The 43,356-nt window shown below is 54.2% G+C and carries 41 protein-coding genes; 28 read left to right on the plus strand and 13 right to left on the minus strand.

The window, feature by feature from the left end; genetic code table 11:
* Nucleotides 1–179: 179 nt before the first annotated feature.
* Both LGT44_RS13405 and LGT44_RS13410 read right to left on the minus strand, forming a co-directional pair.
* Nucleotides 180–611 (minus strand): hypothetical protein, encoded by a 432-nt coding sequence (locus tag LGT44_RS13405; RefSeq protein WP_225690854.1) that lies wholly within the window; start codon nt 609–611, stop codon nt 180–182.
* A 239-nt stretch (nt 612–850) separates the two neighbouring features.
* The gene (locus tag LGT44_RS13410; RefSeq protein WP_230330856.1) at nt 851–2,722 is read right to left on the minus strand and encodes a DUF885 domain-containing protein; all 1,872 of its coding nucleotides are present in this window, start codon (nt 2,720–2,722) and stop codon (nt 851–853) included.
* Between the two features lie 232 nt (nt 2,723–2,954).
* Between LGT44_RS13410 and LGT44_RS13415 the strand changes: the two genes are divergently transcribed.
* The 11 genes from LGT44_RS13415 (at nt 2,955) to LGT44_RS13465 (ending at nt 12,016) form a co-directional block, all read left to right on the plus strand.
* Complete coding sequence (locus LGT44_RS13415; RefSeq protein WP_230330855.1) at nt 2,955–3,815, plus strand: DUF4892 domain-containing protein; 861 nt, start codon at nt 2,955–2,957, stop codon at nt 3,813–3,815.
* Nucleotides 3,816–3,817: 2 nt separating this feature from the next.
* On the plus strand, nt 3,818–4,738 hold the full coding sequence (locus LGT44_RS13420; protein ID WP_145470166.1) for a patatin-like phospholipase family protein: 921 nt from the start codon (nt 3,818–3,820) through the stop codon (nt 4,736–4,738).
* A 108-nt stretch (nt 4,739–4,846) separates the two neighbouring features.
* Nucleotides 4,847–5,776, plus strand: a complete 930-nt coding sequence (prmB, locus tag LGT44_RS13425) for a 50S ribosomal protein L3 N(5)-glutamine methyltransferase (protein WP_145470168.1) — start codon at nt 4,847–4,849, stop codon at nt 5,774–5,776.
* A gap of 54 nt (nt 5,777–5,830) precedes the next feature.
* Entirely contained in the window at nt 5,831–6,931 is a 1,101-nt protein-coding gene (aroC, locus tag LGT44_RS13430; RefSeq protein ID WP_145470169.1) for a chorismate synthase, read from the plus strand.
* A gap of 72 nt (nt 6,932–7,003) precedes the next feature.
* Nucleotides 7,004–8,158 carry an MFS transporter gene (locus LGT44_RS13435; RefSeq protein ID WP_230330854.1) on the plus strand — a complete coding sequence of 385 codons (1,155 nt, stop codon included), beginning with the start codon at nt 7,004–7,006 and terminating at the stop codon, nt 8,156–8,158.
* 60 nt (nt 8,159–8,218) lie between these two features.
* Nucleotides 8,219–8,473, plus strand: coding sequence for a DUF6489 family protein (locus tag LGT44_RS13440; protein ID WP_145470173.1), 255 nt, complete (start codon nt 8,219–8,221; stop codon nt 8,471–8,473).
* Nucleotides 8,474–8,671: 198 nt separating this feature from the next.
* Complete coding sequence (locus LGT44_RS13445) at nt 8,672–9,064, plus strand: phasin family protein (protein WP_145470175.1); 393 nt, start codon at nt 8,672–8,674, stop codon at nt 9,062–9,064.
* Between the two features lie 70 nt (nt 9,065–9,134).
* The gene (gene phaC, locus LGT44_RS13450; protein WP_145470177.1) at nt 9,135–10,946 is read left to right on the plus strand and encodes a class I poly(R)-hydroxyalkanoic acid synthase; all 1,812 of its coding nucleotides are present in this window, start codon (nt 9,135–9,137) and stop codon (nt 10,944–10,946) included.
* 102 nt (nt 10,947–11,048) lie between these two features.
* Nucleotides 11,049–11,492 carry a hypothetical protein gene (locus tag LGT44_RS13455; protein WP_145470179.1) on the plus strand — a complete coding sequence of 148 codons (444 nt, stop codon included), beginning with the start codon at nt 11,049–11,051 and terminating at the stop codon, nt 11,490–11,492.
* Nucleotides 11,482–11,832, plus strand: a complete 351-nt coding sequence (locus LGT44_RS13460; protein WP_225690849.1) for a YheU family protein — start codon at nt 11,482–11,484, stop codon at nt 11,830–11,832. The genes LGT44_RS13455 and LGT44_RS13460 overlap by 11 nt, the downstream gene beginning before the upstream one ends.
* The gene (locus tag LGT44_RS13465; RefSeq protein ID WP_145470181.1) at nt 11,819–12,016 is read left to right on the plus strand and encodes a hypothetical protein; all 198 of its coding nucleotides are present in this window, start codon (nt 11,819–11,821) and stop codon (nt 12,014–12,016) included. The genes LGT44_RS13460 and LGT44_RS13465 overlap by 14 nt, the downstream gene beginning before the upstream one ends.
* A 10-nt stretch (nt 12,017–12,026) precedes the next feature.
* On the opposite strand, the gene mnmC is transcribed toward LGT44_RS13465, so the two are convergent.
* Nucleotides 12,027–14,129, minus strand: a complete 2,103-nt coding sequence (gene mnmC, locus LGT44_RS13470; protein WP_230330853.1) for a bifunctional tRNA (5-methylaminomethyl-2-thiouridine)(34)-methyltransferase MnmD/FAD-dependent 5-carboxymethylaminomethyl-2-thiouridine(34) oxidoreductase MnmC — start codon at nt 14,127–14,129, stop codon at nt 12,027–12,029.
* Between the two features lie 13 nt (nt 14,130–14,142).
* Between mnmC and LGT44_RS13475 the strand changes: the two genes are divergently transcribed.
* Nucleotides 14,143–15,102, plus strand: a complete 960-nt coding sequence (locus tag LGT44_RS13475) for an AEC family transporter (protein WP_230333636.1) — start codon at nt 14,143–14,145, stop codon at nt 15,100–15,102.
* Nucleotides 15,103–15,109: 7 nt separating this feature from the next.
* Here LGT44_RS13475 and LGT44_RS13480 read toward each other — a convergent pair whose 3' ends face one another.
* Nucleotides 15,110–15,718 carry a peptidylprolyl isomerase gene (locus LGT44_RS13480; protein ID WP_286716693.1) on the minus strand — a complete coding sequence of 203 codons (609 nt, stop codon included), beginning with the start codon at nt 15,716–15,718 and terminating at the stop codon, nt 15,110–15,112.
* Between the two features lie 72 nt (nt 15,719–15,790).
* Between LGT44_RS13480 and LGT44_RS13485 the strand changes: the two genes are divergently transcribed.
* Nucleotides 15,791–16,081 (plus strand): SelT/SelW/SelH family protein, encoded by a 291-nt coding sequence (locus LGT44_RS13485; RefSeq protein WP_225690845.1) that lies wholly within the window; start codon nt 15,791–15,793, stop codon nt 16,079–16,081.
* A gap of 103 nt (nt 16,082–16,184) precedes the next feature.
* Here LGT44_RS13485 and LGT44_RS13490 read toward each other — a convergent pair whose 3' ends face one another.
* Genes LGT44_RS13490 through LGT44_RS13500 form a run of 3 tightly spaced genes read right to left on the minus strand, consistent with a single transcriptional unit; the run spans nt 16,185 to nt 17,778 of the window.
* Entirely contained in the window at nt 16,185–16,847 is a 663-nt protein-coding gene (locus tag LGT44_RS13490) for a TIGR04211 family SH3 domain-containing protein (protein ID WP_186436000.1), read from the minus strand.
* Nucleotides 16,848–16,873: 26 nt separating this feature from the next.
* Nucleotides 16,874–17,173: a YciI family protein gene (locus tag LGT44_RS13495; RefSeq protein WP_230330851.1), complete on the minus strand. Its 300-nt coding sequence runs from the start codon at nt 17,171–17,173 to the stop codon at nt 16,874–16,876.
* A gap of 2 nt (nt 17,174–17,175) precedes the next feature.
* Nucleotides 17,176–17,778, minus strand: coding sequence for a septation protein A (locus tag LGT44_RS13500; protein ID WP_145470193.1), 603 nt, complete (start codon nt 17,776–17,778; stop codon nt 17,176–17,178).
* 65 nt (nt 17,779–17,843) lie between these two features.
* Between LGT44_RS13500 and LGT44_RS13505 the strand changes: the two genes are divergently transcribed.
* The 7 genes from LGT44_RS13505 (at nt 17,844) to rluB (ending at nt 24,623) form a co-directional block, all read left to right on the plus strand.
* Nucleotides 17,844–18,680 carry a PHP domain-containing protein gene (locus LGT44_RS13505; RefSeq protein WP_225690844.1) on the plus strand — a complete coding sequence of 279 codons (837 nt, stop codon included), beginning with the start codon at nt 17,844–17,846 and terminating at the stop codon, nt 18,678–18,680.
* Nucleotides 18,681–18,741: 61 nt separating this feature from the next.
* Complete coding sequence (locus tag LGT44_RS13510) at nt 18,742–19,362, plus strand: L-threonylcarbamoyladenylate synthase (RefSeq protein WP_230330850.1); 621 nt, start codon at nt 18,742–18,744, stop codon at nt 19,360–19,362.
* Nucleotides 19,363–19,470: 108 nt separating this feature from the next.
* The gene (trpS, locus tag LGT44_RS13515) at nt 19,471–20,487 is read left to right on the plus strand and encodes a tryptophan--tRNA ligase (protein ID WP_230330849.1); all 1,017 of its coding nucleotides are present in this window, start codon (nt 19,471–19,473) and stop codon (nt 20,485–20,487) included.
* A gap of 34 nt (nt 20,488–20,521) precedes the next feature.
* Complete coding sequence (locus LGT44_RS13520) at nt 20,522–21,736, plus strand: tryptophan--tRNA ligase (protein WP_286716687.1); 1,215 nt, start codon at nt 20,522–20,524, stop codon at nt 21,734–21,736.
* The gene (locus LGT44_RS13525) at nt 21,733–22,668 is read left to right on the plus strand and encodes a segregation and condensation protein A (protein ID WP_408033931.1); all 936 of its coding nucleotides are present in this window, start codon (nt 21,733–21,735) and stop codon (nt 22,666–22,668) included. The genes LGT44_RS13520 and LGT44_RS13525 overlap by 4 nt, the downstream gene beginning before the upstream one ends.
* A complete protein-coding gene (gene scpB / locus LGT44_RS20180; protein ID WP_328296350.1) occupies nt 22,665–23,750 on the plus strand; it encodes an SMC-Scp complex subunit ScpB in 1,086 nt (361 codons plus the stop codon). Before LGT44_RS13525 ends, scpB begins: the two co-directional genes overlap by 4 nt.
* Before the next feature lie 3 nt (nt 23,751–23,753).
* Nucleotides 23,754–24,623 carry a 23S rRNA pseudouridine(2605) synthase RluB gene (gene rluB, locus LGT44_RS13535; RefSeq protein WP_186436001.1) on the plus strand — a complete coding sequence of 290 codons (870 nt, stop codon included), beginning with the start codon at nt 23,754–23,756 and terminating at the stop codon, nt 24,621–24,623.
* A gap of 72 nt (nt 24,624–24,695) precedes the next feature.
* Here the strand turns inward: rluB and LGT44_RS13540 are convergent, their stop codons facing one another.
* From LGT44_RS13540 to LGT44_RS13565, 6 genes are all read right to left on the minus strand, one after another.
* Complete coding sequence (locus LGT44_RS13540) at nt 24,696–25,652, minus strand: GGDEF domain-containing protein (protein WP_145470207.1); 957 nt, start codon at nt 25,650–25,652, stop codon at nt 24,696–24,698.
* 350 nt (nt 25,653–26,002) lie between these two features.
* Complete coding sequence (locus LGT44_RS13545; RefSeq protein WP_230330848.1) at nt 26,003–27,133, minus strand: aminotransferase class V-fold PLP-dependent enzyme; 1,131 nt, start codon at nt 27,131–27,133, stop codon at nt 26,003–26,005.
* A 202-nt stretch (nt 27,134–27,335) separates the two neighbouring features.
* Nucleotides 27,336–28,079, minus strand: a complete 744-nt coding sequence (locus LGT44_RS13550; RefSeq protein WP_230330847.1) for a YciK family oxidoreductase — start codon at nt 28,077–28,079, stop codon at nt 27,336–27,338.
* Between the two features lie 66 nt (nt 28,080–28,145).
* On the minus strand, nt 28,146–28,838 hold the full coding sequence (locus LGT44_RS13555) for an HAD-IA family hydrolase (RefSeq protein ID WP_230330846.1): 693 nt from the start codon (nt 28,836–28,838) through the stop codon (nt 28,146–28,148).
* A complete protein-coding gene (gene ubiG / locus LGT44_RS13560; RefSeq protein WP_230330845.1) occupies nt 28,835–29,554 on the minus strand; it encodes a bifunctional 2-polyprenyl-6-hydroxyphenol methylase/3-demethylubiquinol 3-O-methyltransferase UbiG in 720 nt (239 codons plus the stop codon). The genes LGT44_RS13555 and ubiG overlap by 4 nt, the downstream gene beginning before the upstream one ends.
* 31 nt (nt 29,555–29,585) lie before the next feature.
* Nucleotides 29,586–30,920, minus strand: a complete 1,335-nt coding sequence (locus tag LGT44_RS13565) for a TRZ/ATZ family hydrolase (protein WP_230330844.1) — start codon at nt 30,918–30,920, stop codon at nt 29,586–29,588.
* A 255-nt stretch (nt 30,921–31,175) separates the two neighbouring features.
* Here LGT44_RS13565 and gyrA point away from each other — a divergent pair, with 255 nt between their 5' ends.
* The 8 genes from gyrA to rpsA all read left to right on the plus strand — a co-directional run bounded on the left by gyrA (nt 31,176) and on the right by rpsA (nt 43,207).
* The gene (gyrA, locus tag LGT44_RS13570; protein ID WP_230330843.1) at nt 31,176–33,818 is read left to right on the plus strand and encodes a DNA gyrase subunit A; all 2,643 of its coding nucleotides are present in this window, start codon (nt 31,176–31,178) and stop codon (nt 33,816–33,818) included.
* Between the two features lie 11 nt (nt 33,819–33,829).
* A complete protein-coding gene (locus LGT44_RS13575) occupies nt 33,830–34,918 on the plus strand; it encodes a Wzz/FepE/Etk N-terminal domain-containing protein (RefSeq protein WP_230330842.1) in 1,089 nt (362 codons plus the stop codon).
* Nucleotides 34,919–35,019: 101 nt separating this feature from the next.
* A complete protein-coding gene (gene serC / locus LGT44_RS13580; RefSeq protein WP_230330841.1) occupies nt 35,020–36,102 on the plus strand; it encodes a 3-phosphoserine/phosphohydroxythreonine transaminase in 1,083 nt (360 codons plus the stop codon).
* Between the two features lie 52 nt (nt 36,103–36,154).
* The gene (pheA, locus tag LGT44_RS13585; RefSeq protein WP_230330840.1) at nt 36,155–37,246 is read left to right on the plus strand and encodes a prephenate dehydratase; all 1,092 of its coding nucleotides are present in this window, start codon (nt 36,155–36,157) and stop codon (nt 37,244–37,246) included.
* A 42-nt stretch (nt 37,247–37,288) separates the two neighbouring features.
* Entirely contained in the window at nt 37,289–38,416 is a 1,128-nt protein-coding gene (gene hisC, locus LGT44_RS13590; protein WP_230330839.1) for a histidinol-phosphate transaminase, read from the plus strand.
* Nucleotides 38,413–40,662 carry a bifunctional prephenate dehydrogenase/3-phosphoshikimate 1-carboxyvinyltransferase gene (locus LGT44_RS13595; protein WP_230330838.1) on the plus strand — a complete coding sequence of 750 codons (2,250 nt, stop codon included), beginning with the start codon at nt 38,413–38,415 and terminating at the stop codon, nt 40,660–40,662. The genes hisC and LGT44_RS13595 overlap by 4 nt, the downstream gene beginning before the upstream one ends.
* A gap of 10 nt (nt 40,663–40,672) precedes the next feature.
* The gene (gene cmk / locus LGT44_RS13600; protein WP_230330837.1) at nt 40,673–41,356 is read left to right on the plus strand and encodes a (d)CMP kinase; all 684 of its coding nucleotides are present in this window, start codon (nt 40,673–40,675) and stop codon (nt 41,354–41,356) included.
* A 168-nt stretch (nt 41,357–41,524) separates the two neighbouring features.
* Nucleotides 41,525–43,207 carry a 30S ribosomal protein S1 gene (gene rpsA / locus LGT44_RS13605; protein ID WP_230330859.1) on the plus strand — a complete coding sequence of 561 codons (1,683 nt, stop codon included), beginning with the start codon at nt 41,525–41,527 and terminating at the stop codon, nt 43,205–43,207.
* The last annotated feature ends 149 nt before the right edge of the window (nt 43,208–43,356 follow it).

A 43,356-nucleotide genomic window follows, 5' to 3' on the forward strand; every position in this document is an offset into this window, starting at 1 on the left:
CGGCAAGGGGATAAGTTCCCCTGCGAGGCATTGGACCTGGATGTTAAAAAGTTCTGTTTTTGTCAGCTACGGTGCTGATTAAAAACTATGGGACAGCAGTGGGCTATAACGCCGCTCTTTTTTATGTGCCGATGAATGCCAGTGCCATAGCTATCAGTGTAGAAAAATTTCCGCAGCTATCAGCGCAGAAACAGTGCTGCTGAATCGTCGTTAAAATAAAAGGTATTCAGCAGCCACTTATCTTTTGGCTTGTAAAAAATAAAATGCCAGGTCATCAGGTGACGTTCAAATTTTTGCAAAAATATATATTTAACCAGAGTGTCGCCGATCAGCTCTTTGGATACAAAATCGTAGCCTAAGGATTTGCCATAATGTTGATCCATTACCGGCAGTTGCGAGCTGACATTATTCATCTGCGCGTTAAATTCCGCTTCTGAAAACATGACATAAGGTTTTAACAGGGCCAGGCCTTTGAGCATGGCGTTATTACCGACATCGGTCATGACCGCCTCAGCCAGTTCTTTGGTTTTTTCTATTGATGCCAGCGATCTGGCTTCAGCGAAAGCCTGCAATGGCAGCAGTGCGGAAAGGAGAAACAGGATTCTTATCATGGGGAGGTCTCTGCTGGAGTATTGGCCCGGAAATACGCCGGGAAGCGCTGCAGAGGAAATCGTCAGAACGAAGCGACAGAACGGCTACATGAGGTCAGCGATCCGGAGGGATTGCTGCATTCCTTTGCCTGACGGAGGCTAATGCAGGCAGGCTTCAGGCACAATCGTCAGTATTGGACGCCGGAAGTATCTGGCCCGAAAGGACAGAAATTTGGTGTCCTTTCGGGGTGCCGGCAGGTTTATTCCTTATCGGTGGTTTTGTCTGCGACGTCAGGAGCGTTATTCATTGCCGCTGTTGTCGCTTTCGGCTGTTTGTTTTTCTGTTGCTTTGCCCAGCGGATCATCCACTCCTGCAACACATCCAGCGGCAGTGCTCCCTGGCTGAGAAGGGCGGAATGGAAACCGGCAAGATCAAAGCGGCTGCCAAGAATGTCTTTTACCTGCTGGCGAATCGACAGAATACGTAATTCACCCATCTTGTAAGAGGTGGCCTGCCCTGGCATCACCAGATAGCGGTTAACGGCCGCTTCGCTGTCGGCACGGGAAAACGGTGTATTTTCCAGGCGGAAATTAATCGCCTGTTCACGGCTCCAGCCTTTGGCGTGCAGGCCGGTATCCAGTACCAGACGCATGGCGCGCCACAGTTCCATAATCAGGCGTCCGTATTCTTCTTCTGCCGATTCGTAAGCGCCCATTTCGGCGGCCAGTTTTTCGGCATACAAAGCCCAGCCTTCGCTGAAGGCGCTGTAACTGAGATTACGGCGGAAATCCGGCAGCTGTTCATTTTCCTGGGTCAGGGCAATCTGCATATGGTGACCCGGCAGGGCTTCATGGAAGGCAAGGGCTGCCAGACGGTAGCGTGGCAGGTCGTTCATACGCGCCGGATTGACGTAATAAATACCGGGACGGGTGCCGTCCATCGACGGTGACTCATAGAAAGCGATAGGGGCATTGCTCTGGCGATAGTCTTCCACCGCTTTAACCACGATAGGGCTGACCGGCAGGCGGGTAAAAAAGTAGGGCAGGCGTTCGGCCATCTGCCGCACTTTATTTTTCTGATAGCCAATAAATTCATCCCGTCCCTGCTGGTCATCGGGGAAGCGGTAGCTGCGTTCTTCCATCCACTGAAAAAAGTCGCGTAACTGCTGCTGACTTTTACTGCCTTCGGCTGGCTGATAGCCGAGGGCCGGCATCAGGGCAATGATTTCCTGCTGAATGCGGGTAACTTCGGTCAGCCCCAGCTGGTGAATACGGTCGGCATCAAACTGGCTGTTGGTGTAATGCGCCAGCAGCAGCTGGTAGTAACGCAGGCCATCGGTCAGGTTAAGCGCTGCCTGATGCTGCGGTGCGCGTTGCTTCTGCTCGCGTACCAGTGCCAGCATATTGCGGTAGGCCGGTAATACATCCTGCAGCAGTGCTGAACGGGCTTTGCGCTCCAGTAACTTGCGGCTGGATGGGTACAGGTTCAGCTGGTCGAGCTTGCTGTTGAAGTCGGCCCACAGTGGTGAGGCGTCCGGGCCGTTATCAAAAGGAATGCCTTTGATAATGGCTTCCATACTGCTCTCGACGGCCGGGTAAACAAAGGCCGGCGGAATAATACCGTCTTCTTCCGCAGCGCGGATATTCTCGCCCCAGCGCTTGAATAATGCCGGCACCGCTTCCAGCCGGCTGATGTAATCGCGGGCTTCGGGCACGCTGCTGATCGGGTGGTTATTGATTAATACATCCACCACCAGTGTATGCCAGCCGCCCATCTGGCTGAACGCGTACTGATGATGCTCAAACGGCACCATTAACAGGCTGAATTCCAGATCTGACAACAGGGTGCGGTAGCTGGCCTGATGGTCGGCTGACAGCGCTTCTTCATCGATGGCGTGCAGGCGGCTGCGCAGGTCCTGATAAAACGCGACCTGCTGCTCCCGTGCCTCAGGAGAAATATCGTCCCAGTCGAACTGGCCGCTGATGCCCAGCTGGCTGCGCAGTACCGGGCTCTGTTCCACCGCAAACTGGTAATACTCATTAAACAACTCATCGGCAGCGGCGTTTGCCTGTTGTTGTTGCTCCTGACTGTAAACCGTTGCCTGAGTATCAGTATCTGGCTTTGGCAGCATGGCCTGACAGCCAGCGAGAACGAGCAGACAGGAAAGAGTGACGGGGCGGAGTAACGAATGTTTCAACACGGTTTTGACTCTGAAAAATGGCGCGGCCGAGTGTAACAGCCACAAGGGCAGGGGTTAAAGAGGAGGGCGGAAGGGGAGCCTTAAAGGGCCGCTTTATTCACAGCATAGGGTGTGCCGTGTGCGCCGTGTTACTCTAACGCCGTATTTCAGAAAGGAGTAACCCATGCGCTGGTTGGTATTGTTAACAGGTTTGCTGGTGTCGCCGCTTTGGGCGCTGGATGCTTTTCCACAGGCGGGTCTGCTGGAAGACAAAACACAGGATGTCAGTAATTATCGTCTGGTTATTTCAGAACTGAAGCGCAATCAGGCCACCACCTATGGCGAGCATGAACGGCGTCTGAAAGGTACGCTCTGGCGCCGGGTCTGGGCGGTGGAAGACCGGGTGCCGCTGGATACAGTGATTAATCATTACACGCAGCAGCTGAACGCCAGTCGGGTGATTTATCAATGCCGTGCCCTTGATTGCGGCAGCAACCCATTCTGGGCCAATGAAATATTTCATAACGCCCGTCTGGGCGGACGTGAGCAGAATCAGTTTTATAGGGTGGCGCTGAAAGAGCAGGAAGGGAGTAAGGAGAAAAAACTCTACGTTCTCTATGTTATCGAGCGTGGCTCAAAGCAGGTGATGGTGAATCTGGATGTGCTGACCACCCGCGATGCTGTGCAGGAAAGAGCGGATATGAATGTGCTGATTCAGCAGGCACTGGTCAGCAGTCATGGCTGGCTGCCGGGGCTGGTGGTCGAAAATGGCCAGATTAATGAACAGCAGAGCAGTGCGCTGATTGCTTATCTGAAAAATCTTACTCCGGGGATGAAACGCCGTTTATATCTGCTGGTCCATTGCTACGACGCCAGTCATATGAATGACAATATTCAGTGTTCGCAGCGTCTGGCCAAACAGCTGCGGCTGGCAACCTTTGACGGTCAGTATGAACTGAATATTGATGGTCATGGCGCACTGACGCCGGCACCGGATAACAGCCTGCAGCCGGCTTTACGTTTTATATTCTGGCCAGGGAGATAAGCATGAAAAAAACAGTAGCGCTGGCACTTGGCAGTGGTGCGGCCCGTGGTTACACCCATATCGGTGTGATTGATGCGCTGGAAGCGCGGGGTTATGACATCGTAATGGTGTCCGGTTGTTCGATGGGGGCGGTGGTCGGTGGTTTTTATTGCGCCGGTCAGCTGGATGTTTACCGTAACTGGGTGTGCGGTCTGAAATATCTGGATGTGCTGAAGCTGGTGGATCTGAGTCTGTTATCCGGTGGCGTTATCCGTGGCGACCGGGTGTTTAACATCATCAGTGAAATGCTCAACGGCCGTAACATTGAAGACCTGCCGATTCCCTTTACGGCGGTTGCCACCGATCTGACCAATAAAAAAGAAATCTGGTTTCAGCGTGGTTCGTTGCAGGATGCGGTGCGGGCATCGGCGGCTATTCCCAGTCTGCTGACCCCGGTGGCGAACAATGGCCGTATGCTGGTGGATGGCGCGGTGCTGAATCCGCTGCCGATTACACCCTGTGTGTCCGCCCATGCTGATTTTATTATTGCCGTGGATCTGAACGCTGAAGTGCCGGTACCGCAGGAGCTGGTTCACGATCCGGAAAGCGAGCGCAAAGAAAAGCAGGACTGGTTCAACACGCTGGTGGATAAGGCCAGTCAGTGGTTTGAAAACAAAAGCAATGCGCGCAAAGAAGCGAATGACAGCCTCGGCAAACTGGATATTCTGAACCAGGTGTTTGAGGTGATGTCAGCATCGCTGACTCAGTACAAAATCGCCGGTTACCCGCCGGATCTGCTGATCAAAATCCCGCTGAACTGCTGTGAGGTCTACGAGTTTTACCGCGCCGAAGAAATGATCGCGCTGGGACGGCATATTGCTGATCAGGCGCTGGATGCGTTCGAGGCCGGTAACAGCAGCCTGTATGGCCAGCGTATGGGCTGAAGGCTCTGGCGCAGACAGGCAATCGCATGGCGGAAAGATGCCCTGAGCCTTCAAAATAGGTAAACTAGCGCACTTTCTGCCCGATTCATCTCACAGAGCTTTTCTTTTATGGATTTACAGCATCACGCCGAATGTGCCGTTGATGAACTTAACACCCTGCAGGACGTGATCCGCTGGTCGGTCAGCCGTATGTCAGAGGCTGGTATTTACTATGGTCACGGCACTGATAATCCCTGGGATGAAGCTTTGTTACTGGTTACCCACGCCCTGCATCTGCCGTGGAATCTGGCCAACGAATGGCGCAACGCTCAGCTGACCCGGACAGAGCGTCAGGCGGCAATTGAGCTGATTCTTACCCGTATTGAACAGCGTGTACCGGCCCCTTATTTAACCGGCGTGGCCTGGTTCTGCAATCTGCCTTTTGTGGTGGATGAGCGGGTGCTTATTCCACGTTCGCCGATCGGTCAGATGATTGATCAGGGCTTTGCGCCCTGGTGGCAGGGCCATACGCTGGACGGTCAGCCGCAGCCACAGCGTATTATGGATCTGTGCACCGGCAGTGGTTGTATTGGTATCGCTATGGCGAAAAAATTCCCGCAGGCCGAGGTTGAGCTGCTCGATCTGTCGTTCGAGGCGCTGGAAGTTGCCGATGAAAATATTCAGCGTCACCAGCTGGAAGACCGGGTGATGGCACTGCAGTCGGATCTGTTTGCTGCCGCCAGCGGTAAATACGACCTGATTGTGTCCAATCCGCCGTATGTCGATGCCGATGATATGAGCTGCCTGCCGGAGGAATATCACCACGAGCCGGAACTGGCGCTGGCAGCCGGGGAAGATGGCCTTGATCTGGTGCGCATCATGTTAAAAGAAGCCCGCCAGTATCTGACCGATGATGGTCTGCTGGTGGTGGAAGTCGGTAACAGCTGGCCGGCTCTGGCCGCGGCGTATCCGCAGTTACCTTTTGTCTGGCCGGAGTTTGAACACGGCGGACACGGCGTGTTTGTGCTGCAGGCGCGCGACTTAGATCTACTGAATTAGATTTATTGAATTAATAGACGGCCGCCTGACCGGCCCTGAAATAAGAGACTGATTATGTCCGGAAATACCTTTGGCAAAAGTTTCACCGTGACCACCGCCGGTGAAAGTCATGGCCTGGCGCTGGTGGCTGTCGTTGATGGCTGCCCTCCGGGTATTGAACTGAGTGAGGCCGATCTGCAGCTTGATCTTGATCGCCGTAAGCCCGGCACCTCACGCTATACCACCCAGCGTCGTGAAGACGATGTGGTGAAAATCCTGTCCGGCGTGTTTGAAGGCAAAACCACGGGCACACCGATTGGCCTGCTGATCGAGAACACTGACCAGCGTTCGAAAGATTACGCTGACATCGCCAAGACCTTCCGTCCGGCCCACGCCGATTACGCCTACACGCAGAAATACGGTTTCCGTGATTACCGTGGTGGTGGCCGTTCGTCAGCCCGTGAAACCGCAATGCGTGTGGCGGCCGGTGCCATTGCCAAGAAAGTGCTGGCCGCGAAAGGCATTCAGGTGCGTGGTTACTTAAGCCAGCTGGGGCCGATCAAAATCGAACAGTTCGATTGGGATCAGGTGGAGCAGAACCCGTTCTTCAGCCCGGATGCCTCTAAAGTGGCCGAAATGGAAACCTACATGAACGCGCTGCGTAAAGAAGGTAATTCCGTTGGTGCGAAAATCTCTGTGGTGGCGACCGGTCTGTTCCCGGGCCTGGGTGAGCCGATTTTTGATCGTCTGGATGCCGAGCTGGCCCATGCGCTGATGAGCATTAATGCGGTAAAAGGCGTTGAAATTGGCGATGGCTTTGCCTGTGTTGAGCAGAAAGGCACCGAGCACCGTGATGAAATGACGCCGGAAGGCTTCTTAAGCAACCATGCCGGTGGTGTACTGGGTGGTATTTCCACCGGTCAGGACATCATTGCACATATCGCGCTGAAGCCGACCTCCAGCCTGATCATTCCGGGCCGTTCCATTGATTCTGATGGCAACCCGATTGAAGTGATCACCAAAGGTCGTCACGACCCTTGTGTGGGCATCCGTGCCACGCCGATTGCCGAAGCGATGATGGCGATGGTGCTGTGTGATCATCTGCTGCGTCATCGTGGCCAGAACGCTGATGTGCACTGCACAACACCGGTGATTGCCGCTGAGGCAAAACAGTAAAATGAAGGGCCGGCTCTGCCGGCCCTTTTTTGTATAACCGCACTTCAGGCATGAGGCTGAGCGTTCAACGCCATGATGTCTTCCGCTTTGCCGTTTAAACGGCTCTCTTTCTTTTACGCCCTGTATTTCGCCCTGTTGGGTTGTATCGCTCCTTATTGGGGGTTATTTCTGCAGAGCCGCAGTTTTAATCCGGAGCAGATCGGTCAGCTGATGGCCTGCTTTGGGCTGGTACGCATTCTGGCACCTAATCTCTGGGCTTACTGGAGCCGTTATTTCCGCACGCCAATGCAGATGGTGCGCTGGGCCGGGATGCTGACCATGCTGTGCTTCTCGCTGATCTGGTGGGCTGACAGCTTTGTCAGCATGGCGGCGGTGATGATTCTGTACGGTTTTTTCTGGGCTGCCATGCTGCCACAGTACGAAGCCATGACATTACAGCACTGTGGCACACAGGCTGATATCTATGGCCGTATCCGTATGTGGGGCTCTATCGGTTTTGTGCTGGTGGTTTTGGGCGCAGGTTATTTATTCGAGTGGATTTCCGTTGGCTGGTTGCCGGTACTGATGCTGAGTCTGATGGCACTGATTGGTGTTAATAGTCTTACTTTACCGGAGCCCGCCGAAGGGCATCTGCAGCCGGCGCCATCAGGACAATTTTTAAATTTATTAAAATCACGTCCGGTGCAGGTGTTTATTCTGATGAATATTCTGCTGCAGATCAGTCATGGTCCTTATTACACATTTTTCAGTATTTATCTTGAAAATCATGGATATAAACCAGCAGAGATCGGTTTGCTGTGGTCGCTTGGGGTTATTGCCGAAGTTTTTTTATTCTGGAAATTTCACCGATTGGTCAGCTTTTTCAGCTGGCGGACCTGGTGCGTATTAAGTTTATTAATTACAGCGGTACGCTGGACACTGATTGGCAGTCTGGTGGATTTCTGGGGCTGGCTGTTGCTGGCACAGCTGGGACATGCGTTCAGCTTTGCTGCTATGCATGCTGTTTCCATGCGTTATATTCAGCATTTATTTCCGCGACCACTGCAGGGGCGGGCACAGGCGATGTATTCCAGTGTCGGCTTTGGCATCGGCGGTGCGCTTGGCGCCTGGTTAAGCGGCAGCCTGTGGTTGTCTTTGGGTGGCAGTCAGGTCTTTTTTCTGGCTACACTGGCAGCGTTACTGGGGGCTTTTGTCGCCTGGAAAGGACTTGATGAGAAGGAATGCTGACGGCAATATTTTTTAACAGTACGCTATAAAAATAAATCATAGAACGACAGGGAATAAACAATGAAAATTAATGTCACTTTTGATCTTACGCCGGAAGAATTTCGCCGGGTAATGGGACTGCCGGATGTACAGGAGTTCCAGAAAGAACTTTTTGCCAGCATGCTGGAAAAAATGAAATCCGGCGAAGACGGTTACGATGCTATGAGTTTGTATCAGCCAATGTTTAACGAAGGCATGAATGCAATGGGACAGTTTCAGAAAATGATGCTGAGCATGATGTCGGGTGCATCTTCTTCTGATAAAGAGAACAGTTAGAATTTAAAGTGAATGCTCTAGGGCAATTGGCGCCAGCCTTTGGCCTCATTGTTAAGTGCTTTAAAAATCGATCATGATAAAGGCTGATATTAATCAAGAAATTTATCGTTGAATGCGCTGCTGTCATTTAAGTGTAAGATAAAATGCCCTAGTATGGATTCACCCCAACTGCTATTAGACTTTTGAAGGAGCAAGACTATGCAAGAGAATATTCTTAATGCATTCGCAGAGCAGGCTAAAACCATGTACGCACCCATGGCGAAATTTAACAGTCTGTTTGTCGACAACATGGAAAAAATGACGGAGTTCCAACTGAACGCCATCAAATCGTATGCAGACCTGGGTCTGGAGCAGATGAAAAAAGCTGCTGAAGTGAAAGATGCAGAAAGCATGCGTTCTTTTACTGCTAACCAGGCGGAAACTGCTTCGGCACTGAACAAAAAAGTGATGGAAGATGCCAAGGCATTTTCTGACATGGCGATGGAATTCAAAACTCAGATCGAATCCATCATGGAAGAAGCCCGCTCAACTGCAGCGGCTACCACCACCACCGCTAAGCCAGCTGCTGCTAAACCTAAATCAGCTGCCTGATCTCGTCTGATGTCAGAGGCCACCTTCGGGTGGCCTTTTTTGCTCAATCGTTTCTGAATGCAGGTGATACATGAATATGCCAATGGAAAGCATAGAAACAGCCGTTAGTGATTTTTATGATATGGCCAGCCGGGCAGCCGAGCAGTACGGACGTCTGCTGGAAAAGGCGGTTAACCAGCCAACCACGGCTGATGACCCGGCAGCATCTGTGCTGACCGATTTCAGCGAAGCCTTCCGTGAGCTGGGCGAGCACATGCTGGAGAACCCGGGCAAGCTGATGAGTTACCAGATGGATCTGCTGAAAAAACAGCAGGAACTGTATCAGCACACGGCTTTGCGCTTTTTAGGGAAAGACGCTGATCCGGTAGTTACACCGGATAAAAGCGATAAGCGCTTCAAAGATGCACAGTGGAGCGAGAATCCGCTGTTCGATTACATCAAACAACTCTATCTGTTGCAGGGCAATACCCTGATGCAGATGGTCAAAGATACCGACGGCCTGAGCGAGCATGCGCACCAGAAAGTTGAGTATTTTGTTCGCCAGTACGTCAATGCCCTGGCGCCCACCAATTTTGCCGCACTGAACCCTGAGGTCATCCGTAAAACACTGGAAAGTGGTGGTGCCAATCTTTATGCCGGTATGGAACAGCTGGGTGAAGATCTGGAGGCCAGTGTAAAAGGGGCGCTGAACGTTGCCATGACTGACACCAGTGCGTTTCAGGTTGGCCGCAATCTGGCGACCACTCCGGGCAAAGTGGTGTATCAGAATGACCTGATTCAACTGATCCAGTACACACCAACAACGGAAAAAACGTATAAGCGTCCGCTGCTGGTTATTCCGCCATTTATTAACAAGTATTACATTCTTGATCTGCGCGAGAGTAATTCGTACCTGAAATGGCTGGTTGATCAGGGACATACGGTGTTCTGTATTTCCTGGATTAATCCGGGGCCGTCGCTGCGCGATAAAGGTTTCGACAACTATATGCTCGAAGGCCCTATCGCGGCACTGGACGCCATTGAGCAGGCTACCGGTGAGAAAGAAGTTAACGCCATCGGTTATTGTCTGGGCGGTACTTTGCTGGCAGCCACGCTGGCTTACCTGAAGAAAAAGAAACAAGAACCGATTAAGTCTGCAACCTTTCTGGCGACCCTGACTGATTTTTCCCAACCGGGAGAGATTGGTGTCTTTATCAATGAGACGGCAATTTCGGCGCTGGAAAAACAGATGAATTTACTCGGGTATTACGACGGCCGGCAAATGGCTTTCAGTTTTAATACTTTGCGGGAAAATGATCTGTTCTGGTCGTTTTTTATTAACAACTATCTGAAAGGTGAGCGCCCGGCGGCTTTTGATCTGTTGTACTGGAATACCGACAGCACCAACCTGCCGGCGGCGATGCATTCTTTCTACCTGCGTAATATGTACCTGGAAAATAAACTGGTGCAGAAAAATGCACTGGAACTGGATGGCGAGAAAATCGATCTGAGTGCGATCAGCATTCCGACCTATTTCCTTTCTACCGCTCAGGATCATATTGCTCTGTGGCAGGGAACCTATAAAGGTCCGCTGCTGATGGGTGGTAAAAACCGCTTTGTGCTGGGTGGCTCAGGCCATATCGCCGGGGTTGTTAATCCTCCTTCAGCCAATAAATATGGCTACTGGACGAATGAAGCTCTGCCTCAGGATCCGGAAGAGTGGTATCGCAATGCAGAGCAGCATGAAGGTTCGTGGTGGCTTGACTGGCAGCAGTGGGCAACCGCTCAGGGCGGCTCTGAGCAGACCGACGCACGTGAGCCTGGAAGCGGTAAGCTCGGTATTATCGAAGATGCTCCGGGGCGTTATGTTAAACAACGCATCATTGATGTGCTGACGAAGTAATCAGCCCTGATTACTGGCTCACAAAAACGGCGCTTCGGCGCCGTTTTTGTTTTTCCATAATTCCGCTATGATGGCCGCAGCATTCAGTTGTAAGGATTTTGCGTGTCACAATTCGATCAGGAATCCATCGTCTACGGCGTGATCCGCCATATACCGGCTACCGATGAGTTCAGTGCCCGTCTTCACCGTCGCGCCAACTGGAGTGCCATTCAGTCATTGCCCTTAGGTGTTGATGATGACTGGTCACTGTTGTGCCGGGAAATGTTCTCCATGCCCGGCGATGATGTGTTCAGTGGCACTTACCACACTCAGCTGATTCACTTTGCCGCTTCCTATAAAGCGGTGGAGTATGAGTGGGAACAGTGGCTGCGTCAGTTCGAGGCTTTGCTGAAAAGCATGTACTGGGTGTCGGCAACCGTGCACCTGGAAACCGAGCTGTCCGGTAAGCACACTTTTAACTGGAACGCCGACCAGGGCCATGTGCCTTCAGATGCTGATCTGCGCATGAGCTGTGAGTGGGAGAGGGAGGCAGGTTTTGCCATCTGATTCCCTCCCGCCCGATGATCACAACTACGCCCGTACTTCTGATAGCGAAGAGGCTCCTTACGGTGAAGATGCGCCGCAGGAAGGCGTTCTGGCAATTCCTTACCAACAGCTGAGTGCTGAGGCGCTGGACGGCATTCTGGAAGACTTTGTCTGCCGTGAAGGCACAGATTACGGCGATTACGACGTCAGCCTGGAAGATAAAAAAGCTCAGGTTAAAGCCCAGTTAGCTGATGGCAGTGCCATGCTTTTGTTTGACCCCGTCCAACAGACCTGCCACATTGAAATGACCCGCGTATTACGCAGTCATGGCTGGTCTGGTGGTGACTATGGACGACCTTAAACAGCAACAACTGAAACGACGCCTGCGCACGGCGATTGGCGAGATTGATGAGATGAAAGCCCAGTTGGCTGAAGTCCGCCGCTGCTGTGCTGAGCTGGCCGCCGCTATGCGCCAGATCCGCGAAGATGCTGAACAGGCAAAACTGGAAGCTGAGCGGCGTAAGCGTATCAAACGCGTTGTCTGATCTTTCCGGCTCAGCCCTGAGCCAGTTCCGGCGGCAATTTGCGCCGCACCATATCCCGCAGCAAAAACCGTCCCGGCCATAAGGCTTCGGCCACATCCAGTGCCACAGGCAGCGGAGCCCCCAGCATTTGTTGCACCAGCAGCTCGGCACAGAGCGGAGCCGAAGCCAGCCCACGTGAACCATGACCGATATTCAGCCATAGCCCCGGATACTGCGGTGCTGCTTTGGCCGGAATGCGTTTGGCGTTACGCACCAGCCCGCTGAAGCGATGCACAAACCCGCGGCTCTCTGGCACCGCTCCGACCATGGGCAAATAATCGGGAGTGGTGCAGCGGAAGCCAACCCGGCCGCCGAGAATCAGCTTCATGCCCTGCTGCTTATTCAGATCCTGCCATTGCGGACCGAAATCCGGCAGATGATCAAGGTTGGTCTGATGGTCACTGTCACGCAGCTGAGTGTCATCATCCCGCAGGTTATAGGTTGCTCCCAGACACAGCCGGCCATTACGTGCTGGCGCCATATAGCTGCGGCCGCAGAGTACGGTATTCAGTGCAGGAGTCTGTGCTGGGCTTAAATAACTGAGCTGGCCGCGGATGCGCTTCAGTGGCAGATACGCCTCAGGCAGCAGGTTTGTGGCCGCATTGGCGCAGGCCAGTACCAGCTGGCTGCTTTGCAGGATGGTGCCGTCGCTGCACTGAATCTGCCAGCCCTGTGGGATTTGTTGCAGCGCGCTGACCTGACGTTGTGTGAAGCGGATATTCGTGTGTTGCAGCAGAATCCGGCATAAATCTGCCGGGCTGACCCAGCCTGCCTGTGGGAAAAACAGACCGCCGCTCTGTTGCGGGGCTCCGGCAATTTTCCCCGCCTGGGTCTGGTCCAGCGGCTGTACCAGAGCCTCGGGCAGGCTGCGGGTCTGGCTGAATTTCAGCTGACGCTGGGCTTCTTTATCATCGTAAGCCAGCTGCAGCACGCCACATTGTGACCAGTAGGGGTTATCTGCGTCAGCGGCGCCTAAATGGCGGCGCATATAGGGCAGAGCATACTGAAAGGCGGCCAGATAAAAATCGGTATGAATGGCGTTGTCGCCGGCAGCGAGTTTTACATAGAGCCCGCCCTGAGGGTTGCCGGAGGCCTGCTGGGCAATACCTGCAGCATCTATGACATGTACCTTCAGACCACGTTCGGCCAGCGCTCTGGCGGTGGTGGCTCCGGCGAGTCCGGCGCCGATGACAACAACCTCTGCGTCATCGGCTTGTGTGTTCTGTTGCAGCAACCAGGGTTTGTGCAGAAAGCAGGGCGCCAGCTCCGGTCCCTGGCGGCGGTTAAAGCTGCCGGCCAGCATCTCGCGTTTACGGCCGTAACCGGGCACCCGCTTCACGTTAAAGCCTGCACCCAGCAGGCCACGGCGGACAATGCCTGCCGAGGTGAAGGTGGCGACCGTGGCGGGCTGTTCTCCCTGATATTGGTCTGGCTGGCGCTGGCTTAAGCGGCGCATACCGCTGAATAATTCTTCTGACCACATTTGTGGATTTTTTGAGGGTGCAAAGCCATCCAGATACCAGGCATGCACCGGGCCGCTTAATTGCGGCAGAGCTTCTTTGACATCGGCAAAGATCAGCGTCAGGGATATACGTTCTTCCGGCCAGACCAGACGATGGAAACCGGCAACCGGCAGCGGATACTGGGCGAACAGCTGGGCGCTCAGTTCACTGAGTTGCGGCCACAATGCCAGTGCCTGTTGCAGTTGGCTGAGCGTCAGCGGGAATTTTTCAATGCTGGTGAAATGCAGCCAGGCGCTGTCGTGTTTGCTGCTTTGACGCCAGCTTTCCCAGGTCATCAGGAAATTCAGCCCGGTGCCGAATCCGGTTTCGACAATACTGAAATTGTCCTGCCAGTCAGACCAGCGCTGTGGCAAACCATTGTGCTGTAAAAAAACATAGCGGCTTTCTTCCAGACCGTTATCCACGGAAAAATACGGATCATCAAATTCACGGGAAACCGGCAGGCCGTCGTCATTCCACAGCAGGTCGGGAGCAGAGGGGGCCTGATTGCTGCTGGGAGTGTCAGGCGCCGGCTGATGGCTGGCCGGCTGGTCGGAAGAGATGGAAGACACAGATATTCTCAGAATGGGTGAGTATAAACGCCGCTATTTTACCGTCAGTACACTGCAGACAAAAAGCACAGCGCTCACGTATTATCCGCCCATGATAACCGAAATTTTCGCCATTATGGCGCCTGTGCTGGCCTGTGCCGCCATCGGCTTTTTCTGGGCGCGCCAGGGCTATGCGTTTGATCCGGAATTTATTTCCCGCCTGGTGCTGAATGTTGCAGCGCCCTGTCTGATGCTGTCGGTACTGGGCTCTGTTGAAATCGATATTGTGGCTTTTCAGCGCACCGCGCTGGCCTGTGTGCTGGTGGCCGCGTTGATGGCGGCTCTGGGCATCCTGGTTACGCGCCTTCTGGGCGATGATGTACGCGCTTATCTGCCATCTTTTGTCTTTCCTAATGTCGGTAATATGGGGTTGCCGGTATGCCTGCTGGCATTCGGGCAGGAGGGACTGGCACTGGCGCTGGCATTTTTTATGGTGCTGTCTGTTGCGCATTTTCCGGCCGGGATTTTGCTGGCAGGCGGACGTCAGGCCGGTGGTCTTGCCGGGCTGGCTAAAATGCCAATTTTATATGCCATTGTGATTGCATTGCTGTTGTTATGGGCGGATTGGACGTTACCGGCTGCGGTGCAGAATTCGGTGCGTTTAATCGGTGGTATGACGATTCCGTTAATGCTGATTACCCTGGGTGTTTCGTTGCAGCGCCTGCAGGTCCGGCAGTGGCGTCAGGCCCTGCTTTACAGCCTGTTACGGATATTTGGTGGTCTGGCAGTGGGGTTGCTGGTAGTGAGTATGCTGGATCTTTCCGGAACGGAAAAAGGTGTTGTGCTGTTGCAGGCATCCATGCCGGTTGCGGTGTTCAATTATTTATTTGCGGAGCGCTATCAGCGTGCTCCGGAAGCGGTGGCCGGAATGGTGGTGATGTCGACACTGCTCTCATTCATCACGATTCCGGCACTGCTCTGGTGGCTGCTTTAATCAGGCCTTACTGAGCTTCTGCCGCTTCCGCTTTATTGTCGTCGCTGATCACGCTGACCGATTCAATCAGGATGCTCTCGCGCGGAATATCGCGGGCGCCGGTTGGGCTGGTGGCGATGTTGTCGACCACATCCATGCCTTTCACGACCTTACCGAACACGGCATAACCGAAATCCCGCGCACCGTGATCGAGGAAACTGTTGTCTTTTACGTTGATAAAAAACTGGCTGGTGGCACTGTCGATAACGCTGGTACGTGCCATGGCGATACTGCCGCGGGTATTTTTCAGGCCGTTTTCTGCTTCATTTTTAATCGGTGGCAGTGTGGCTTTCTGGCGCATATCGGCACTGAAACCGCCACCCTGGATCATAAAGTCACGGATCACGCGGTGAAAAATGGTGCCGTCGTAGTGCTTGCTTTCAACATAGGTTAAAAAATTATCAACGCTGAGCGGTGCTTTGCTGCGGTCCAGTTCCAGCTCGATATCGCCGGCGCTGGTTTTCATCAGAACATGAACATTATCGGCGCTTTCTTCGGCCTGCAGACTCAGAGGTGCGAGCAGCACCGACAGGCTCAGGGCAGCACTTTGCAGGGTTGTTTTTATCAGACGTTGCATTAATGATCTCCGCAAGAAAAGTATCCGGTTTAGTACCGGAATTCGTTAAATGGTTCATATAGGGTCAGGCTTGTGGCTAAAGCTAAAGTAAGAATTGTATTTTGTGAAGGCTGTAAATGGGCTTTGCGTTCTGGCTGGTATGCGCAGGAACTGTTTTCGACCTTTCACGGCAAGCTTGCAGCCATCGAACTGGTGGTTGGCGAATCCGGGCAATTTCAGGTCTGGGCAAATGATCAGTGCCTGTGGGACCGTAAAGAGCAGGGCGGTTTCCCGGAAATTGCCGAATTGAAGCGCCTGCTGCGCGACTGCATTGCCCCGGAGGCGTCGCTGGGGCACTGCGATCTGGATAGTGGTGGAGATTAAAAGCCCAGGCAGCAATAAAACGTGCAGCAATAAAACGGGAAACAATGAAACGGAAAGCAATAAAAAAGGGAGCAAAGTGCTCCCTCTTTTATGACGGTGGTTTTTATGACCAGCCGCTGCTGCGTTTGCCACGGATAGACGGCAGAATCAGACCCGCCAGAATACCGATAATGACCAGGCCACCGCCGTACAGAATAAAGGTCTGCTGACGGTTATCCTGCAGCTGGGCATTTTCCGCGGTCAGGGCTTCTACCTGAATTTCCAGCTCCTGATTGCGCATGGTCAGTTTTTTCGATTTTTCATCCAGTGCCAGGGCATTGGCTGAGATACTTTTAATGCGTTCCAGTTCTTTTTCCAGATCGCTGTTCTCACGGCCAAGGCCGGAACGGTCGCTTTTCAGCTTCTCAACTTCGCTCTGGAATTCAGCGCGCTGGGTTTTTGTGGTTTCCAGTTCAGCTTTTACTTTTTCCAGTTCACGGTTGGCCAGGATTAATTTTTCTTTGGCAATGGGTTCCATTTCCAGAAAACGGGTCAGTACGTAACCTTCAACCCCTTTGTCGGTCTGTACTTTGGTGTAACCGGTTTCTGCATCTTCTTCGATAAATATCAGATGTTCACCGCTTGGTAACGCTTTCAGAATGCGGAATTCCTGGCTGGGGCCGGAGCGCAGTTGCAGCCACAGAGTGTCGGTAACGTAGCGTTTTTCAACGGCAGCAGCCGTGGCAGCAGTGGCCAGCAGGGAGAGGGCAATCAGAAATTTTTTCACAGCATATACCTTTTTATTTTTTCCGTTCAGGGAAGGACTTTACGGAACGGTTTAACCGTTACCTGCTGGTAAACACCAGCGCTGACATAAGGATCGGCATCGGCCCAGGCCTGAGCATCTGCAAGAGACGTAAACTCGGCCACTACCAAGCTGCCAGTGAAGCCGGCACTGCCAGGATCTTCGCTGTCGATGGCGGGGTGCGGGCCAGCAATCAGCAGACGGCCGGCGGCGGTTAAATCCTGCAGGCGCTGCAGGTGAGCCGGGCGTACTGACAGGCGTTTTTCCAGACTGTCAGGCACATCCTGACTGATAATGGCGTACCACATGCTTACTGCTCCTCTTTATTCATGTAGCGGTATAAAAACAGCGACTGACCGATAATAAACAGGACGGTCAGCCCCAGCAAACCGAAGAGTTTGAAGTCAACCCAGATATCTTCAGAGAAGGTGTAGGCGACGTATAAATTGGCGATACCACTTAAGACAAAAAAAGCCACCCAGGCGTAATTCAGTCGCGCCCAGATATCGGCAGGCAGGGTAACGGCCTGTTCCATCATGCGCTGCAGCAGGGATTTTTTCATAAACCACTGACTGCCGAGGAAGGCTGCAGCAAACAGCCAGTTAACGATGGTCGGCTTCCACATAATAAAGGCCTGATCGCGCAGCAACAGGGTCGCACCGCCAAGAATGACGACTAAGGCGAGGGTGACCAGGTGCATATTTTCCACCTTACCGGTGGTGGCGCGGATATAAAGAACCTGCAGAATCGTGGCCGGAATTAAAACGGCGGTGGCCAGCAGCATCGGCATTTCATTAAACAGGGTGATGTATTCGTCAGACAGATAAGGCGCCAATTGCCCGGTCAGTTCGGGAGCCCACTTATAAACCAGAAAGAAAAGGACGATGGGCAGGTAGTCGAGAAGTAACTTCATTCGCTTAGTGGCTTCAGTGTCATTACAATGGGGCGATTATGGCGTAACCAGGAGTGAGCGTCCACGTGAACTCAGAAATCGATCTTCATTGCCACAGCACCGCTTCCGACGGCAAATTACCGGCGGCTGAACTGGTTGCGCGGGCGGCGGAGCGCGGCGTAAAAACCCTGGCGATCACCGATCACGATACCGCCGAAGGCTATCGTCAGGGGCAGGCCGCGGCACTGGAACTGGGCGTGCGGCTGATTCCCGGTATTGAGCTGTCCTGTATCTGGGGCGGTGTCACGATTCATATTGTTGGCCTTAATTTTGATCCTGAGTCGGCGGCTATGCGTGCCGCTGAGCAGTCTCAGACCGAAGCGCGCAGCAGTCGTTCCCAGCTGATTGCCGAACGGGTCGGCAAACGTCTTAAACACGATATTAATCTGCAGGAAGTGCAGGCCTATGCCGGTGGAGAATCGGTGGGGCGTCCGCATTTTGCCCAGTATCTGATCGATAAAGGGCTGGTGCCGTCAATGGCCGTTGCCTTTAATAAATACCTCGGTGCCGGTAAACCCGGTGATGTCAAAGCCAGCTGGCCGGAAATGGCCACCGTGGTGCAGTGGATTATTGAAGCCGGTGGTATCCCGGTAATGGCCCACGCGCATCTTTATAATATGACCCGCACCAAGCTGCGTGCCTGTCTGGCCGACTTTGTCGAGGCCGGTGGTCGTGGTCTGGAAGTGGCGTATGGTCAGATGGATAACAACCAGCGCGGTCAGATGGCGGTGTTGGCGCGTGAATTTGAGTTGCTGGGTTCCTGCGGCAGCGATTTCCATGGTCCGAACCGCTTCGGACTTGATCTGGGCGTGATGCCGGCTTTTCCGGCGGACGTTACTCCGGTATGGCAGAGCTGGGCCTGATCGGGCACAGCATAATTCCCTGACATAGCGAATGCCGTTGTGCGTGGGTTAAGGAGCTTTAGTGAGCCAATTTTTCCAGATTCACCCTGATAATCCTCAGGCGCGGCTGATCAAGCAGGCCGCAGAAATTATCCGTAGTGGCGGCCTGGCTGTGATTCCGACCGATTGTGCCTATGCGCTGGCCTGTCGTATCGGCGATAAAAAAACCACCGACCGGGTACAGCGTTTACGGCAATTGCCGCCGAAGCATAATTTCACCCTGCTGTGCCGCGACCTGTCCGAGTTGTCACTGTTTGCCAAGGTGGATAACACCAAATACCGCATGCTCAAGGCGCACACGCCCGGTGCTTTTACCTTTATTCTTGAGGCCACACGCGAAGTGCCGCGCCTTTTGATGCATCCGAAAAAGCGCACCATCGGCATCCGTGTACCCAATAACCCGATTGCCATGGCACTGCTGGAAGAAATGAACGAACCGCTGATGACCACCTCGCTGATTATGCCTGGCGACGAACTGCCGTTGTCTGATCCTTACGATATCCGTCAGTCGCTGGAACATGAGCTGGAGCTGGTGATTGATGGCGGTCACTGTGGCTTTGAAGCCACCACCGTGATCGATATGACCGATGAAATACCGGTCGTGCTGCGTCAGGGCGTCGGTGACGCCAGCGATTTTCTCTGACCTGCGCCTCTGACCCACTGCTATTCGTGTTTAAGGAGACTGAAACGCGCCGCTAAAACCGGTATGATGGCGCGTTTTCAGATTCAGAATTTCACCAAGCAGGGCAGTATGAGCAAGCAGCGTGTATTAACCGGTATTACAACCACAGGCACCCCGCATCTGGGTAACTATGTTGGCGCTATCCGTCCGGCCATTGCCGCCAGCCAGGATCAGGCTAACGATACGTTTTATTTCCTCGCCGATTATCATGCCCTGATCAAGTGTCAGGACCCGGCGGCTGTGCACCAGTCGACCATGGAAATTGCCGCCACCTGGCTGGCTCTGGGTCTGGATACCGATAATTCTGTGTTCTATCGCCAGTCCGATATCCGTGAAATTCCGGAACTGAGCTGGATTCTGAACTGTGTCTGCGCCAAAGGCCTGATGAACCGCGCCCATGCTTATAAAGCTGCAGTGGATGCCAATCTGGCCGAAAACGAAGACGCCGACAAAGCCATCACCATGGGTCTGTTCAGCTACCCGGTATTAATGGCCGCCGATATTCTGATGTTTAACGCCAACAAAGTACCGGTCGGTAAAGATCAGATTCAGCACGTTGAGATGGCGCGCGATATCGCCGGCCGTTTTAACCATATTTACTGCAAAAAAGAGCCGTTACTGAGTCTGCCGGATTATCAGGTTGATGATCAGGTGTCGGTACTGCAGGGGCTGGACGGCCGTAAAATGAGTAAGAGCTACGGCAACACCATTCCGCTGTTTTTAACCGAGAAACAGCTGCAGAAGCACATCAACAAAATCAAAACCAACCTGCTGGAACCGGGTGAGCCAAAAGATCCGGATTCCTCTACCGTATTCCAGATCTGGCAGGCATTTGCCACACCAGAGCAGACTGCTGAAATGCGTCAGGCATTTGCTGAAGGTATTGGCTGGGGCGATGCCAAGAAGCAACTGTTTGCCCTGATCAACGCTGAAATCGGCGAAGCGCGTGAACGCTACAACGATCTGCTGGCACGTCCGGCCGATATCGAAGCCGAACTGCAGAAAGGTGCTGCCAAAGCCCGTGCCATCAGCCAGCCGCTGCTGGAGCGGGTACGTGAAGCCGTTGGCATCTTTAAGCTGGCCTGATATCTGTGAACGACAGCACTGAGAGGCATTCCCTGTGAGCAGCGTCGATCCGCAGAGGCGGGTGGTATCGGGCATGCGCCCGACCGGTCAGTTACATCTTGGGCATTATCATGGTGTGCTGAAAAACTGGGTAAAACTGCAGCATGAGTTTGAGTGCTTCTTTTTTATTGCTGACTGGCATGCGCTGAGCACCGATTACGAAACCGCCGCCGGTATCCGCCGCTCAAGCCGTAATCTGCTGATCGACTGGCTGGCTGCCGGTGTGAATCCCGGTTCGGCCACCCTGTTCGTACAGAGTCAGGTGCCGGAGCTGGCGGAACTGCATCTGCTGTTGTCGATGATTACGCCAACGTCCTGGCTGGAACGGGTGCCCGGCTACAAAGACCAGCAGGAAAAGCTGCAGGACAAAAATCTCAGCACCTACGGTTTTCTCGGTTATCCGCTGCTGCAGAGTGCCGATATTCTGGCTTACCGCGCCGGTCTGGTGCCGGTCGGTGGTGATCAGGAAGCGCATATTGAAATCGCGCGTGAAATTGCCCGCCGCTTTAATCATCTTTATGGCCGTGAACCGGGCTTTGAAGCCAACGCTGTGGCTGCGGTGAAAAAGCTGGGTAAAAAAGCCTCCGCGCTGTATCAGCAGATGCGCAGCGCTTATATCAGCCATGGTGATGTTGAAGCCCTGCAAACGGCGCAGGCGCTGGTGAAAGAACAAAGCAATCTGACACTGGCCGATAAAGAGCGGCTGTTGGGTTACCTCGAAGGTATTGGTAAAAGCATTCTGGCCGAACCGCGGGCGCTGCTGACCAGTGAAGCGCGCATGCCGGGCCTTGATGGTCAGAAAATGTCCAAGTCGTACAGCAATATGATCCCGCTGCGGGCCGAGCCCGACGACGTGGCGAAAAAAATCCGTACCATGCAGACCGACCCAGCGCGCATCCGCCTGAGTGATGCCGGAGATCCGGAAAAATGTCCGGTATGGCATTTCCACACGGTGTATTCCGATGAGGCGACCTGCGAGCGGGTGCAAACCAACTGCCGCAGCGCAGCCTGGGGTTGTCTTGAATGCAAACAGCCGGTGACCGATGCCATTATTGCGGAACAGGCTCCGATCCGTGAGCGTGCACAGCAGTTTGAGGAAAACCCGGAACTGCTGGCGCGTATTCTGGCCGAAGGCAGCGAGCGTGCGCGGGATGCCGTACGCAGTACTATGAGCGATGTGCGTGAAGTAATGGGGCTGGGTTATCGATGAGCACACAGGACGTCACCGGACATTCCTCAGAACCGGCCGCAGATGTGACTGGCGCGCCGCTGCCCGACCTGGCGAAAGCCAGCATACGGGTAAAGACCGGCCAGCAGGAAATGCCGTTTGCTCTGGTGCAGGGGCAGCCGATGACCCAGCTGCCACTGGATCTGTATATTCCGCCGGATGCGCTGGAAGTCATCCTTGAGCAGTTCGAAGGGCCGCTGGATTTACTGCTGTATCTGATCCGCAAGCAGAACCTCGACATTCTCGAAGTGAATGTCTCTGAGATTGTTGACCAGTACATCGAATACATCGACATGATGCAGGCCATGCAGCTGGAGCTGGCGGGTGAATATCTGGTGATGGCGGCGATGCTGGCGGAAATTAAAAGCCGAGTGCTGTTGCCACGTAACCGCGAAGATGGCAGTGACGAGGAAGAAGACGATCCGCGGGCGGAACTGCTGCGCCGTTTGCAGGAATATGAACGCTTTAAAACGGCTGCAGAAAACCTTGACGAATTGCCACGGCTGGAACGCGATATCTTCCTGCCGGAAGTGGATGCGCCCGACCGCATTCAGGAGCGGGTGCATCCGGAAGTGGAAATGCGTGAACTGATGCTGGCCTTTGCCGCAGTATTGCGCCGGGCTGAGCGTTTTGAGCATCACGAAATTCAGCGTGAGCAGCTGTCCACCCGTGAGCGGATGAGCGATGTATTGGCACGGTTGCAGAGCGGGCACTTTATGTCGTTCCGCGCCTTGTTTGATCCGAGTGAAGGCAAGCTGGGTGTGGTAGTGACCTTTCTGGCGATTCTTGAGCTGGTGAAAGAATCCTTGATCGACATTGTGCAGCAGGATACTTTCGGCCCGATTCATTTACGTGCCCGGGAGCACAGCGCCGCAGGGGCGCCCTCGTATCAGCAGGACGGAGAGCCGCAATGACGCAACCGCCGTTAAAAAACATTCTCGAAGCAGCGCTGATGGCGGCTGGCGGCCCGTTATCGCTGGAGCGTATGCAAAGCCTGTTTGACGAAGACCGTATTCCGTTACCGTCTGAATTGAAAGCCGCATTGACTGAACTGAAGCAGGATCTGCTCGGGCGCGGTATTGAACTGGTCGAAGTGGCTTCAGGCTATCGTTTGCAGGTACGCACTGAAGTTGCGCCTTGGGTGGCACGTCTGTGGGATGAACGGCCACAGCGTTATTCGCGCGCATTGCTGGAAACCCTGGCGTTGATTGCCTATCGCCAGCCCATTACCCGTGGCGACATCGAAGATGTGCGTGGCGTGGTGGTCAGCTCCAGCATTATGAAAACCCTGCTGGAGCGTGAATGGGTGCGGGTTGTAGGCTATCGTGATGTGCCGGGGCGGCCGTCGATGTACGCCACCACGCGCGAGTTTCTTGATTACTTTGGTTTAAAAAGTCTCGAAGACCTGCCCAGTCTGGGCGAAATCCGCGAGCTGGATGACGCCAACCGTAAGCTGGAGCTGGGCGATGATGCCGAAGCACGCAAAGAACCGGCGAAAGATTTTGAATTCCGCAGTGACGAAGAAGTGGCCCAGCGCGGCGCTGATGTACTGGCTGCCACCGAAGAAGATCTGGCAAAAGCGGCTGACATTGTCGCACGGGTAGAAAGTAATCTGTTCGCACGGGATGACGACGACGGCGACGAAGCGGATAATGACGGCGAACCGAAGAAGCGCAGCATTGGCGATCTGCTGCAGCGGCTGGAACAGAAAGCCGTTGAAGAAGAGCAGGCGGCTGCAGAATCAGCAGCGGCAGAGTCTGACACCGAAGAGCCTGATTCCGGAGAGCCTGAGCAGGCTGCAGAAGAGAGCGTGGACGAAGATACTGGCGTGCGCGAAGCAACAGAACATACACAAACTGATGGCGAAAAGTACGGCGATGACGCTGACGCTATTGCCGTTCAACGGACTCAGGATGTTCCGAGTTTATTTAACCAAACCCCTGACACGATGCGGCCGGATGCCCCTGACGCAGCTGCGGATGAAGAAGATCGATAAATTATGAATGAACGTATCCAAAAATTGCTGGCACTGGCTGGTGTGGCTTCCCGTCGTGAAGTTGAACGCTGGATCGGTGAAGGCCGTGTCAGTGTTAACGGCGTAACCGCCAAGCTCGGTGACCGTGCAAGCCGCTACGACGATGTGCGTGTCGATGGCCGCCAGATCAAACTGGAAGACGCCGGTCGCTCGCGCCGTGTGCTGGCCTATAACAAGCCGGTGGGTGAAGTCTGTACTCTGAAAGACCCGGAAGGCCGGCCAACGGTGTTTGACCATCTGCCGAAAACCAAAGGCGAGCGCTGGGTAAATATCGGCCGTCTGGACATCAATACCAGTGGTCTGTTGCTGTTCACTACCGATGGTGAACTGGCCAACAAGCTGATGCATCCGTCTTCCGGTGTTGACCGTGAATATGCGGTGCGTGTGCGCGGTGACGTCGATGAAGCAATGATCGAACGCCTCAAAGAAGGGGTGATGCTGGATGACGGCATCGCGCGTTTTACCGACGTGAAATTCTTTGATGGTGAAGGCCAGAACAAGTGGTTCCATGTGGTACTGATGGAAGGTAAAAACCGCGAAGTCCGCCGTCTGTGGGAGAGCCAGGGCATTGCCGTGAGCCGCCTTAAGCGTGTGCGATATGGCTGTATCTTTATGCCGTCTAATGTACCGGTTGGTACCTGGGTTGAACTTGGGCAGCGTGAAGTGAACGACCTGGCGGATCTGGTTGGCATCGAACGTAAGCAGACCAAACGCATGGTTGGCCGTGAGAAAGAGCAGTTCCAGCGAGTGGCCAAACGCCAGAAAATCCGCCAGCAGGCGACCGCGCGTAAAACCTCTGCGCCGAAACCGCGCCAGAAGAAGAAAATCGACTGAGCCGCTGTATTCGCTGTATTGCTCAGCCATAAAAAAGCCGCTCATTGAGCGGCTTTTTTATGCTTTACGAATTTACAACAGGCTCTTTGATGCCGGTGTATCCAGCTCGTCATCGGTATCACATACCACCCGGTTACGACCGCTGTGTTTCGCCTGATACAGCGCTTTGTCGGCGCGTTGTACCAGCGAGTCCATGCTGTCTTCTATCATCAGCGTGGCACAGCCGATGCTGGTGGTGACCTGCAACCGTCCTTTATCGTTGCTGAAATCCAGAGCACTGATACTCATACGGATGCGTTCGGCAATGCGTAATGCACCGGCGTGTTCGGCATTGCTGAGCATGATCAGAAACTCTTCGCCGCCATAGCGGAAGCACATATCGGTCTGGCGGATACAACCGGTAATGCAGCCGACGGCTTCCTTCAGTACCTTGTCACCCATACTGTGACCGAATTCATCGTTGACCAGTTTAAAGTGGTCCAGATCCAGCATCAGGATTGAAAGTTGCTGGCCGTGGCGTTTGGTCAGCTCGATTTCCCGCTGCAGGGTTTTATCCAGTGCTACGCGGTTGCCGGCGCCGGTCAGCGGGTCGCGGAAAGCGGCGGCCAGAGCTTCGTGGTAGCGCAGCGCGTTACGCATCGGATAAACCAGTGTGGTCAGCAAACCTTCGAGATTGGCCAGTTCATGCTCACGAAAGCGGGTCGAACGGTGAAACACCAGATCGCCCATATAATCCTGCTGCGTCTGCAGCCGATAGCTGGCGCTGTGCACACTGTTGCGGCCATAGCTCAGCAGCAGGTTGTGGGCGTTATGGCTGAAGCTGATGCCGTCGACCAGTACCGCTTGCTGGATTTCCTCAAAGAAAATTTCCAGCAGTTGCGACAGTTCTAATGTTGTCTGCAGTTTGCCTGACAGCTTCAGCAGCACTTCCGGGCGTATATCGGGCTTCGGTGCCAGATCTCCGATACTGGAAACGATCTTGTCGTCCTGGAGTTCTGCCCGGCCGTTGCTGTGTAACGGACTGACCATGAGTTACCTCATACAGGTAAATGATTCCTGATCAGTAGAAGCGATTTCTGTGCCAGTATTTATATTGGATATTTTTCCTTAAAAAACAAAGTGTTAGATACTAACTCTGTGTCTTGGTGGCAGGATGTTGGCAATTTGACAAAAGGTCATACTGATTTTTTGCCAATAAAATGACTGCTTGATCAGAGAATAATGACAAAAACCGGACAAAAGCTGTGCAGGTCTGATCTGTTATTGGCAGAAATAGATAATAAAGTGATCAGATTTAGGAAGAAGGTAGGAAGTTTACCGGGTCAGCGGCAGAGGTATGCCGCTGACACTTGCCGCTGACTACAGTCGCCGATCAGGGGTTAAACAAGCTGGTCGACCACTTTCTCCAGACGCGCAACGGCACCGTCGATATCGTGCAGCTTATCGAGCCCGAACAGGCCGATGCGGAATGAACGGTAATCGTCACCTTCATCGCACATCAGCGGCACGCCGGCGGCGGCCTGTAAGCCTAAGGCGGCAAACTTTTTACCGTTCTGCAGTTCGGTGTCGCTGGTGTAACTGACCACCACGCCCGGTGCTTTAAAACCTTCGGCGGCGACACTGTGTATGCCTTTGCTTTCCAGCATCTGGCGCACGCGTTTGCCCAGGGCCAGCTGCTCGTCCCGCACTTTGTCAAAACCGTAGGCTTTGGTTTCCAGCATGGTGTCGCGGAATCTGGCCAGGGCATCGGTCGGCATGGTGGCGTGGTAGGCATGACCACCGTTTTCGTAGGCCTGCATGATCATATGCCATTGTTTCAGGTTGGCGGCAAAGCTGGTGCTGGTGGTGGTTGCCATCACATCCAGTGCAGCCTGATTCATCATGATTAATGCGGCGCAGGGGGAGGAGCTCCAGCCTTTCTGCGGGGCGCTGATCAAAATATCGACGCCCACGGCTTTCATATCGACCCACAGGGTGCCGGAGGCAACGCAGTCGAGTACCAGTAAACCGCCCACCGAATGCACGGCATCGGCGACGGCTTTGAGGTAATCGTCCGGCAGAATCATGCCGGACGCAGTTTCGACGTGGGGCGCGAACACGACATCCGGCTTTTCTTCTTTAATTGTGGCGACGACTTCGTCGACCGGTGCCGGCGCAAAGGGCGCAGGAGTCTGGGAGCTGTCGGTGCGGCGCGCTTTTAATACCGTGCTGGAGGCCGGAATATTGCCCATGTCAAAAATCTGGGTCCAGCGGTAACTGAACCAGCCATTGCGGATTACCAGCGTCTTTTTATCCTGAGCGAACTGGCGCGCCACGGCTTCCATACCATAGGTACCACCACCGGGAACGATGGCCACCGCATCGGCGTTATAAACCGACTTCAGGGTCGCGGAAATATCGTTCATAACGCCCTGAAAACGTTTGGACATATGGTTCAGAGAGCGGTCGGTAAATACCACGGAATATTCGAGCAGGCCTTCGGGATCGGGGGTGGGAAGTAAGCCAGCCATACGGTGTGCCTCCTGCGCATCTGCGCTCTGATCAATCGGTAATATCTGACGGATTGGACAGGAAAAGCACGGTGGGGTAAAGAGCAGGTTGGGCAAAAACCGCAGGGGTGAGCGGGAAAAACCGTACCCGCTGTAGCAACAGTAGTACTAAACAGTGTTACTAAACTGTGACTACAGTGCTGCGCGGGCACGCGATAGCGGATTATTTTTTCGGTTGTGCGTCCAGACTCTGGCCATGGGTGCCAATGGATTCCGGACTCATCAGATGCAGGTAGAGTGGCATGATGGTATCGGCTTCCGGCACTTTGCTCGGATGCTCGGCCGGGTAAGCAGCGGCGCGCATGCTGGTGCGGGTGCCGCCGGGATTAATACAGTTAACGCGGATGTTGCTGGTGTTTTCCAGTTCCTGCGCCATAACCTGCATTAAGCCTTCGGTGGCAAACTTGGAGACCGAATAGGCTCCCCAGTAAGCACGGCCTTCGCGGCCAACACTGCTGGTGGTGAAAATAACCGAAGCATCCGCCGGCGCCTTACGCAGCAGAGGCAGCAGGTGTTTCATCAGTGCGAACTGACCGTTAACGTTAATCTGCATCACCTTCTGCCAGGTATTCCAGTCGTAGTTTTCCAGACTGGTGCGCTGGCCGAGAACGCCGGCATTGAGCAGTACACCATCGAGATGGCCGAAGTTTTCGTCAATCAGTTCGGCCAGCTGGCGGAAAGGCTCTTCGTCATGCTGTTCCAGATCGAAGGGCAGCACGGCGGCCTGTGGCAGGTTTTCGGCCTCGATCAGATCGTAGGTATCGTTCAGCGCTTCCTGGGTGCGGCCCAGCAGTAAAACGGTGGCTCCGGCCCGGGCATAGGTGAGGGCGGCCGTCCGGCCGATGCCGTAGCCGGCGCCGGTTACCAGAATAGTGCGGCCTGTCAGTGAGTTCGGGGCGGTTTCCATCGGTCTACCTTTTTTCTGTATATAGGGTTGTTGTTAATGGCGCGTGGCCGTATCAGGTTCCGGGCTTTATCCGTGGCTGGCCTGCAATAAACTCAGCAGATCCAGCGGCTGATGAATCAGCCGGTCGGCCTGCCAGTTGTCAGGGTGATCACCGGCTTCGATATAACCGAAAGTGGCGGCAACACTGAGCATGCCGGCGGCGCGGGCGGCGTCGATATCGCGGATATGGTCGCCGACATACCAGCAATCAGTGGCTTGCAATCCAAGATCGGCGGCGGCTTTTAGTAATGGCTCGGGGTGCGGTTTGGACTTTGTGACATCATCCGGGCACACCACCACATCGCCTGTAATAGCGAGTTTTGCCAGCAGGGCTTCGGTATACAGCCGTGGCTTATTGGTCACGATTCCCCAGCGGATATTCTGCTGCTCAAGGCTGGCAATCACTTCTGCGAAGCCGGGAAAGTAACCACTCAGCAGGCCGATATTCTGCAGATAACGGTCGAGAATCTGTTGCCGCTGGTCGAGAAATTCCTGCGCTGCGTTGGCCAGATCACGTCCGGCATGGTCCGGGTGATCAAAGGTCAGGCGGGTCAGTGCGGCGCCACCGTTGGATACCTGCTCGCGGATGGTTTCATCGGCCAGCAGCGGTTTACCCAGCTCTTTGCGCAGGCCGTTTACTACGTCATAAAAATCCGGCGCGGTGTCGACCAGCGTGCCATCCAGATCAAACAGGATGGCTTTGGGGCGGCTCAGGCTCATACGGCGCTGTCCGGTTTACGCGTTGCCATCAGGTAATTAACGCTGACGTCGTTGTCTTTCAGTTTGTAGATTTTGGTCAGCGGGTTATAGACCATGCCGGTCATATGCTGCACTTCCAGCCCCACGTTACGGCACCAGCGGGTCAGCTCGCTGGGCTTGATGAATTTGTGGTAATCGTGGGTGCCGGCCGGCAGCAGGCGCATCAGATATTCGGCGCCGAGAATGGCAAAGGCATAGGCTTTCGGGTTGCGGTTAATGGTGGAGAAAAACACCTGGCCGCCCGGTTTTACCAGCTGATAGCAGGCGCGGATAATGGATTCCGGGTCCGGTACGTGTTCCAGCATTTCCAGGCAGGTGACCACGTCAAAGCTTTCCGGCTGCTGTGCCGCCAGCTCTTCCACCGGAATGCACTGATAACTGACCTTTACGCCGGATTCCAGCGCGTGCAGTTTGGCGGTGTTGAGGTTGGCTTCGCCCATATCAATACCGGTCACCGCGGCACCGCGGCTGGCCATGCCTTCACTCAGAATGCCGCCGCCACAGCCGACGTCGAGCACGGTTTTGCCGGCCAGTGGCGCATAGCGGTCGATGTAATTGGTGCGCAGCGGGTTGATGTCGTGTAGCGGTTTGAACTCGCTTTCCAGATCCCACCAGCGCGAGGCGAGGGCTTCGAATTTGGCGATTTCGGCGCGATCAACGTTCTGTGTCTGTTCCATGCTCGGCTCCTGCAAAAAGTAATTCGTTGGTTCAGGACTGGCGGATACGGTCAGCCCACTGGCGGGCGTTGTGCTGTATCTGTTGTTCGTCCAGGGTGGTCAGCTCGCCCTTGTTCAGCAGCAGTTTACCGGCGACCCAGACATGGCTGGTGGCGCGGCTGCTGTCGGTGTAAACCAGCTGGGAAATCGGGTCGTACAGTGGCTGCTGCGCCAGTTGTGACAGATCCACCGCCTGCAGATCGGCCCATTTGCCGGGGGTCAGCGAGCCGGTCTGATCGTCCAGTCCCAGTGCTTTGGCGCCACCCAGGGTCGCCATATACAGCGCCTGTGCGGCAGGGACGGCGGCAGCGTCGCCGGCGACGGCTTTGGCCAGCATGGCCGCGGTTTTCATCTCGCCCTGAATATTCAGATCGTTGTTGCTGGCGGCACCGTCGGTGCCGAGGGCGACATTAATCCGGCTGCTCAGCAGCTGTGCCGATGGGCAGAAACCGGAGGCCAGTTTCAGGTTGGATTCCGGGCAGTGCACAACCGAGGCGCCGCTATGTTGCAGGACGCTGATGTCTTCAGCGCTGATCTGGGTCATGTGTACACAGCTTACGCGCTCGGTCATAAAGCCCAGTTCGGCCAGACGCTCGGTTGGCCGGCAGCCAAACTGCTCGATGCTCTGTGCCACTTCAAAGGCGGTTTCCTGCAGATGGATCTGGATCGGCATATCCAGCTGGTCGGCCAGTGTGGTGATTTCCTGCAGTGGGCCGTTGGAAACGGTGTAAGGCGCGTGTGGGCCCAGACCCAGAGTCAGCAATGACTGATGTTTGTAAGTGTCGCGCACGGCCAGTGCTTTCTTGATGTACTCGTCGGCGTTCTGGGCAAAATTGGTGGGGAAATCCAGTACCGGGGTAAAGCTGACGTTACGGATACCGGCTTCGAGGGCGCTTTCCACCCCCGAGCCCGGATAAAAATACATATCGGCATAGGTCGTGGTGCCGCACTTCAGCATCTCGGCGATGGCCAGGCGGGTACCGTCACGCACGAAGGCGTCATCCACCCAGCGTCCTTCGGCCGGCCAGATATGTTCCTGCAACCAGGTCATCAAGGCCAGATCATCGGCCATACCGCGAAACAGCGACATCGCCGCATGGCCGTGAGCGTTTACATACCCGGGGAGTAACACGTGGTCAGGCAGGTCGAGGGTTTCGGTGGCCTCGTGGCTGACGGCTGCCTGATCCTGCACGGCGAGAATCCGTCCATCTTTAATAAACACCGCCTGATGATGCAGCAGGCTGGCAGCGTTGCTGGTCTGGCTGCCGCTCTGGTGATTACTCATCGGGATTACCCAGCGGGCGTTAATTCTCAGGTCGGCCTGCATGTCTCGGCTCTCTTTCCGTACGCATAAAGGCCAGCATTATAAACGCGCAGGCTTCTCCCGTCTCGCGTTCAGGCTGTTACCGGACTCGCTAGGTATCTTGTTGATTTATGGTATGATTCGGCACTTTATTGGCAGCCTTGTCCGGACGGTGTCAGCACAGAGCCTTGTGCATCCGGGGAGGTGGTCAACAACAAGGACAGAATCACCTGAAAATGACCATAAAAGGGTGATCCGCAGAACACGGGCCGAGTATCTATGGGTGAGTTAGCCAAAGAAGTTCTTCCGATTAACATTGAAGACGAGCTGCAGCAGTCGTATCTCGATTACGCCATGAGCGTAATCGTAGGGCGCGCATTGCCGGATGTACGCGATGGCCTTAAGCCCGTACACCGTCGTGTACTGCACGCGATGAACGTGCTCGGTAACGACTGGAACAAGCCTTACAAAAAATCGGCGCGTGTGGTCGGTGACGTGATCGGTAAATACCACCCACACGGTGACTCTGCGGTGTATGACACCATCGTGCGGATGGCGCAGGATTTCTCCATGCGTTACACGCTGGTCGATGGCCAGGGTAACTTCGGTTCGGTCGACGGCGACTCTGCGGCGGCGATGCGTTATACCGAAGTGCGGATGAAAAAGATCAGCCATGACATTCTGGCTGATATTGACAAGGAAACCGTTGACTGGGTGCCTAACTACGACGGCACTGAACAGATTCCGGCGGTGATGCCGACCCGTATCCCGAACCTGCTGGTCAATGGTTCGTCCGGTATTGCGGTGGGTATGGCAACCAATATTCCGCCACACAACCTCACCGAAGTTCTGAACGGCTGTCTGGCGCTGATTGATAATCCGGAACTGGATGTCGATGCGCTGATGGAATATATCCCGGGACCGGATTTCCCGACCGGTGCTTTTATTAATGGCCGTGATGGCATTGTTGAAGCTTACCGCACCGGCCGTGGCCGTATTTATCTGCGTGCCCGTCATCATTTTGAAGAAGATGAGCGCAACGGCAAAGTATCGATTATTTTCACCGAGATCCCGTATCAGGTGAACAAAGCCCGTCTGATCGAAAAGATCGCCGAGCTGGTTAAAGAGAAGAAGCTGGAAGGCATCACCGAACTGCGCGACGAGTCGGATAAAGACGGTATGCGTATTGTGGTTGAGTTGCGCCGTGGCGAAATGCCGGAAGTGGTGCTTAACAACCTGTTTGCCCAGACCCAGCTGCAGGGCGTGTTCGGTATTAATACCGTGGCGCTGGTTGATGGTCAGCCAAAAATCCTGAACCTGAAGCAACTGCTCGAAGCCTTTGTTAAACACCGCCGTGAAGTGGTGACCCGCCGTACCATCTACGATCTGCGCAAGGCGCGTGAACGTGGTCACCTGCTGGAAGGTCTGGCGCTGGCACTGGCGAACATTGACCCCGTGATTGAACTGATCAAAAAGTCTCCGACGGCTGCAGAAGCGAAAGAAAATCTGATTGCCACTCCGTGGGCGCCGGGTGATGTGCTGGATATGCTGGAACGTGCCGGCCCGGATGCCTGCCGTCCGGATGATCTGCCGGAAGAGTACGGTTTCCGTGATGGTAACTACTATCTGTCACCGGCTCAGGCACAGGCGATTCTGGATCTGCGTCTGCAGAAACTGACCGGCCTTGAGCACGAAAAACTGATTGAAGAATATCAGCTGAAACTGACCGAAATTGCCGAATATCTGGAAATTCTGGGCAGCGCCGATCGCCTGATGCAGGTGATCCGCGAAGAGCTGGAAGCGGTGCGTGAAGAATACGGCGATGCCCGTAAGACCGAAATTATGGCGGTTAAGCGTGACCTGACCATGGCCGACCTGATTCCGGAAGAAACGCTGGTACTGACCCTGTCGCATGGTGGTTATGCCAAGACTCAGCCGATGGATGCCTACCAGGCGCAGAAACGTGGTGGTAAAGGTAAGTCGGCCACCTCGGTTAAAGATGAAGACTTTATTGAGCGCCTGCTGGTGGTCAACAGCCACGACACCGTGTTGTGCTTTACCGATGCCGGTAAGGTGTACTGGCTGACCGTATACGATATTCCGCAGGCCAGTCGTAATGCCAAAGGCCGTCCGATTGTGAACGTGCTGAATATGTCGGAAGAAGGCGAGCGCATTACCGCTATTCTGCCGGTCACAGAATACAGCGAAGACCGTTATGTATTTATGGTGACGGCACGCGGTACCGTGAAGAAAACCACGCTGGATCAGTTCAGTCGTCCGCGTTCCTCGGGGCTGATTGCCTGTGAACTGGACGAAGGCGATCATCTGGTGGGTGTTGCGATCACCGATGGTAGCAAAGACATTCTGATGCTGTCCGATGCCGGTAAAGCGGTACGCTTTAAAGAATCCGATGTGCGTGCCATGGGTCGTACCGCCCGCGGTGTACGCGGTATCAAATTGGGCGATGGTCAGCGCGTTATCTCGCTGATTATTCCGGAAGAGGGCGGCACTATCCTGACCGCTTCCCAGCGTGGTTACGGTAAGCGCACCGACGTGACTGAATTTCCGACCAAAGGCCGCGGCACCCAGGGTGTTATCGCTATGGTCACCAGCGACCGTAACGGCCCTCTGGTCGGCGCGGTGCAGGTGTTTGACGGTGATGAAGTCATGCTGATCAGCGATCAGGGCACACTGGTCCGTACCCGGGTGAATGAGGTCTCGGTACTGGGTCGTAATACTCAGGGTGTGACCCTGATTAAAGTATCCGAGAAAGAAAAACTGGTTGGCGTTGAGCGTATCTGTGATGCCGAAGAAGACGAAGAGTCAGTACTCGAAGGTGAAGTCGTTGCTGAGCAGGATTCTGCTGTTGTGGCTGATGATGCTCAGTCAGGTGACTCTGATGTGGGTGCTGAGGAAGAATAAGTTCAATGGGCATGGATTCCGCATATAGTGTTAATAGTGTTAGCAGTGACGAAATAGATCTGTTTGACCTGATCGATGACATTAAAGAGAAATGGTATTGGCTGGTTGGCACCGTCGTACTGTCTCTTTGTCTGGCGTTGGTTTATGCGTATACAACCACACCGGTTTATCAGACCGAGGTAGTGTACAAAGAGGTGTCTGATGTTGATCTGCTGCCACTTAATCAGCCACGACTACAGGGGATTTTTTCTTTAAGTCGCGAAAAGGCTTTTAAAGAAGTAAGGGCGCTTGCGCGCTCCGGTAATAGTAAACGAGTCTTTTATAATCAGCTGCTTGCTGAAAATAATGCTGAGTTATCAGCATTAATTTATGCGGAAAAGCTGACAGAAGAGCAAAACTTTGTATTGTTTTCTGAGCGTTTTACCTATGCTGATCCGGGCGCAAAAGAGACGGATGTGTTGCTGCGGATTCAGTTTGAATTAAGCGATCCTCAGTGGGCGACGCAGCTGTTGAATCGTTACAGTGATTTTATTCTGCAGCGTTATCTTGACGAGGTACGCAATACGCTTGAACTGACCAGAGATGCCAGGCTTGAAGCCCTGGAACTTGAGGCGGATGGCTTACGCACAAAGTATCTGGCTCAGAAAAATCAGCGCATGCTTATGCTGGAAGAAGCCTCTTCTATTTCCGCTTCCATTAAGCAAAAAATGCCGTTTTATTCAGGTAATAATAACGCTTTGCTGGGCTCTCAGCCGCCATTGTTTATGATGGGGCAAACGGTTATTAATTCCGAACTGTCGCAGATCCGCAGCCGTGCTGAACATGGTGAGGATGCCTATATCAGCGGATTGCCAGAGTTGAACTGGAAAATTCAGAATCTGAAAAAGGCAGAGGTCAGCTGGGATAAAGTCCGCTTTGTGCAGCTGGATCAGTCGGCTGTATTGCCGTTAAAACCGGTTAAACCACGTAAGGTAATGATTGTTGCCTTGGCGGGTGTTGCGGGTGGTATGGCAGGCGTTGTGTTTGCTTTATTGGCGGCGGCTCAGGCTCGCCGCAGAAATTCTGAGAGAGGTCGTCGCGCCGCCTTGCAGGGATGCTGATCATCCCGCTGATGGTAGGGTAACGAAAACTCTGAGTGTTCTTTTTCCGGTGCGGCTTTAACAAAGCCGCGCCTTTTTGTTATCAGTGAGTTCAAAGCAAAATGAGTCGAGCATATAACTTCTGTGCGGGGCCTGCGGCATTGCCAATGGCGGTTCTGGAACGTGCCCGTGAGGAAATTGCGGACTGGCATGGCAAGGGCCTGTCGATCATGGAAATGAGCCACCGCAGCAAAGAGTTTGTTGGTGTGGCAGCACAGGCCGAGCAGGATTTGCGTGATCTGATGGCCATTCCTGCGAATTACAAAGTTTTGTTTATGCAGGGCGGGGCGCACAGTCAGTTCAGCATGGTGCCGATGAACCTGCTGCGTGGCGGTAAAAAGGCCGACTATATTGTTACCGGTCAGTGGTCGAAAAAAGCCGTTGGCGAAGCCAAACGCTACGCTGATGTACACATTGCCGCGACCACCGAAGGCAATAATTTCACCTCCGTTCCGGCTCAGCACGAACTGAATCTGAGCCCTGATGCAGCTTACGTTCATTACTGCCCGAACGAAACCATTGGTGGCGTTAAATTCGATTACATTCCGGACGTCGGTGACAAAGTACTGGTAGCGGATTACTCGTCTGCTATTTTGTCCGAGCCGATTGATGTATCGAAATTCGGTCTGATTTACGCCGGTGCCCAAAAAAACATTGGCCCTGCCGGTCTGTGTGTGGTGATCGTACGTGAAGATCTGCTGGGTGACACTCTGCCGGGTACGCCAACCATGTTTGATTACAAGGTGTGTGCGGATAACGATTCTATGTACAACACCCCTCCGACTTACAGCTGGTATCTGGCTGGTCTGGTGTTCCAGTGGCTGAAAGCTCAGGGCGGTGTTGAGGCTATTAGTGTGGTGAATAACCGCAAAGCAGCCAGGCTGTATGATTACATCGATAACAGCGGCTTCTACGCTAACCCTGTGGTCAAAAATAACCGCTCCATCATGAACGTGCCATTCACCCTGGCCGATGCTGCGCTGGATAAAACCTTCCTGGCGGAAAGCGAAGCGGCTGGTCTGCTGAATCTGGCCGGTCACCGCAGCGTCGGTGGTATGCGCGCCTCTATTTATAACGCCGTATCGGAGCAGGCGGTTGATGCCCTGATCGGCTTTATGGGTGATTTCGCCAAGCGTCACGGTTAAGCGACGCTGGCTTGCAGATCATGGCTAAACAGACAGAAAACGGCAGAACACTATGAGCGAAGCACAAGAGCTGGATCAGCTGCGTCAGCAGATTGATTCACTGGATCAGCAGATTCAGGACCTGATTAACCAGCGCGCCCACTGCGCTCAGCAGGTGGCAGAGGTTAAGCAGAAATACGCATCGCCCGGCGAGCTTGTGGTGTTTTACCGGCCTGAGCGTGAAGCTCAGGTGCTGCGTAAAGTGATGGAGCGTAATCAGGGGCCGTTGCCGGATGAGGCCATGGCGCGACTGTTCCGCGAAATCATGTCGCAGTGTCTGGCGCTGGAAGAGCCGCTGCAGGTGGCCTATTTAGGGCCGGAAGGGACCTTCACCCAGCAGGCGGCGGTAAAACATTTTGGCCATGCGGTGCAGTGCCGCGGTCAGGTGTCGATTGCCGATGTATTCCGCGAAGTGGAAAGCGGCGCCGCCAATTACGGTGTGGTGCCGGTGGAAAATTCCACCGAGGGCGTGGTAACCCATACCCTCGACAGCTTCTTTGATTCCAATCTGCAGATCTGTGGCGAAGTAACGCTGCGCATTCATCATCACCTGTTGGTGAAAGCCGATGCTGAGCCGGTAGAACGTATTTATTCCCACGCCCAGTCACTGGGGCAGTGCCGCCGCTGGCTGGATCAGAATTACCCTAATGTTGAGCGCATTGCCGTCAGCTCCAATGCCGAAGCGGCACGTCGCGCCAGCAAAGAAGCCAATGCGGCGGCTATCGCCAGTGAAGCGGCGGCGGAGTTGTATCAGCTCCGGATTCAGGCAGCCAATATTGAAGACCGCCCGGATAACACCACGCGTTTCCTGATTATTGGTCGTCAGGCAACCACGCCGAGCGGCGATGATAAAACCTCGGTACTGGTATCCAGCCGCAACCAGCCCGGTGCGCTGTATCAGGTACTGGAACCGTTTCATAAGGCCGGTATCAGCCTGACCCGGATTGAAACCCGTCCGGCGCGCAGCGGTACCTGGAATTACGTATTTTTTATCGATTTTGAAGGTCACCGCCACGACGCAAGCATTGCGCCGTTAATTGATGATCTGCGCGATGTCGCGCTGGATTTCAAATGGCTGGGCTCCTATCCGAAAGCCGTGCTGTAAGCCGGCTTTTCTTCCCTATTAACGCATTGTAAGGCAGGCATTATGGCAGTCGATTTTCAGCAGCTGGCAGTGGAAGGCGTTCGTGGCCTGATGCCCTATCAGCCGGGTAAACCTATTGATGAACTGGCGCGCGAGCTCGGCCTGAAAGAAGCCGACATTGTTAAGCTCGCCAGTAACGAAAACCCAATGGGCCCAAGCCCGAAAGCGCTGGCGGCCATTCAGACGGAACTGGCGGATCTTACCCGCTACCCTGACGGCGCCGGTTTTGAGCTGAAAAAAGCCCTGTGCAATACACTGAGCAGCGATGCTTATCAGGTTGCGCCAGAGCAGATTACTCTGGGCAACGGCTCCAGCGATATTCTCGATTTTATTACCCGTGTTTTTGTCAATGACGGCGATGAGATCGTGGTGTCACAGCACGCCTTTGCCATTTATGAGCTGGTCGCACGCATGGTTGGCGCCCGTACTCTGGCGGCACCGGCGAAAGATTTCGGCCACGACCTCGACGCTATGCTGGCACTGATCGGTGATAAAACCCGCATCGTATTTATTACCAATCCGAATAACCCGACCGGCACCTGGCTGACAAAAGACGAACTGACGGCGTTCCTCGATAACGTGCCGGAGCGCGTGCTGGTGCTGCTCGACGAAGCCTATTTTGAATACGTCGATGAAGCCGAGTATCCCGATGGTATTCAGCTGCTGAGCCGTTATCCGAATCTGGTTATTACCCGTACCTTCTCCAAGGCCTATGGTCTGGCGTCGTTGCGCGTGGGTTATGGTATTTCCAGCCCGCAGATTGCCGACTTGCTCAACCGTGTACGTCCGCCGTTTAACGTTGATTCCTTTGCGCTGGCGGCCGCAGCGGCGGCGTTGTCTGATGACGATTATGTGGCACAGAGTGTGGCGGCGAATAAGGCCGGTATGCAGCAACTGACCGCAGCGTTTGATGCGCTGGGCCTGAGTTTTATTCCATCGGTTGGTAACTTTATTGCCTTCCGTGTGCCGGACGCTATGGGCGCGATGGATGTGTACAATCAGCTGCTGGCAAAAGGGGTGATTGTGCGCCCGGTGGCTAACTACGAGATGCCGCAATATCTGCGCGTTTCTATTGGAACCCAGGCCGAAAATGCCACCTTTATCAGTGCTTTGACCGCGGTGTTGTCTTGAGCAGAAAAGCGACGTTGTTTATTCCCCGGGTTGCCGTTATCGGCCTCGGTCTGATCGGCTGTTCCTGGGTGAAAGGCTTGCGCGTGCGCGGCTGTGTGGGTCAGGTTGCCGGTTTCGACCGCAATCTGGATTCGATGCAGCAGGCGCTGGACGTTGGCCTGATTGATGAATTCAGCAGCGATATCACCGAGGTGGTGCGCGCCGCGGATCTGGTGATTATTTCGGTGCCGATTCTGGCCGTGCGTCAGGTGCTGCAGGATATTGCCGCAGCCATTGGTGACGCTACTGTGCTGACCGATGTTGGCTCGGTGAAAGGCTCTGTGGCCGGTGATGTCGAGGCGGTATTTGGTGCTGGCTTCGGCCGCTTTGTGCTGGGTCATCCGATTGCCGGTTCTGAGCGCAGCGGGGTGAGCGCCGCCGATGAAAATCTGTATGTGCGCCATAAAGTCATTATCACTCCGCAGCCGCACACCGACCAGGCGGCTTTGCGTCTGGTGCGTGCTGCCTGGCAGGCCGTGGGTGCGGATGTTGAGGATATGGCGGTCAGTCATCACGATGAAGTGCTGGCCGCGACCAGTCATCTGCCGCATCTTCTGGCCTATTCGCTGGTCGATACCCTGGCCAACAGCCACGAAAACAAAGAAATCTTTAACTATGCCGCCGGCGGCTTCCGCGATTTTACCCGTATCGCCGCCAGCAGCCCGGTGATGTGGCGCGATATTTTTTCCGCCAATAAAGAGCAGATTCTGAAAACGCTGGACCTGTTTCAGCACGATCTGAATTTTTTACGCAGCGCGATCGAGCAGGAAGACACCACCACGGTGATGGGGGTGCTGACCCGTGCTAAAGTGGCGCGCGACCATTTTTCTAAAATACTCGCCCGCAGGGCCTACGTTGAACCTATGAAAACCGCATCTGTTACCTATATCGCATCACCTGCCGGTTCGCTGAGCGGCAGTTTCCGTGTTCCCGGAGATAAATCCATTTCCCACCGTTCCATCATGTTGGGCTCGCTGGCGGAAGGCACGACCGAAGTCAGTGGCTTCCTTGAAGGGGAAGACAGCCTGGCAACGCTGCAGGCATTCCGTGATATGGGCGTGGTGATCGAAGGTCCGCACCGTGGCCGGGTAACCATTCATGGTGTTGGTCTGCACGGTCTGCAGCCACCACCGAATGCGCTGTATCTGGGTAATTCAGGTACCTCAATGCGTCTGCTTGCAGGCTTAATGGCCGGTCAGAATTTTGATGTGGAAATGAGTGGCGATGAGTCGCTGTCCAAGCGTCCGATGGGCCGTGTAGCTGATCCACTGAGGCTGATGGGTGCAGTGGTGGAAACCGCCGAAGCCGGTCGTCCGCCAATCAAAGTATTCGGTGCCGGTAAACTGAAAGGCATTCACTACGATCTGCCGATGGCCAGTGCCCAGGTAAAAAGCTGTGTACTGCTGGCCGGTCTGTACGCCGAAGGCGAAACCTCGGTGACTGAACCTGCACCAACCCGCGATCATACCGAGCGTATGCTGAAAGGCTTTGGCTATGACGTAAAGGTTGATGGCAGCACGGTGACGCTGCAGTCCGGCGGCAAACTGACCGCAACCAGCATTGACGTGCCGGCGGATATCTCATCGGCAGCCTTCTTTATGGTTGCCGCGAGCATTGCCGAAGGTTCCGATATCACCCTCGAACACGTGGGCATTAACCCGACCCGTATTGGTGTAATCAATATCCTGCGCGCCATGGGCGGCAATATTGAGGTGTTGAACGAGCGCGAAGTGGGTGGTGAGCCAGTGGCGGATATCCGTATCCGCAGCGCACAGTTAAAAGGTATTCATATTCCGGAAGATCAGGTGCCGCTGGCCATCGATGAATTCCCGGCGCTGTTTATTGCCGCCGCCTGTGCCGAAGGCGAAACCGTTCTGACCGGTGCAGAAGAATTGCGGGTAAAAGAAAGTGACCGTATTCAGGCCATGGTCGATGGTCTGATCACTCTGGGTGTGGATGCCAAAGGCACCGAAGACGGGGCTGTCATCCAAGGAATGGGAGCAACCGGCCGTTTTGGTGGTGGCGAAATTGTTACTCATCACGATCACCGTATCGCCATGAGTTTTGCCATTGCTTCCTTACGTGCCGCCGAGCCGATCATCGTTCTTGACTGCGCCAACGTAGCAACCTCATTCCCGGATTTTGTCGGCCTGGCCAATAATGCCGGTCTGCAACTGGATATGATCAGCAAGCCTGCTGCCGAATAAAGGAGTTTTGATGAACCTGTCCGCCGCCCCTGTAATTACAATCGATGGCCCGTCCGGTGCCGGCAAAGGCACCGTGTGTGCCCGTCTGGCGCAGGTGCTGAACTGGCAGCTGCTCGACAGCGGTGCGCTGTACCGTATTACCGGTCTGGCCGCGAGCCGCAAAGGTCTGGAACTGGATGATGAAACGGCGGTTGCTGCGGTCGCCGCTAGTCTGGATGTGCGTTTTGAACCGACCCCTGTCGGCGTGCGGGTTATCCTGGAAGGGGATGACGTAACCGATTCAATCCGAACCGAAGAAGTCGGCAGTCTGGCTTCCCAGGTCGCGGCATTACCGGCGGTGCGGGATGCATTACTGCAGCGCCAGCGTGATTTCCGCACCGCACCGGGTGTCATTGCCGATGGCCGCGATATGGGCACGGTGGTTTTTCCGGATGCACCGGTCAAGGTATTCCTCACCGCCAGTGCCGAAGAACGTGGCCAGCGCCGTTACAAGCAGTTGCTTGAAAAGGGATTTAGTGCTAGTTTACCCGCCCTTATCGAAGACATCCGAGCTCGCGATGAGCGTGACAGCAACCGTTCTGTCGCCCCATTGAAGCCCGCGCAAGATGCTGTACTGATCGACAGCACCTCAATGAGCATTGAGGAAGTATGCGATCAGGTAATGAATCTTGTCCGTACTACTGGACTGATCTGAGATGAAACCGGTGCGTTAGCCGGCTCTGTCCCCGCGGCGGGAAAATGAGAAAACGCACAGGTTTTTATGTTTGACTAACCCCGAATGTCTGGCCATTTGGTACGCGTTGTCTTCCATTAATTACCCCACGGAAGCGCGCCTTAACGAGATAGGTACATACTCATGAGCATGAGCGAAAGCTTTGCAGAATTATTTGAAGAATCCCTTAAAGAACTGGACATGCAGCCAGGTTCCATCGTTACCGGTACTGTTGTCGATATCGACAGCGATTGGGTTACCGTTAACTCTGGCCTGAAATCTGAAGCTGTTATCCCACGCAGCCAGTTCCTGAATGAAAAAGGCGAGCTGGAAGTTGCTATCGGCGACACCACTCAGGTATCCCTGGAAGCCGTTGAAGATGGTTTCGGTGAAACCCGCCTGTCTCGTGAAAAAGCGAAACGCGCAGAAAGCTGGATTGAGCTGGAAAAAGCCTTCGAAGCTGACGAAATGGTTATGGGTATCATCAATGGTAAAGTCAAAGGCGGCTTCACTGTTGATCTGAAGAACATCCGTGCCTTCCTGCCAGGTTCTCTGGTTGACGTACGTCCGGTACGCGACACTCTGCACCTGGAAGGCAAAGAGCTGGAATTCAAAGTTATCAAGCTGGATGCCAAGCGTAACAACGTAGTTGTATCCCGTCGTGCCGTTCTGGAAGCTGCTAACAGCCAGGAACGCGAAGAACTGCTGGCTAACCTGCAGGAAGGTCAGTCTGTTAAAGGTATCGTTAAGAACCTGACCGACTACGGTGCTTTCGTAGATCTGGGCGGTGTTGACGGCCTGCTGCACATCACTGACATGGCGTGGAAGCGCATCAAGCACCCAAGCGAAATCGTTGCTGTTGGCGATGAAATCGACGTTAAAGTGCTGAAGTTCGACCGTGAGCGCAACCGCGTTTCTCTGGGTCTGAAGCAGCTGGGTGATGATCCATGGGTGAACATCAACGAGCGTTACCCAGAGCACGCCCGTGTTAAAGCACGCGTAACTAACCTGACTGACTACGGCTGTTTCGCTGAGCTGGAAGAGGGTGTTGAAGGTCTGGTTCACGTATCCGAAATGGATTGGACCAACAAAAACATCCACCCAAGCAAAGTGGTTCAGGTTGGCGACGAAATCGAAGTTATGGTTCTGGACATCGACGAAGAACGTCGTCGTATCTCCCTGGGTATCAAGCAGTGCACCATGAACCCATGGGAAGAGTTCGGTACCAAGTTCAACAAAGGCGACAAGATCTCCGGTAAGATCAAGTCCATCACTGACTTCGGTATCTTTATCGGTCTGGATGGCGGCATCGACGGTCTGGTTCACCTGTCTGACATTTCCTGGAACGACAGCGGCGAAGAAGCCGTTCGTAACTACAAGAAAGGCGACGAACTGGAAACTGTGATCCTGTCTATCGATCCTGAGCGTGAGCGTATCTCTCTGGGCGTTAAGCAACTGGAAAGCGATCCGTTCTCTGAGTACGTTGCTGAAAACGACAAGGGCACTCTGATCACCGGTAAAGTGATCTCTGTAGACGCTAAAGCCGCTATCATTGAAATCGCTCCTGGCGTTGAAGGCACTCTGAAAGCCTCTGACATCAGCCGCGACAAGGTAGAAGATGCCCGTAACGTGCTGAACGAAGGTGACGCGGTTGAAGCTGTGATCACTGCCGTTGACCGTAAGAACCGCGCTATCAGCCTGTCTGTTAAAGCAAAAGACAGCGCAGAAGACAAAGCGGCTCTGAAAGAACAGCGTGCTAAGGCTGATGCCGAAATGACTGGTCCTACCACTATTGGTGACCTGATCAAAGAGCAGCTGAACCAGAAAGACTAAGTCTTGCTGAATTAAGCTGATCTGAAAAAACCCGCTTCGGCGGGTTTTTTTATGGGCACCGTCCGTGGCGCCCACCCTGCGGGCCGCACTGCGTGCGTTAAGCTTTGTTCCTGACAAAGCTTTGATGTCTGGCCATCCATGGCCGGCAC

Origin of the sequence: Thalassolituus alkanivorans, from assembly GCF_020447205.1 — a bacterium.
Classification (GTDB): domain Bacteria; phylum Pseudomonadota; class Gammaproteobacteria; order Pseudomonadales; family Oceanobacteraceae; genus Venatoribacter; species Venatoribacter alkanivorans.

Coding starts and splice junctions, on each gene's coding strand:
- LGT44_RS13540 (WP_145470207.1), bottom strand. CDS start 25,652: ATGGTCAGTCCGTTACACAGCAACGGCCGGGCAGAACTCCAGGACGAC.
- LGT44_RS13545 (WP_230330848.1), bottom strand. CDS start 27,133: ATGGCTGGCTTACTTCCCACCCCCGATCCCGAAGGCCTGCTCGAATAT.
- LGT44_RS13480 (WP_286716693.1), bottom strand. CDS start 15,718: ATGCAACGTCTGATAAAAACAACCCTGCAAAGTGCTGCCCTGAGCCTG.
- LGT44_RS13475 (WP_230333636.1), top strand. CDS start 14,143: ATGGGTGAGTATAAACGCCGCTATTTTACCGTCAGTACACTGCAGACA.
- trpS (WP_230330849.1), top strand. CDS start 19,471: ATGAGCAAGCAGCGTGTATTAACCGGTATTACAACCACAGGCACCCCG.
- prmB (WP_145470168.1), top strand. CDS start 4,847: ATGGATTTACAGCATCACGCCGAATGTGCCGTTGATGAACTTAACACC.
- LGT44_RS13500 (WP_145470193.1), bottom strand. CDS start 17,778: ATGAAGTTACTTCTCGACTACCTGCCCATCGTCCTTTTCTTTCTGGTT.
- LGT44_RS13410 (WP_230330856.1), bottom strand. CDS start 2,722: ATGCTGCCAAAGCCAGATACTGATACTCAGGCAACGGTTTACAGTCAG.
- pheA (WP_230330840.1), top strand. CDS start 36,155: ATGAGCGAAGCACAAGAGCTGGATCAGCTGCGTCAGCAGATTGATTCA.
- serC (WP_230330841.1), top strand. CDS start 35,020: ATGAGTCGAGCATATAACTTCTGTGCGGGGCCTGCGGCATTGCCAATG.
- LGT44_RS13435 (WP_230330854.1), top strand. CDS start 7,004: ATGATGTCTTCCGCTTTGCCGTTTAAACGGCTCTCTTTCTTTTACGCC.
- LGT44_RS13415 (WP_230330855.1), top strand. CDS start 2,955: ATGCGCTGGTTGGTATTGTTAACAGGTTTGCTGGTGTCGCCGCTTTGG.
- LGT44_RS13575 (WP_230330842.1), top strand. CDS start 33,830: ATGGATTCCGCATATAGTGTTAATAGTGTTAGCAGTGACGAAATAGAT.
- LGT44_RS13445 (WP_145470175.1), top strand. CDS start 8,672: ATGCAAGAGAATATTCTTAATGCATTCGCAGAGCAGGCTAAAACCATG.
- cmk (WP_230330837.1), top strand. CDS start 40,673: ATGAACCTGTCCGCCGCCCCTGTAATTACAATCGATGGCCCGTCCGGT.
- LGT44_RS13495 (WP_230330851.1), bottom strand. CDS start 17,173: ATGTGGTACGCCATTATCAGTCAGGATGTGCCTGACAGTCTGGAAAAA.
- rpsA (WP_230330859.1), top strand. CDS start 41,525: ATGAGCGAAAGCTTTGCAGAATTATTTGAAGAATCCCTTAAAGAACTG.
- LGT44_RS13565 (WP_230330844.1), bottom strand. CDS start 30,920: ATGCAGGCCGACCTGAGAATTAACGCCCGCTGGGTAATCCCGATGAGT.
- aroC (WP_145470169.1), top strand. CDS start 5,831: ATGTCCGGAAATACCTTTGGCAAAAGTTTCACCGTGACCACCGCCGGT.
- LGT44_RS13405 (WP_225690854.1), bottom strand. CDS start 611: ATGATAAGAATCCTGTTTCTCCTTTCCGCACTGCTGCCATTGCAGGCT.
- hisC (WP_230330839.1), top strand. CDS start 37,289: ATGGCAGTCGATTTTCAGCAGCTGGCAGTGGAAGGCGTTCGTGGCCTG.
- LGT44_RS13550 (WP_230330847.1), bottom strand. CDS start 28,079: ATGGAAACCGCCCCGAACTCACTGACAGGCCGCACTATTCTGGTAACC.
- LGT44_RS13420 (WP_145470166.1), top strand. CDS start 3,818: ATGAAAAAAACAGTAGCGCTGGCACTTGGCAGTGGTGCGGCCCGTGGT.
- gyrA (WP_230330843.1), top strand. CDS start 31,176: ATGGGTGAGTTAGCCAAAGAAGTTCTTCCGATTAACATTGAAGACGAG.
- LGT44_RS13555 (WP_230330846.1), bottom strand. CDS start 28,838: ATGAGCCTGAGCCGCCCCAAAGCCATCCTGTTTGATCTGGATGGCACG.
- rluB (WP_186436001.1), top strand. CDS start 23,754: ATGAATGAACGTATCCAAAAATTGCTGGCACTGGCTGGTGTGGCTTCC.
- LGT44_RS13525 (WP_408033931.1), top strand. CDS start 21,733: ATGAGCACACAGGACGTCACCGGACATTCCTCAGAACCGGCCGCAGAT.
- scpB (WP_328296350.1), top strand. CDS start 22,665: ATGACGCAACCGCCGTTAAAAAACATTCTCGAAGCAGCGCTGATGGCG.
- ubiG (WP_230330845.1), bottom strand. CDS start 29,554: ATGGAACAGACACAGAACGTTGATCGCGCCGAAATCGCCAAATTCGAA.
- LGT44_RS13440 (WP_145470173.1), top strand. CDS start 8,219: ATGAAAATTAATGTCACTTTTGATCTTACGCCGGAAGAATTTCGCCGG.
- LGT44_RS13465 (WP_145470181.1), top strand. CDS start 11,819: ATGGACGACCTTAAACAGCAACAACTGAAACGACGCCTGCGCACGGCG.
- phaC (WP_145470177.1), top strand. CDS start 9,135: ATGAATATGCCAATGGAAAGCATAGAAACAGCCGTTAGTGATTTTTAT.